We start from the raw sequence: 57,671 nt of genomic DNA, 5'->3' as shown, positions 1-57,671 counted from the left end.
CGGTACAGTTTTTTGATGGGGGTGTTGGTGAGTAATGGACAGATTAACAGATTTATATAGACAAAGAATTATGCGTGAAGAACTTATGAAATTAGAAAAACAAGGATTTATAAGTGAAGAGAAATATAATCAGATGATCTATGCATCCGAAGCATACATAAAATCACAGTCGAAACAACGGCATAGTGAAGAAGAACTACTACCACATATTGATAAGCCTAAAGCTGAAGCGAATACAGTGAATACATCGAATACAATGAAAAAAGAGAAGAAAGTTAAAACTCCTGAACAGATAAGAGAAAGAAATATCACATGGTCACTTATATTAGGTGTTATTTTTCTTCTTATTGGGGGACTTGTACTAGCAACGAGTACGTGGGATCAAATGGGGCCCATACTAAAGGTGTTCTCGATATCTTTTGTATCGATATTTTTCCTCATCCTAAGCGGCATATCTAGTAGATTTTTAAAAATTAACAAGACAGCCTTTGCATTTTTAACGTTAGGAAGCATGCTAATTCCCATTGCTATTATTGCGATAGGATACTTTGAATTATTTGGCCAATACCTTTCTTTAACGGGTGAGGGGCGGTTCTTGTTAGGGTTAATGGGCACTTTATTGCCGCTACCATTATATATAAGAAATGCATATAGACACCAAGCACGTTTATTTGTATGGATATCTTATTTGTTTTTAAGTTTTGCTGTTGGGTTCGCGATAGCCTCAATAGATGTTTCTGTTGATTTCTTTTACTTTCTTATTATGATATTTAATGGTTTGCTTTTATTAGGCTACCATCTCCTTAAATCTAATACATCTATACAGGTATTCATGAAAGAATTACCTAGTTATGCGCAATTGAATTTGGTTATCTCCACTTTACTTATGCTTTTCATCTATGATAAAGGTATCTTTTATAGCTTTAATATTTTAGTAACTGCTGCTATTTATATAGCTATGGTCTTTTTATATAACACAAAAGAATATCAATTTGTTTTTTCCGCATTATTTGCCTATGGCGTGTATCAATTAACAGAATACTCTTTTTTGGAATCACTTGATTTAATTGTGTATGCACTTGTTGGTATAGTCTATATAGGATTTTCTTATGGTACAAAGAAGCAACATTTTATGTCTAAAATGTTTGAATATACGAGTGGGATTATTTCTTTCTTTGCATTTGTTTATGTAAGTTATCAAGGATTGATACTAAGAGTAGGAGAAGATTCTATTTTATTATTGTTTGCCTACTTTATTATTTCTTGTAATTATATTTATTTAGCGCATCTAACGAAACGCAAAGTATTTAGCTATCTATCTCCCCTGTTTTTGCTTGCAACAGGGATGCAATTTTGGGACAGTATAAGCCTTTTCCGACAATGGGATAGTCTAGCGATGTTTATGTTTCTATTTAGTGCTTGTCTATTCTTATGGTTAGGTATTTGGACCAAGAATAAATACTTTTTGTCTATTCAAACAAGTACGTACTATGTAACAATTGGTGCTATGTTTTTATGTGTACTGTATGGATTATGGAGCGGCACATTAATCCAATTAGCTATCATGTTGGTTTTATTTGGTGTATTAGCCATTATCGTTGCAAATAGAAATCGTAGAGTCGAAAAAGAGATTGCAACATGGGTTCATGCTGTAAGCTGGACATTCGCTTTAGTCGTTATCTATCCCGAAGTTACTGCTATTTATCCTGGTTATGATATCGTTTTTAATTGGCCTTTTCACTTAGCTGTTTCGGGTATAATTTTGTTAGCAATTCATGTGATATGGCGAAGATTCAATAAAAAAAGCTTAGCTATGACTAGTTTTTATGTTGGGCAGGGAGCCTACTTTATTGGATTAATACAATTGATTACTGTCTTTCATATCAATGAAGAAATAGTCAGGCCATTGTTGCTGTTTGTCGGGGTTGGAGTATTTGTTTGGTTAGTTTATCGAGTGAAAGAAAATATCCTTTGGTTACTAGTTGCAATAACTGTATTTTGTTTCTATACATCTTTACTAAGTGTATTTAAATTCCAAGCATTTACTACTACTATAACTTTTCTTTTGATTGGGGTTGTTTTATTACTAGCAATAAGTCATTATGCTGGTAAAAGGTTACCTGAACTTAAACCCTATTTTTTCTGGCTGGCTCATGGTGTGCAGGCTGTTTTACTACTAATTGTTGTTTTAGATCAAATTATGTCTCAATCCATAAATCCAATTGTTTTATTAATTTCAGTTACCACATACTTATATAGCTCGATAATAAAGGAAAAAGAATGGCAGGTTAAATTACATCTATACGGTGCCATGACAATGCTCGCAACTCTTGTTGCAACAATAATCCCTTACTATAATTTATTTGAAACAATACCAACGATATATTATTGGTTAGGGTCTAGTTTACTATATGCATTGGTGTGGCTCCTAGTTAATCAGGCATGGAGAAACCGTATCGAGTGGTATATCATTCCTTTTTCAATTTATGGATTATTTACAATTGTTACGATTCGGATAATCACTTCGCCACTTGAAATCATACCAATTATTGGTTATGTCATACTAAACCTATTCTTTTTGCATAAACGAAAATGGTCATTGATCACTATCTTACCATTATTAGCGACATTGGTTATGTGGGAGCAGCTGCGCTCCATGCTAGAAACTAATCAGCTCCTATTCATCAGTATTAGTTGCTTTTTTATTCTATTTGTAGTTGGCCGATTGATTCATAAAAAGTTATATAGTTGGAACGACTCGTATTATGAGGTGGATTGGTATTCTTTCATTGCTGCTTCGTACTTAGTATATGCATGGACTTTTATTAATCAAGAAGCTAATGTTTGGTTACAACTTATTCCATTTGTACTTCTTACACTGTGGTTATTTTCCCAAGTGAACAGGGTGAGTACATTAGTTGAAAAAAGAGTAATCAAAACAGCTGGGGCGATTAGTTTCCTTCCTTCCTACTATTTGTTGTTGTTGTTAGAATATAAACAATATATACCTAACTTGTTGCATGCTGAATTAACTGTATTTCCGCTGTTAACTCTATCCATTATCTTGTCTATTACAACGTGGAATGGATACAAAAAGCTCATGCAGTCGATTCAATTAATTCTATTATTATTTATAACCACTTACCTGATTATGGATGCAATTCAAAGCAACACCGTTTGGGACGCTTTAATTGTTGGCAGTCTTTCTTTGTTAGCGATGATCATCGGGATGCAAGCGAAGATAAAGGCTTACTTCTTTGTAGGGGTTGGAACATTGATTTTTAATTTACTTTATCAAACCAAAGCCTATTGGGGAAATATGCCTTGGTGGGGTTACTTGTTAATTGCAGGTTTCACGTTAATTGCAGTAGCGAGTTACAATGAGTGGCAAAAACAAACAAGTAAAGAGGGTAAAATTAAGAAGGGATTCAAAAAAATGCTATCGACGCTTAAAGAATGGGATTAATCTAAGAAAAGCAGCATGGTCGTGTGCCCATGCTGCTTTTCCTATGTTTTTGTTGTACTAATTGATTCAAACTAGATAAAGCCAAAATCCCTCTCTGCTATGCTACTTAGATAAACGTATTCGTTACTCCAATGCTCCTGAAACAGGATATAAATTAATATCAATATCTACTGGTTCTCCTAATGCAAGTTTTGCAAGCTCTGAGCCAATGTAAGGTCCTGTAGTTAATCCTGATGATCCTAGTCCATTGGCGATTAATATCCCTTTATGATCAGGGAGTGGGCCGATGACAGGAAGAAATCCTGGTGTCACCGGACGAAAACCAACTCGTGTTTCGATTAATGTACCTTCTGAAAGTTCTGGTGCAATGGTCAATACCTTATCAAATATTTCTTTTAATCCAATTGATGTCACGTTGTAGTCATCTAAATCAACATTATTTTCGTGGGTAGCTCCAGCAATAATTCGATCTTCAAAAGCCAATAAATAGTGGTCGCTAGGTGGCATAACGACAGGCCAATTGCTCGTATCTGTATTTGGTAAACCGAGATGTGCAATCTGTGCTTTTTGTGGTTCAACTGAGAAATTCACACCTAAAGGCTTCAATAAGCTTTTTGCCCACACACCAGCAGTAACAATAACTGTATCTGCATTCATGGCTTTCCCGTTGATGATAACTCCGCTTACTTGGATTCCAGAATATTTAATTTCTGCATCTCCTTCAATAAATGTCGCCCCGTTTTTTATGGCGGCTTGTGTTAATGCATTTTGCATAAGTCGACCGTCAACCCTTGCAGCTCCACTAATATGTAGTCCCCTAAAATCATCAGACAACGGTGGAAACAATGTTTTTACTTCAGATGAATGAAGCCTGGTTATTTCACCAATTTCAGGTGCCTGTTCTCGTCTTTTATATGCCCGTTCTTCCATACTAATTAACTTTTTCTCTTCTTTTCGTATGCTGATAGCTCCGACTTGTTTATAACCAGTTTCGGTTTCACCATCTGCTTCTAATGCTTGAATTAGTTTTGGGTAATAAGCAGCGCCGCTTTTGGCTAATTGATACCATGCTTGATTTCTCCTCTGTGATAGCCATGGACAAATGATTCCCGCAGCTGCGTCTGTTGCTTGCCCTGGGTCTTTCCGATCAATAATAATTACTTCAGCTCCAGATTTTGTAAGGTGATAAGCTGTAGATGCTCCTAATATTCCTGCGCCAATGATAATAAATTTTGCCAAAATGTTACTCCTTTCAAAATATAGACACCGATTGTCTATGGTTAATTATGTATGTTTTTGATTAAAACCGGCTATTTTTGCAAACGTTGTTGTCTTAGAATATACCAAACTTAGTTTGCTACAAAAGCATAGGATTTACAAGTGTGATAGGTTGGAATAAATAGGTAGTGGATACCTGATTAATAAACAGCTATCCCAATTGCATTACTCTGTGATATAATGTATCTTAAATGTTCAGAAAATTTAAAATAGAAAGAAAATGGGGGTTACATGAAGAAGTGGTTTCATTTATTTGTTTTAGCAATTATTAGTGTTATTGTATTAGCAGTTTGTGGGACAGAAGATGTTTCAGAAGAAAACAGTGGTTCAGATACATCGGAGGAGAATAATGGTTCTGGTGATGAATCAGATACAGGAACAGAAATCTTTACAATAGGAGCATCACAAATAGTTGAGCACCCGTCACTAGATGCAGCTTATGAAGGGTTTAAAGAGGCTATTGCAGACGCAGGTCTAGATGTTGAATATGATTTACAAAGTGCCCAAGGTGATCCGATTAATACTGGTCCAATCGCACAAAACTTTGTTGCTGACGATGTTGACTTAATCTTTGCTAATTCAACACCAAGTGCTCAAGGTGCACTACAAGAAACAAAGGATATCCCGATTATCTTTACGTCTGTAACGGATGCAGTTGGGGCTGATTTAGTAAGTGCAATGGATCAACCCGGTGATAATATTACAGGAGTTGTTGACCTTCATCCTGATGCAATTAAAAACACAGTTACATTCATCGATACTTATTTTGAAGGTGCGAAAGTCGGACTTATTTACAATTCTGGTGAGGCAAACTCTGTTACACAGATTGATGCCGTCAATGCAGCAATCAAAGGAACAAGTTTAAGTACAGTGGAGCGTACAGTTGCTACTTCAGCGGATGTTCAACAAGCTGCTACTACACTAGTAGGGGATGCAGATGTTATTTACATTGTGACCGATAATACGGTTGTATCTGCACTTGAATCTGTTATTGGTGTTGCTGATGAGCAAGATATTCCTTTAATTGTTGGTGAACCTGATTCATTACAAAAGGGCGGTTTCGCCACATATGGTATTGACTACCATACAATTGGTTATCGGGCAGGAGAAAGGGCGGTTGAGGTATTAACAGGAGAAAAAACAACTGCTGATATCCCGGTTGAAATTCCACCTGCGATGCAATTGTTTATCAATAAAGGTGCTGCTGAAGAACAAGGTATTGAATGGAATGAAGAGTGGGATGATATCGCACAGTTCTTAGAAACAGTGGAAGAATAGAAAATAAACCGACACTTATCCCTTTAGGTTTAATTGTCGGTTTTCTTTTCTACTAATACATTAGGATTATTAAAGATACTTAAAGATACAATGAATACTCATTAAAGAATAATATGAGAGAATTAATTTAAAAAATGAGCGAATATTAAGCTCTTAGATTTATTTATTAGAAGGAGAGAACATCATGTTTATTTCAATTTTTGGTGCAATGGAATCAGGTGTAATTTATGCGATTATGGCACTTGGTGTGTATCTCTCGTTTCGAGTATTAGATTTCCCGGATTTAACTGTAGACGGGAGTTTTGTAACAGGAGGTGCAGTTGCAGCCATTTGTATTATTAATGGAGTACCGGCAGTTATCGCAACTTTATTAGCTTTATTAGCAGGTTTTATCGCAGGTGCTATTACAGGGGTTTTAAATACAAAAGGTAAAATAAATTCGCTATTATCTGGTATTTTAATGATGATTGCTTTATATTCTATTAATTTACGAATAATGGGGAGGCCGAATTTGCCTCTTTTAAATGAATCAACTGTGTTTAAACAATTAGAATTATTTTGGGAATCAACTGGTATTGATGCAGCGTTAAATGGTATGTTAACCGGATTGGGTTTGGAGAGAACTCCGGGAACATGGTCGGTACTTATTGTAATGATTATTGTTACAATAACTATTAAGCTAATAACGGATTATTACTTAAAAACAGAGGTTGGACTAGCGCTTCGTGCCACAGGTGATAATACCAAAATGATTCGTAGTTTGTCAGCAAATACAGATAATTTAACAATTGCTGGATTGGCAATCTCTAATGGTCTAGTTGCTTTATCTGGAGCTTTAGTTGCTCAAAATGGTGGGTTTGCTGATGTTAACATGGGAATTGGAATGATTGTTATTGGTCTTGCATCTGTTATTATTGGTGAAGCTTTATTTGGAACGAAAACAATTGCCATAACAACACTTGCTGTAATAGGAGGAGCAATTGTTTATCGAATTGTAGTCACTTTAGCTCTTCGTGTTGATTTCCTGGAATCTGGTGACATGAAGTTAATTACAGCTTTATTAGTAATTGTGGCTTTAATTGCACCAAAAGTTATTTTAGCGAGAAAAGAAAGTGTAAGGAAAAGAAAAAAACGAGCTCTGATGAGTACCAAGACGGAGGGGGTATAACATGTTAAATCTTCGTGATATTTCAATAACTTTTAATGAAGATACTCCTGATGAAAAAAAAGCATTACAAGATGTAGAACTGACTCTCGATAAAGGCGATTTTGTAACGATAATTGGTAGTAATGGAGCTGGGAAATCAACATTAATGAATGTAATTTCGGGTAGTTTAAATCCAGATATTGGTTTTGTTGAAATTGATGGGAATAAGGTGACACATTTGCCGGAATATAAGCGATCGAATTTTATTGGTCGTGTTTTCCAAGACCCAATGTCTGGTACTGCTCCGTCTATGACAATAGAAGAGAACTTAGCAATGGCTTTTGCTAGAAATAAAAAGCGAACCCTTCGAGCGGGTGTTACTAAAAAGAGAAAAGAACTTTTTCGAGAGTTTCTAGAAACGTTACACATTGGGTTAGAAGATCGTCTTAATGCAAGAGTCGGATTGCTTTCAGGTGGTGAACGTCAAGCGTTATCGTTATTAATGGCTACATTCACAGAACCAAATATTTTACTGCTAGATGAGCACACAGCAGCTCTAGACCCTTCTCGCGCAGAACTCATAACAAAACTAACAGGGGGCGTTGTTGATAAATTTCATTTAACAACATTGATGGTAACCCACAATATGCAACAGGCATTAGACCTTGGTAATCGATTGATTATGATGGATAAAGGTCAAATTATCTTCGATGTTTCTGGCGAAGAAAAACTAGGGCTTACGATAGAGAAGTTACTACATGAGTTCCAACGAATCCGAGGAGAACAGTTAGGAAATGACCGAGCAATATTAGGTTAATAGAAAAAGACGGTTATACATCCATATGGTAGTATAACCGTCTTTTTTCTTGTGAAGCATTAAAGAACCTTTTTGAGAAAGGTTTTCTACTTTACCTAAAAAGGTAAAGGAATTATAAAAACGGAGATTGCTAGCTCCAACAGCTACCATTAGGTCTTAAGTCAAATATCTTTATGGTTATGATTTCCGCATGGAAGTTCGTTTTTTGTACAATCAGCTACTTGTTCTTCTAATCAGTCCAAGTTTTCCGATTTTGTCTATTGCTTGGTTGTTTTCATTGAAAATCGTGTTATAATAGATAAACAATAATTAATATCTGACTTTTCACAATAATTTAAATTGTATATAAAAAGTAAATAAAGGTGGGAAATATTGTGAAATATGGATTTTCACATCGTGTACGTTATATGAAATCTTCTGCAGTAAGAGACATACTGAAAGTAGTTAATAAAGGTGATGTTATTTCTTTTGCTGGCGGAATGCCAGATGAAAATTTATTTCCAGTCGATGCTATTCAAGGTGCTTTTAACAAAGCAATTACCTCGGGTAATAAAGCGCTCCAATATGGTGAAACAGAGGGAGTTTTTGAATTAAGAGAGCAACTGGCGGACCGTATGGCGAAAAAGGGGATTAATCGTCATCCTGATAATATATTGGTAACTTCTGGTTCACAACAAGCAATCGATTTATTCGCCAGAGTGATGTTTAACCCTGGAGATATTGTTCTAACAGAAAACCCAACATATCTTGCTGCCATTCAGGTATTTGAGTCATATGAAACGAATATAGTTGCAGTAGATTCAGATGATGATGGTATGATTGAAGAGGATTTAGAAGAAAAAATAGTTCGTTTAAAGCCAAAGTGCATCTATGTAGTTCCAACCTATTCTAATCCTGGCGGAAAGGTCTGGTCATTGGAACGAAGAAAGACGTTGTTAGCTTTAGCTAAAAAATATCATGTTGTAATATTTGAAGATGATCCTTACGGTGATATTAAATTTGATAAAGCATCTTCTCCGCCATCTATTGCATCGATGGATGATAATAAGATAGTTCTTTATACAAGTACATTTTCAAAGACGGTTGTTCCTGCAATGAGAATTGGCTGGATTGTAGGACCGCATCAGATTATAAGGATAATGGCCCAAGCGAAACAGGCAACTGATTTGCACACTAATTCTATTAGTCAGCATGCACTTATACATTTAATAAATGATTTTGACCTCGATGGTCATATACAGTCATTGCGAAATACGTATTTAGAGCGGATGCATGTAATGAAAGATTTACTTGAACAAGTGAAAAGTGATGACCTATCTTATATTGTTCCAAAAGGTGGAATGTTTTTCTGGGTTAATATGCCGAAGTTTGTAAATACAGGTGAACTTCTTAAAACAGCAGTAGATGAGGGTGTTGCTTTTGTACCAGGAGCACCATTTTATGTTTCTAATCCTCAGCAAAATACAATGAGACTTAATTTTACTAATGCGTCTCCAGAACAAATTAAAATAGGGATGGAAAGACTCGTTTCGGTTATTAATGCTAATCAATATGAAAGTGTTATGCAATAGCTAGTTGATTGAATCTGAGACCGAATTGTTTTTATTCGGTCTCATTATTAATGTTTTAACGATTAAATAACCAATCAAACAAAGAGCGTTTTTTAATTTTATCTATTTTCTTTGTGTTTTTCTCTTGTTCCTTTAAGTGTATATCTTCCTTATCTATCGCATATTCAAGCGTTAAAACTAATCCATAATTTGATTTGGCATTTCTATTCTTTACGGAGGTATATGGGATGTTGTTTTTAGAAGCAGCCGCCTTATACGGTTTGAAAAAACGGTAACTGACATTGCCGTTTAGCAGTAACTTTGCTTCAGGATATGCTTTCATCGCTATTTCTAATTGATCTACTCCATTATTTTTCATTACTTGCCCCTTGGTAAGTGCTAAGACAATTCTCTCTCTTAATGATCCTAGAAACACTTTTCTTTCTGACGGATTAATTTCTTTTGTACCGTATATCCCATCTTGCAAATAATCATCAATATCTTTTTTCACAAGTAAGGCCTCCTCTATTTTGTTACCTTAATAAAAAAGTATCATTTAATATTACAATATTTAATCATAGCATGTCCTATTAATACATAGTATATATAAACGAAACTATGATATAAAGGGACTGATACAAATCGGCTTATTTAAGGAATTTCGCTTATTTGTACTTAGGGGAAGCGCTGCTGATATGGGAATTGGTCTTGTGCTTGGAGCTGCATTCAGTGGATTTATTGATTCACTCGTAACGGATGTGCTCCTTCCTCCGGTGGGAGTATTACTTGCGAAAATGAATTTTTCTAATTTGTTTATCACGTTAGGTGGTAGTCACTATCAATCATTAAATGAAGCAAAAGAAGCAGGTGCTGCCACCATAAATTATGGTCTGTTTATAACGTCATTCATACGGTTTGTTATTATTTTATTTGTTATGTTTTTAGTGATTAGACAACTAAATAGATGGAAAAAACCAGGTCAACATCCTGTTGATGCAATGATGAAAAAAGAATGTCCATATTGTAGGATGTCAATTCCTTCTAAAGCAATAAAATGTCCCAACTGTTCCTCTGATCTAGATGATAAGAAAGAGGAGAGTAGCTACAAGCCCAAGTCTGCATTACGATTAAAAATCAAATAAAAAACCCCTTAAAGGGGTTTTTTAACTTTCATCTACTGGGTAAACACCATTTTCGTCATGAACTTCTTTTCCTGTTAATGGTGGGTTAAATACGCATACCATACTCATGCCATCTTTTGTACGTAGTAAGTGTTCATCATGTTTATCTAATACATAAAGATCGTCTTTTTTAATTGGCCAAACTTTGTTGTCTTTAAGTGTAACAACTTCACCTTCACCCTCAATAAGGTAAACAGACTCTAGATGGTTTTGGTACCAAATATGTGTTTCAGTTCCTGGCTTAATAGTGGTCACATTTACTGTATAACCCATGCCGTCTTTTTTAAGAAGTAGGCGTCTAGAAACCCAGTTTCCTCCATCTACATCTTGCTCAGTTCCTATCACGTCTTTTAGTGAAACTACTTTCATTTCTCAATTTCCCCCTGATTCGTCTGTTATTAGTTAGTAACTGGTTCTTTTACTTGTGCTTTGATACTCTCTTCAATAATTGCAAATCCTTTATTCAAGCCTTCCTCATCGATCGTAAGAGGAGGGAATAGTTTAAATACTTCATCTTTTGGTCCAGAAGTTTCCATAATAAGTCCAAGCTCAAATGCGTTCGCTGCAATCTTATTCGAAAGTCCTTCAACCTCAGATGCAATACCTACCATAAATCCTCGACCACGTACTTCACCTTTTAATTCAGGATACTTCTTCACCATTTTTTCGAGGAATGTGTAAATCTTTTCTGACTTAACTTTTACATCTTTTTCAAAGTCATCATTTTCCCAATAGCTTAAAGCAGAAGTTGCAGTAACGAACGCATGGTTATTACCACGGAACGTACCATTGTGTTCACCGGGTTGGAATTTATCAATTTCAGGACGAACTAACGTAACTGCAAATGGTAGTCCGTAACCACTAAGTGATTTTGATAAACATACAATGTCAGGCTTAATTCCAGCTGGTTCAAAGCTAAAGAATGTACCTGTACGCCCTACACCTGCTTGCACATCATCTACAATTAATAAAATTCCCCAACGCTTGCAAATACCTTCTAGTTTTTTAAGCCATTCAAAGCTAGCGGCATTAATACCACCTTCACCTTGTACTGTTTCAAGAATCATTGCTGCTGGAATGGCAACACCACTACCACTATCTTCTAAGAAGCGTTCAAGGTAATCAAGTGAATCTTGGTCATCTACATAGTTATCATAAGGCATAGTAACAACATTCTGTAGTGGAATACCAGCGCCTTTTCTTTTCATAGAATTACCTGTAACAGATAATGAACCAATTGTCATACCATGGAACCCATTCGTGAAGCTAATAATATCTGTTCTACCAGTAACTTTACGAGCCAATTTTAATGCGCTCTCTACTGTATTTGTCCCGGTTGGCCCAGGAAACATTACTTTATAATTTAGGTCTCTAGGCTTTAGTATAACCTCATTAAACCTATTTAAAAACTCGGCTTTAGCTGTTGACGCCATATCAAGAGAGTGTGTAATACCGTCACTAGTTATATATTCAACTAGCTTCTTCTGCATCACAGAATCATTATGACCATAGTTTAGTGCACCAGCACCAGCAAAGAAGTCGATATATTCTTTTCCTGATTCATCCCACATTTTGTATCCTTTTGCTTTAGTGAAGATAGTAGGAAAACTACGAACATAACTACGTACTTCTGATTCCATATTATTAAAAATATCCATATTTTGGCTCACGTTTAAATTTCCTCCTTAAAATGTCTGTACACGAAAAACTGTCTGTTAATTAATACCCTTTTATTTTAAATGTTAAACCCTAAATTACTTTTCAATAGGTCCAACGCGAAAGTTCAATTCTTCTTCATGATCGTCACTAGGAAATAACTCCTGTTTGAAAAATTCGCTTACATTACACTCTGTGTTATGCTCACGAGCAAGTTTACGGAATAATGATTGAGATGCTTTATTTGATGGAGTTACCGTCGCTTCAACAAAGCGAACGTCTTGGCATGCCTCTCTCTGAATCAAGTGATTCAAAAGTTTAGATGCAATTCCTTTTCCACGTTGTGAGGAATCAACACCTACTTGCCAAATGAATACGACATCTTGGCGTTCCGGAGGGATAAATGCAGTTACAAAGCCAACTAGTTTATTATTTTCTCTAGCAACAACACACGTTTCAGCAAAATATTCACTCATCATAATATACTTATACACAGAGTTCTGATCTAACGTTGAATTGTTTACTAATTCCCACATCGCTGCCCCATCTTCGACTTTTGGTTTTTCAAATAAAATCACATCAGTCGGTGCAGTTGCAGTTGCTATTTGACTGTTAATGATAACGTCTCCCTTCAATTGCTTTATTTACATTGATTTATTGTTCCATATATTATAATAAAGACATGCGGTCGTTAACGCAAACTAGCTTAATCGTCATTAAGAAGCATTAAACGGCTTAAGCACTGATTAGGTGTACTAAGATGCCATAAATTAATAAATGCTTCTATTTTGTTAATATTTCTAACAATTTGATATTTTTTGGATATTATTTGAAATTAATGAAAAGGATGTTAAAGCCAGTTGTGCCAATGGACTTAAGGAAACGCAGGTAGTTATACTTCCGTTTGCGTTTCCATTTTAAAAATTATTCTTTTTCTGCTCGACGATCTGCCTTTTTCATACGTTCTATAGCTTCTAAGTCTTCAGAATCAGCAAGTTCATATGAGAATTCAACATCTTCTGCCTTTTCAATAGGCTCATGTTTGGTGTTTTGTTTTTCCTTAGTCATAAAAGAATCCTCCCAATTTTTGAAAGTTGGTTGTTCAGGAATAGTATGGTTAGAGTACGGGGATGATATGCACTTTTTGTTTACTAATAATAACTATCTTGAGATGAATTTGTTGTCACTTATCCAGAATCTCCAAGGATAATTTTTAGCTTCTCCAGAGTTTTCAATACCAATCCTAGGACCTGCTTCAATTTTGAAGTTGGATGACCGTTTTTCAGCAATCCACAGTGGTTTTTTAGTTAATAAGTGGCCATAATCATTCATTGTAATTCCCAAAGCTTTTGTGAGTTTCCCGGGGCCATTCGTCCAATCTTTGCTCTTTTTTACGTTATCACGTCTACTAGCAATTAAATCTTCATTATAAAAAGGTTCTATTCCTCTAATAAGTACAGCTTCAGGTTCATTAACATTTCCACTTACTACATTAAATAGACAATGCGTATGCATCGAATATGTATAAGTATATCCTGGAAGACCAAACATGACTTCCGTACGTTTTGTTCTACGGTTTTGAAAACTGTGTGCGGCCATATCACCTGGGCCGATGTATGCTTCTGTTTCAACAATTATTCCAGCAGCGATTCCCTCAGGGCTATCTTTTAGGAGAATACAGCCAAGTAGAGAACGAGCCAAGTCCAATGTTGGTTGATAATAGAAGTTAATAGGCAGTGGTCTTAGGTTATCTATTACGTTTAAATTCTTCACTTTTTTGAATTACACCTTCTAACTAATTTCTAAAGATGACATATGCGATATACAGAACATATGCGATAGTTAAAGTCATACCTTCTAAACGACCGATTGTTCGCTTTGTACTCGAAAAAACTAATAAGGTAATAGTTAATATAATTAAGACCGCCATATCGAAAAAGATCTTATTATTAATAGTTAACGTTGTTATTGTTGCTGTTGACCCCAGGACGAACAATACATTAAATATATTGCTACCAACAATATTTCCAAGTGCAATTTCATTTTGCTTTTTCACTGCAGCAGTTACCGATGTGGCTAACTCTGGTAAAGAAGTACCAATAGCAATTATAGTTAGACCAACTAATGTTTCACTCATTCCCCATGCATAAGCAATGTTAGTACTACTATTAACCACTAAATTACCTCCAAAGATAATTGCAAGTAGTCCTGCTATGGTAAAAAATATATTCTTTCCCCAGGTTTTAGATGAAGTAGCCACTTTTTTATCTAAGACTTGTTCGCGGTTATTTCTTGCTACTTCAAAAATGTAATTTAAAAATATAAGTAAAAACAATAGCAAGATAATACCATCTGATCTTGTTAGAGCATTCGATAGGTGATTTTGAAAAAACACATCGCTAATTAATATGAATAAAGCAACAGTGGTTAGTAATGTAAATGGTATTTCTTTTCTAATCGTTGTACTTTCAACTTTTAAAGGGAATATGAATGCTGTTAAACCGATAGCAAGAGAGATGTTGAAAATGTTACTTCCTATTACATTACTAAAAGCAACGCTTTCCGTTCCTTCTATCGCAGCCGTTATACTTACGGTAGCTTCCGGAGCACTAGTACCAAAGGAGACAACTGTAAGGCCAATGAGTAAAGGGGAAATGTTCATTAGTCTCGCTATTTTTGATGCTCCATCCACAAAGAAATCTGCGCCTTTTATTAATAAAGCAAAGCCTATCACTAATAAAATATAGTTAATTTCTTACACCGCCTTTTCATTTCTGTATCTTTTGCGGAAATGCAAATTTCTATGTAAAACATATAAAAGGCTTGTCTTACACAATTATTTAATGAACTCGATTTAATTTGACCTAATTTTGCTTATCTTTTCTAATACCTGTTCTGGTGTATCAGCAAAAACTTTCTTATTATCGAAAACAGCATAGGCTGAGATAGGGCATTCTTCACAATTATCAAGGCACTGCATTTCTTTAAGCTCCAAGCTATTATTTTGTGCATATTCATCAAACAAATCCAAATCTTCATCTGTAAAAAACAAGTCTAGGTTTGTTGAACAACACTCAATTGTTTTAGGTTTGTTACGAATTAATTTTGATAAAATTCCCATGGTATCTCTTCCTTTTAAATAACTTTAATATCTACAATTGTAAAGGATTTTAAGCTATAAGTGAATTTTTTTGAGTTGAGTGGTGAGCTAAAAAAAATACCGTCCAAGTTGAACGGTATTTCAAAAATATATTTTATTATTTTGCAGTTTCAGGAACAGACAAGCCAAGTTTTTCAGCTACACCAGTACCTAATTCTGGATCTACTTTATAAAATAAAGAGATTTGACGTAATTTAATTTCTTCTCTAGTTACCCCGCTTAAATGGTCAGCAAAGTTTTGAATTGTGTGTGCACGCTCTTCATCACTCATTACATTACGGAATAGGTTACCTGGTTGAGAAAAGTGATCTTCACTATCATATGCTACACTATCAGCAAAACCAGACACCTCAAATGGTGTAATATTATTTTCTGGTGTTTCTTTTGGACCATCAACACTATTTGGCTCATAGTTTACAGAACCGCCACCATTGCCATCAAAGCGCATATAACCGTCACGTTGATAGTTATTTACTTCTGATTTAGCACGGTTAATCGGTAAAGCTTCATGATTTGCACCGATGCGGTAACGGTGTGCATCAGAATAAGCAAATAGACGACCTTGTAGCATTTTATCTGGTGATGCTTCAATACCAGGTACAAAGTGACCAGGTGAAAAGGCAGCTTGTTCTACTTCAGCGAAATAGTTTTCTGGGTTACGATCAAGTACCATTTTACCAACCTCGATTAATGGATAATCTTCGTGCGGCCATACCTTTGTAACATCAAATGGATCAATATTGTACGTGTTAGCATCCTCTACAGGCATAACTTGTACTTTAAGTGTCCATGTTGGATAGTCTCCATCTTCAATTGCATTATAAAGATCTGCCATGTGATAATCAGGGTTTTCTCCAGCTAATTTATCAGCAAGGTTTGGATCTAGATTTTTAACGCCTTGGTCAGTTTTGAAATGATATTTCACCCAAACAGCTGAACCATCAGCATTTACCCACTTGAATGTATGGCTGCCGTAACCATTCATATGACGTAAAGTTGCTGGGATACCACGTTCAGAGTGTAGGATTGTTATCTGGTGTAATGATTCTGGAGATAGAGACCAGAAATCCCATGTTGCATCAGCATCTTTTCTATGTGTTCTTGGATTACGTTTTTGTGTATGAATGAAGTCTGGGAACTTAATCGCATCTCTAATGAAAAATACTGGTGTGTTATTACCTACTAAATCATAGTTTCCTTCTTCAGTATAAAATTTAACAGCAAAACCACGAGGGTCACGTACTGTATCTGCAGATCCTAGTTCTCCAGCAACTGTAGAAAAACGAATAAACATTGGAGTTTTTTTACCAACTTCTGATAAAAAGTCTGCTTTAGTGTATTTAGACACATCATTAGTAACTTCAAAGTAGCCATGTGCACCCGCACCCTTAGCGTGAACTACACGTTCAGGTACTCTCTCACGGTTAAAATGTGCAAGTTTTTCTAATAGGTGTACATCTTGAATTAATGTAGGGCCACGATGACCTGCTGTAATTGAATTTTGGTTATCACCAACTGGGGCTCCTGACGCCGTTGTTAAGTATTTTTTTTCTTTACTCACTATGTGAACACCTCTCCCTAAATAATTAGTTAACGAATAATACATTTCTTATTATAATACAAATTTAATAAAAATCAATATTTAATTAAAATTATTTTAATTAAGCTTTTTTTGATTAAGTAAATATATGAGAAGGGTGCACGTTTTATACGTTAAAAGAAGTAGATATTTTAAAATGTATGAACTAAAAGAGGACAAAAAAATAGAGAGGTTTTTAAAAAAATACCTCTCTACATATTTTGGAAACACCCTTAAAAGGTTTTGTTAATTGGGGGTAACAAGCTTTTAAAGAAAAAAGGGATGTATCCTTATTAAACTAATGGAAGTGTTCTACATTTATTATTATACATGATAATGATAATCATTTTCAATAGAAAAATCGAATTTTTTTGAATTTTTTTTTGTGCATATTATTACTCGTGGATAGTCAAGTGAGAATAACGCCGTAAAGAACGTAGCGCTCGATAAAATGAATAGATTGAGAGATAATATGGGTATACGAATGAAAGAGGTGAGTTTCTTTGATTTTAAATTTAGATCAGGTTTCACTAATGAAAGAAGGCAACTGGATTTTAAAAGATATTAATTGGCAAATAGATAATGGAGAACATTGGGCAATGTTGGGCTTAAATGGTGCTGGTAAAACAGCTTTATTACATATGCTTTGTGCATATTATTTTCCTACTAAAGGAAGTGTCACCGTTCTGAACAGAAGATTTGGTAAGGATCCATTAGGAGATGAATTGAGAAGAAAAATAGGTATTGTTTCTTCAACAATTAAAGAAAGGCTTTATGAATCAGATAGCGCCTATCAAATTGTGTTAAGTGGTGCCTTTGCTTCAATAGGTCTTTATGAAACCCCGACAGACGACATGAGAGAGAAAGCACAACAACTGTTAAAGGAGTTAGGCTGTTTTGGTTATGCAAACCGTAGTTTTCGAAAACTTTCACAAGGTGAAAGGCAGCGTGTATTGATAGCAAGATCTTTAATGGCTAATCCTGATTTATTAATCTTAGATGAACCTACCAATGGACTAGACTTTTTAGCAAGGGAGCAATTGCTAGAAACCATTGATCATCTAGCAACAAGAACACCTTCTACTTCAATTATATTTGTAACACACCATGTTGAAGAAATATTACCTTGTTTCCATAAAACATTACTATTGAAATCTGGTCATATATTTGCTGCTGACCAAACAAATCAAATCGTAACATCGGAAGTGTTATCTGATTTCTTTAATATTCAAGTAAGGGTAAGCTGGATTAATGCTAGACCGACAATTAGTAAAGTGTAAGGGCGTTACAAAAGAATGTCAGTTAAGCATAGAAGTTTTTTATATACCGGGAGCGATTATCGATGTTAAACAAATTAAATAAAAAATTAGAGAGAATAATGCCGTTAATAGCTCCTTTAAGTGTGATAGTGGGTGTTACTTTTGCGAGCACTTTAGCGCCTTTTGCTTTCATGGTGCCATGGATATTTGCTTTTATGACTTTTGCAGGTAGTTTAAATTCTAACTTTAGATCATTACAAAAAGCTATTGTACAACCGATTCCGATTTTAGTTGTTATTTTTGTATTACATATTTTTATGCCACTTTGGGCGTGGGCGATAGGACATTTAACATTTCATGACGATTTATTTACTATTACCGGACTTATCTTATCTATGGTTATCCCAACAGGTATTACTAGTTTTATATGGGTAGCCATGTACCGGGGGAATGTAGTATTAACATTATCAATCATATTAATTGATACAATACTATCTCCATTTATCGTACCATTTAGCCTTTCTATATTAGTAGGTGAATCCATAGAAATGGATATCTGGAATATGATGAAAGGCTTATTAGGTATGATTGTAATACCTTCTATTCTTGGGATGTGTTTGAATCATATTACAAAAGGTAGGGTTAGAAATTCTCTAAGCCCACAGTTAGCACCAATATCTAAGGTAGGTTTGGCGAGTGTGATTATGATCAATAGTTCAATTGTTGCTCCTTATCTCAGCAACATTAATTGGAAGCTTATAAGTATAGCTGGTGTGGTGTTTTTTATTGCGTTTTGTGGTTATTTAATATCTTGGGTAATAGGGAGCTTATTAAGAAAAGAACGCGAAGTGATTGTTGCGTTAACGTTTACAGGTGGGATGCGAAATATAAGTGCTGGAGCAGTAATTGCGGTAGCGTATTTCCCTCCACCTGTTGCAGTTCCTGTGGTGATAGGTATGTTATTTCAACAAGTGTTAGCATCTATATACGGCCAATTGTTATCAAGAGTTTATAATAAAACAGTTCATAATCAGAGCTATGAAAAGCTAGGGGATGAATAAGGTGTTTAAGATTAGTGGTAAATCTTTACACCTTATTAGTGGTTGGATTCTTTTGGGTCCTGTTTTTCTCTACTAGCCAGCGGTGCTGAATAATCTCAGTTACACCTAGTAGTGCACCTGTAAATATAGCACCTAAAAAAGTTACCTCTGAATTAGTTTGAAGCATGGAAGCATAATAAACAATTATTATTGAAGCAATTAAATCCATGAAAGTACTAAATCCGACTGTATTTTCATTTAATAAAATCAGTTCCATTAAATGACTTGCAACAGCGAGAATAACCCCTATAATAACCGGTTGAAACCAATAAAAAAAGTCTACGTTAGGAAATAACATCCATGCGATAATAACTGTCACTGGACATACAATTAATTTGACTAAAAAACCTAGCATTTTATCCCTCCTTTACATTTATTTTATCCATATTAAAAAGAAATATTATAATTAGTATTAAATGGTTTCTTTGAGTATATTAAAGGGAATAAGTACACTTCAAACGTATAATTAAAAAGGAGTTGCCGTTTTGCTACCTTATTTGACTTTCCTTGTAGCTGCTTGTGTATCTGTTTTTTCAGCGGTAAAATTATCGACTTATGCTGATGTAATAAGTAAACAGACCAAGATGACAGGGTTTGTAGTTGGTACAATGTTATTAGCAGTAGCAACATCCCTGCCAGAATTAACTACCACAGTGTCTGCCGCTGCGATCGGTAATGCGGATATTGCTGTAGGAAATGGGTTAGGGAGTATCATTTTTAACTTGTTCGTTATTTTTGCAATGGATTTGTTGTTTTATAAAAAGCGTATTTTCTTGCGTGGTACTGAAAATCAAATATATCCAGGGATATTAAGTGTGTTGTTAATCAGTTTGGTGTTTATTTCCTTATGGATTAATCTCAATATAGAGTTCTTAGGTATTGGAGTAACAAGTATAATTATTGTTATTTGTTACATAGGTGGAATGAGGCTAATCTCGCAAAAGCAAAAAGTAGATAATGCCCCCGAAAAACCGCAAAGTTTAAATAACAGTGGTCCATGGTCATTAAGGCGAGTAGTTATTCGTTTTTGTTTATTTTCATTACTTATTCTTTTCTCAGGTAGCTTGCTATCAATTTCTGGTGATACGATAGCAAGCACTACAGGTATAAGTTCAACTGCAATTGGAAGTTTCTTAGTTGCAGCTGCCTCTTCTTTTCCCGATGCCGTTAGTGTTTTTGTAGCACTAAAAGTATTAAACGTTAACCTCGCTATTGGAACGATACTTGGAAGTAATTTGTTTAATATTCTTGTTTTATGTATTGGTGATGTTTTTTATAGACCAGGTAGCATATGGATGGAAGCAGAGGATAAACATATGTTAACCGCTACCATTGGTATTTTATTAACAATCATCGTGATGTTAATAGTAAAACGCAAAAGTTCAAGGTTCCAACTAAGTTATTTAGCGCCATCTATTTTGGTGATTTTCAGTTACATTGTGTTCGCCATAATCATATGGTCCTAAAATTTAAATCTCACCCTATTCGTAAATGTTTATACGAAACTAGTTCATGTAACGATTACTTTTTCAAGCTAATTGAATATACTGTATGAATTCTAATTTAGTTGGGGTGGGGTGAAATTATGGTTTCATGGTTTAGCTTGGCTTTGCTGGGATTAGCTGCATTTAGGTTAACGAGATTAATCGTCTTTGATGAAATTACTAGCTTTTTAAGAGCTCCGTTTCATAAAGTGGAGGAAGAATTACTTGAAGATGGATCTGTAGAAGAAGTTATTTATATTAGAGGAAAGGGTTTGCGGAAATTTGTTGGAGAATTATTAAGTTGCCATTGGTGCACGGCGATATGGAGCGCAGCGTTTCTTTATATGGGTTACACATTTTTATTAAATATATTCTACCCAGTAATTGTCATATTAGCTCTTGCTGCTATCTCATCGATAATTCAAACTTTGATAATAGGTAATGATAATTAAAAAATACCCTAGACGTGTGTGTAAAGACTCGTCTAGGGTACTACTTATTCAGCTTTTCCTGTTTTTTTTCTTCTTCTTCTTCCAGTACCACAGTTACATCCAGCTCTTCTGCGTTTTGGTTTTTTTATATTTACTTTATCCTCTTTTACTACACTACTCATCATATCACTCCGTTACATCATAGTAGTTTAAATCTTTAAACAAGTATATATGTCTATTTATATGAAAGAATTTGATTTTTGTAAGGGCAATTTATCTAAAGGAAGAAAAATTTTTTTTAGACTTTCAAATTACTATTAAATAAAAATAATTAGATGTTACAATTAGAGTAAGGATAGTACTTTGATAGGATATGAGTTTTACTATTCTAATAGTTTCGGAGTTCATATGACAGGGATGAGTGCTAATGCCTAAATATAAAAAAAACCATTTAAAACAAGCGATAATCCGTGCGATGACGACAATAGGAGCTATCTCATTTATGATCTTTTTAGTTGTGTTTCTTGCCAATGGAAATCAAAAATCTCAGAATGATAACTTGGATAATCATAAAAGGTTGTCGGAACAAGTGAAAGAATATCAGCCGCTGGTAGAAGAAACATTAAAACAATATGACAAAGGAGAATACACTGGCGTCGTACTAGCTTTGATGATGCAAGAATCAGGTGGAAGAGGAAATGATCCAATGCAATCATCAGAAAGTTTTTGTGGTGAAGTAGGTTGTATTAATGATCCAACTGTCTCTATTGAAGAGGGTGTTAAGTATTTTAGTCAAGTGTTAGACAAATCAAATGGCGATGTTAAATTAGCTCTACAATCTTATAACTTTGGTGCAGGTTTTATTAATTATGTTCAAGAACACGGAGGCAACTATACTGAAAATCTAGCAATCGAATTCTCACAAGAGAAGTATGCTGAACTTAAAGAAACAGGTATATATAGTTGTATTAGAGAAGAAGCAAAACAGTATGACGCTTGTTATGGGGATATATTATATGTCCAAGCAGTGTTGGATTACTACCCAGATGCGGTTACCTATGCAGGAGATGAAGTTCAAGTTGCACTTGTGAATTAGAATTATGGGTTGAAGAGCAAGCTGAAGGTATTTCATGGTGGAACAGCATAGTGTTTAAACACTATGCTGTTTTTAATGGCTTCATTTCATAAAAAAGACTCTATTCGAAACTTTTCTTGCATCTCAACTTTCGAAATTGATGTAAAGTTTGCAGTAATTACATCGTAACTTACTTTCATTATATTTAAGATGAGTGCTCAGTCCGACGTTACGGAAAAATACTCCCTTTCCATGGGAAACGCTTCAGTCTCTTTGCGAGCAAAGAACGCTCACTGTGGAACTTTCAGACTGTTCCTTTCCCATAGGACATTGAATTGAGGCATCCTTGAATTTACCCCACACGAAGAAAATTGGTCTTAATTTTTGAGGAGTGTCGCAGTTTTCTCGCTTAGATTAACTCTTTTTACAGTAAGAAGAAGAATACAAACACATTTTCTTAGTGCGATGCAATGCAATACAATCCAAGCTCACATTGTATTGAGCTGAAAAACGAAGACAATAAAACCCACATGTGAGCGTTATTACCTCCTGTCAAGAAGCTTAGTGTATTTTTGATTACAAACATTCAGCTATTCCTATTTATGGTAGTTGATTGGGAGCGCAGGGCAGTCGAGCATTGAAAATACAGTTCAATTTTCTACGTATGGTGCAAATTCAGGAAGGGAATTCAAAGTCCTGAGGGAACAGCACGAGCTGAAACTGTGTCCTAAGGGCGTGCGACTGCCAGAAGCGGAAATCAACATAGCAGTTACTTCACACTTTATATTCTATCTGTCATAAACAACGAATTTTTAGAAAACAGAAATAAAAAAAACATGAAAAACTTGTTTCTGATGCATCAAATAAATATAGTGGTAATATACAATTTTTTAACTGCCTAGAAAAAGGAGAATACATAATGACCAAAAAAGTTTATTTTAACCATGATGCAGGAGTAGATGATCTCGTATCATTATTTTTATTAACACAGATGGAAGATGTCGAAGTCACTGGGGTGTCAGTTATACCAGCTGATGGCTATTTAGAACCTGGAACAAATGCGAGCAGAAAAATTATTGATCGTTTTAGCTCGTATCCTATTGAAGTGGCTAAGTCTAATTCTCGGGGAGAAAATCCTTTTCCTAGCGATTGGAGAATGCATACCTTTACCGTTGATGCTTTACCAATACTTAATGAAAGCGGCAAAATGGAAGCACCTTTAAGTGATTTATTTGCACATAAACATTTAATACAAACATTAAACAATACTAAAGGTAAAACAACCCTACTATTTACAGGACCTTTAACAGATCTTGCCCGTGCTTTAGATGAAGCACCAGAAATTGAAGATAAGATTGAAAAGTTGGTATGGATGGGCGGAACATTCCAAGATGCGGGGAATGTTCAGGAACCCGAGCATGATGGTACAGCAGAATGGAATGCTTTTTGGGATCCGCATGCAGTTCAACGCGTGTGGGCTAGTGGATTAGAAATAGATATGGTTGCATTGGAAAGCACGCAACAAGTTCCACTAACACTTGATGTAAGAAATAAGTGGGCATCTGATAGAAAGTATCAAGGAGTAGATTTCTTGGGACAATGTTATGCAGCTGTTCCGCCACTTGTCCATGCAGAAACAAACTCTACGTATTATTTGTGGGATGTTTTAACTACTGCTGCAGTTGGAAAACCAGATCTAATTACATCTAAGCAAGTGGTTAGTAGTGTGATTACAGAAGTGCCAAGTCAAGGTAGAACAGTTGTTGCAGAAAATGGACGACCAGTAAATGTTGTATATGATGTGAAGGCTGAAGAATTTTTCACATATATAACTGATTTATCTAAACAAATTAAATAGGTGGTGGTCGACATGAGAAAAGTAATCATTGATACAGATACCGCAGGTGATGATACTATTGCAATTTTAACAGCTTTGCATCATTTTCATGTAGAAGGAATAATGATTACAGGTGGAAATGTGCAATTTAGTCAACAAGTTGAGAATGCCTTATATACTGTAGAAGTAGCTGGTAAGGGGGGACAAGTACCTGTATATAAAGGTCAAGAGGGCCCACTTTTACAATTTGAAAAAACACATAGAACAGTTGAAGATGTGCATGGTTCTGATGGAATGGGTGGTGCGAATTTTCCACTTGCTAAACAACGACCGGAAAAAGAGCATGCTGTAGACTTTTTTATTGACTCTGTTCATAAAAATCCTGGAGAAATTACAGTACTTGCAATTGCACCATTAACTAATATTGCACTTGCGATAAAAAAGGATCCAACCATTATTCCGAAAATCAGGGATATATTTATTATGGGTGGGACAAATAATTACCTGGGAAATATTACCCCTGCTGCAGAGTATAATTTTTATGTTGACCCTGAGGCTGCAAGAATTGTGTTGAATTCTGGGATTCCTATGACAATGGTAGGGTGGGATATGTGTACACAGTATTCCATTATGAGTGATGATGACCATCAAGAAATTATAGCTCTGGGTACGAAAGGTTCCCAATTTTTTAATGCCGTAAATAAAGTGGTCAAAGAGTTCAATAAAAATGTGCACAAGCTTAATGGAACAACGCATCCAGATACATTGCTCATGGCAGTGGCAGCAAATGAGGCAATAATGATTAAGTCAGGAAGATACTTCGTCGATGTGGAAACTAAAGGGGAATTCACAAGAGGGTATAGCTTAGTAGACATTAATGGCAGATTAGGTAAACAGCCAAATGTTCTTGTGTGTGAATCTATTAATCGAAATGCATATAAGAAAATGTTGTTGGAAGTTTTGGCTGCAATAAAATAATAGGCATGTTTAAAAACTGCGCAACCTTGTGCAGTTTTTTAGTGCTGTAAACGTGTTTAAATAATTCTAGTGATATAATTTAGGCTATAAAACTTTTGTGTGTGGAGGAATAGTTATGGAAAAGGCAATAAAAAATACTTCTTATCCCAGAACGAGATATTCAATAAAAAAGCAACTAGTAGAGTTGGGATTAGAAAAAGGAATGACTGTGCTTGTGCATTCTTCCTTATCTTCTATGGGCTGGGTGAATGGAGGAGAAGTAGCAGTCATACAGGCATTGCAGGATGTCATTACAATAGAAGGAACAATCGTTATGCCATCGCAATCTGTTGTTCTTTCAGATCCAGAAGAATGGGAATATCCTCCTGTTCCGCAAGATTGGTGGGAGGAAATAAAGTGCACAATGCCTGCATACGATGCTCGTATAACGCCAACAACAGGTATGGGGAAAATTGTAGAGGTTTTTCGCATGTTTCCTGGTGTAATTAGAAGTAGCCATCCCGCTTATTCTTTTATAGGTTGGGGGAAGGACAGTAAAAGGATAATTAAAAACCAATCATTATCATATAGCTTAGGTGAAAATTCACCTTTGGCACAATTATATGACCAAGAAGATGCATATATTTTGATGCTCGGAACAGGTTTTGATAGTTGTACTGGATTTCATTTAGCTGAATATCGAATCCCTTATAAAAATGTTATTCAAAAAGGAGCTCCAGTTTACGAAGGTGGAGAGCGAGTATGGAAAACATACAAAGATCTTGAATTTAGAGAAGAGCTTTTTAAAAAAATAGGTGAAGATTTTAAGGAGAAAACACAGTTTTCGAAAGAAGGGAATGTGGGTTCTGCTAGTTCTACCTTAATACCATTTAGACAAGCGGTAGATTTTGCTCAAACATGGTTAACAACTTATGATGAAATGTTTTATTAATCTTTTGTTTGACTAATTGGAGAAAATAATGAACTATAGAAAGAAACCTTTATGTGGCACAAATCATGTAGAGGTTTTTTTATGTTTCAAAGTATATTGGATGAAACATGCCCTATGTAACATATAATTTACAAATTGTAACTTATATGTTACATTGAGTGTGGAGGTAAACATGAAAAACAATTTAAAAATAGCTAGAATAAAAGCTGATTTAACTCAACAAAGGTTGGCAGAGGTAGTCGGGATTACAAGACAAACTGTTAGCTTAATTGAAAAAGGAAAGTATAATCCATCATTAAAGTTATGTTTACAATTATGTTATGCCGTAAATAGAAAGCTCGATGAAATCTTTTGGATCAACGAGGAGGATTTTAAATGAAGAAAATAACGGATGAACGTCTAGTATTACGAAATTTACAAAATATCCGAATTGTCTATATAGTACAGACGTTGGGGATCCTAATTATCCTAGCATATGAATTAATCCAGGGTGGAATGGATGGAATGCGTAATAATCCAGTTTGGATTGTATTTATGGTTTCAATTGTTGTCTCTGCTTATCTATCCATGAATGTAAGTCTCGCGCATGAAAACGTGAAAAAAATCCAAAAAAATCTTTTCTAATAAGTATAGCTGTATTATCTGCCATAGTAATAGCAATTGTCTATTTCGTAGCTATTACACCAGGGAGTAATGTACTTAGTGGACTTTTATTAGGAGGGATTGTCCTTGTGTGTGGATTTATACCATGTGTATATGTCTATCGCCTTAGAAGAAGGCAACTTGATGAATTGGGAGAAGAATAGTGCTAGAAGGGAAATTTAAAGCGCAAAGTTTATGAATTTAAACTTTGCACTTGATTGTTCGTAAGTCTAACTAAATTCAAAGAAACGTCAAATTAAAAAAAGGTGCTGTTTCTTAGGTGAGCAAAGCTAGATTTATCTGAAGTTTTGCCAATTCACCATTTTAAGAACATGGTTTTAACTCCCAGAGCTAGTTATTAATTCCTGCTAACTGGTTTTCTAGGTAAATCACTTACATTCTGAAAGACACCATAGAACTATACTAGACTATACTTGGTCTTTTAGTTGTTATTACTAGCTTACAATTAATGATTGAAATTAATTAACGCATCACGGCTCCTCCTGAAATTTTCACGGATTCTCCAACAATATTTGAAGCTGCATCTGTAAGAAGGAAGGCAATCGTATTAGCAACTTCTTCAGGTTTAGTAATTCGTCCAGAAGGGAGCCCTTTATTCGCAAGCTCGTATTGTTCTTCAAAACTACGATTTTCTCTCTTCGCTTTGCTTCTAATAGCGTTTTGGCCCATATCTGTTTCCACATAACCTGGACATACTGCATTTACTCTAACGTCATGTTCAATAGCTTCGAGTGCAAAAGCTTGGGTAAAGCCAATTAATGCAAATTTCGAACCACAGTACGCGGTCCCGCCAAATGTTCCTCTTAATCCTGACAGGGAGGATACGTTAACAATCGCGCCTCGTTTATTTCGCTTCATTTTTTTGAAAACTTGTTGCGATAAAAGGATTGGCACAGTGTAATTGATATGCATGATTTGTTCTAATTCTGCTTGTGGTAACTCCTCAACTATATCTCCACCTAGGCTACCGGCAGAGTTTACTAATAAATCAACATCACCTATTTCTTTTTCCGCTTTAGATATAAGGCTATCTCGGTCTTCTTCGATACTTATGTCTGCAGAAATACTTAACACTACTGCTTCTGGATTCTGTTCTAGAATTTGTTTCTCTAACTGTTTTAATCTTTCCTTGCGTCGTCCCGTAATCGTAATCGAAGCACCCATACTTGTTAAAAGAAGTGCTGTTTCATATCCTATTCCACCTGTAGCTCCTGTAACTAAAGCATGGTGTCCTTTTAATGACTCATTTGTAAACAACCCCATATTTATCACCTCTATACATGAAATTCTTTTTCAAATAAAAAAATCCTCCCTAATTAAGGGAGGAAAATCTATATAATTTGGGAGAGGAAATATTACTAGTATTAAACGCCTTTAAATGTATTGCGATATACTTCAGCAAGTTCTGTTACTAAAGGAAGTTTAGGATTTGCTGTTGTACATTGATCTTCGAATGCACGATCTGCTAAATAGTCTACTTTTTCTTCAAAGTCTTTTTTGCTTACGCCGTTTTCTGCAATACTCATTGGAATGTTTAATTCTTTAGCGAGTTTGATGACTGCTTGCACTAAGCTCTCAACGCCTTCTTCGGTTGTTCTAGCCGGTAAACCAAGAATTTTAGCGATTTCAGCATAACGTTGGTCTGCAATAAAGTGCTCATATTTAGGGAATGCAGCAAATTTCTTAGGCTTTCTTGCATTGTAACGAATGACATGTGGCATTAATATTGCATTTGCACGGCCGTGAGCAATATGGAACTCAGCACCTAATTTGTGAGCAAGGCTATGGTTTATTCCTAAGAATGCATTGGCGAATGCCATACCAGCAATTGTAGATGCGTTATGCATTTTTTCGCGTGCTTTTTCATTTGCTCCATCTTTGTATGCAAGTGGTAAATATTCAAATACTAACTGAATAGCTTTAATAGCCAGTCCATCTGTATAGTCATTTGCCATATTAGAAACATAAGCCTCGATTGCGTGTGTCAATACATCCATTCCTGTATCAGCAGTTACTGTTGCTGGAACGGTCATAACGAACTGTGGATCAATGATTGCTACATCTGGTGTTAACTCATAGTCTGCAAGTGGATATTTAATATTATTTTCTTTATCGGTAATAACAGAGAATGATGTAACTTCAGATCCAGTACCTGATGTAGTCGGAATCGCTACAAATTGTGCGCGTCCACCTAATTCAGGATACTTATAAACTCGCTTTCGAATATCTAAGAATTTTTGTTTTAAACCATTAAAGTCTGTATCTGGATGTTCGTGGAATAACCACATTCCTTTTGCCGCATCCATTGCAGATCCACCACCAAGTGCAATGATTACATCGGGTTGGAACGCATCCATTGCTGCAGCACCGCGCATAACAGTCTCTTTTGATGGATCAGGTTCCACATCAGAGAATATTTCACAATGAACATAATCAGGACGTTTACGTAAGTTATATAAAACTTTATCAACATAACCGAGCTTAACCATCATTGGGTCTGTAACAATAAAGGCTTTAGAAATTTTAGGCATTTTTGCTAGATATTGAACAGAGTTTTTCTCAAAGTAAATTTTTGGTGGAATCTTGAACCATTGCATATTAACATTCCTTTTCGCCATCTTTTTCACGTTTATTAAGTGTACAGCTCCAACATTCGTAGATACAGAGTTTCCGCCATAAGATCCACAGCCTAGTGTCAATGAAGGCATGTAGGCATTATATATATCACCGATTGCTCCCTGAGAAGATGGTGCGTTAACTATTAAACGACCAGCTTTCATTCTTCTACCGAATTGATCAATGACTGCTTGGTCTGCAGAGTGAATGACAGCTGAGTGTCCAAGGCCACCAAATTCAAGCATTTCTTCCGCTCGTTTTAACCCCTCTTCGGTGCTAGTTGCTTTGAAACAAGCGAGTACAGGGCTAAGCTTTTCTCGAGATAATGGATGATCAGGTCCTACGCCTGTTAATTCGGCTACAATAATTTTTGTATCCTCAGGAATCGTAACTCCAGCCATTTCAGCAATTTTTACAGGTTTCATACCCACTATAGAAGGATTAACCGCACACGTATTTTCATTTATAACTAGTTTTTCAACTTTTGCTTTTTCTTCTGCATTTAAGAAATAGCAATTATTGTCTTTCATTTCTTGTTTAACAGCTTCATAGATTTCTTTATCAATAATAACCGCTTGTTCAGAAGCGCAGATCATTCCGTTATCAAATGTTTTTGATAAAATTAGATCATTCACTGAACGTTTGATGTTTGTAGTTTTTTCAAAGTAACATGGCACGTTACCCGGTCCAACCCCTAATGCAGGCTTCCCAGAGCTATAAGCGGCTTTCACCATGCCTGCTCCTCCAGTAGCTAGAATTAAAGAAATTCTATCATGATTCATTAACGTTTGTGTTGCTTCTAGTGAAGGTGTTTCAATCCATTGAATGCAGTGTTCTGGTGCTCCAGCCTTCACTGCTGCTTCATAAAGAACACGTGCAGCAGTAGAGCTGCTTTTCTGTGCTGATGGATGGAATGCAAAGATAATAGGGTTTCCAGTTTTTATTGAAATAATTGATTTGAACATCGTTGTTGATGTTGGATTTGTTACTGGTGTAACCCCAGCTATAACCCCGATAGGCTCAGCAATTTCTACAATACCATCATGTGGATTTTCATTGATAACACCAATTGTTTTATCGTATTTCACATTATGGTATATATATTCTGTAGCAAAAATGTTTTTAATTATCTTATCTTCATAAACACCACGACCAGTCTCTTCAACGGCTAGTTTTGCTAGTTGCATATGCTGATCGAGTCCTGCTAAAGCCATTTCTTTAACAATACGATCTACCTGTTCTTGATTCAGGTTTTTCATCTCTTTCAGTGCTTTTTTTCCGTTATCAACCAAAGTGTCAATGCTTTGTACTACCGTATTTTCTTGCTCCGTTTTTTTGTTTACTTTAGTAGCCATGTTAAACCCTCCATTTTCATTTTTGTGAAGTATTGAGCATGTAAACCCAAAAAAACTAATCTTCGCTTATTACCGATGGGTTCCGGGGGATCTTTAAAAAAGAAACATCTTTATACATTCTGGCATTGGTTTTGATGTTAACTACAAATTTCTTTGTCCAAATGTAGGTAGGCATTTCCTTTTTTTCATCAAACAACATCGCTTCGAATTCGTCACCAATTTCTTCTTCAAACGTTTCAAGTGTATAGATATCGGTGTCTGTACCAAAGTTTTTCCAATCGTATAAGATCATATTTTTTCACCCCTTCGCTCTTTATAAATTTATAATAACAGGTGATAGCGTTTACAAAATGTGGTAATTGTGACAAGTTTGTGAAACTATTCACAAAATAGAGGTTGAGCGGAATTTACCAATGATAGCTTCTTGTGTAGTATCATATATAAAAGATATTTAAGAGGAGGTAACGCGATGATTGACTTGCGAAGTGATACTGTCACGAAACCATCAAAGGCAATGAGAAAGGCTGCTTATGAAGCGGAAGTAGGTGATGATGTTTATGGAGAGGATGCCACTGTAAACAAGTTGGAGGAGACTGCGGCAGAAATATTAGGCAAAGAATCAGCATTATTTGTAACGAGTGGTACACAAGGCAATCAAATTGCAGCATTGACCCATTGTAAACCGGGTGATGAAGTTATCTTAGAAGCAAATGCACATATATTTTTATATGAAGCTGCTGCGTTTTCTGCCCTAGCTGGTGTTCAATCAAATCCTATACAAGGGACACGAGGTGCAATGAATCCAAAAGATGTTGAAACAACGATTCGCAAGGACGATATTCATTTTCCTGATACTACGCTAATCTGTTTAGAAAACACACACAACAAGGCTGGTGGAGCTATAGTACCATTAGAAAACATGCGAGAAATTTACTCTATAGCAAATAGAAATAATATTCCTGTTCACTTGGATGGGGCTCGACTATTTAATGCGTCCGTAGCGTCAGGGATTTCAGTTAGAACCTATGCTAAGTACACGGATACGGTTCAATTTTGTTTATCTAAAGGACTAGGTGCTCCCGTTGGTTCGATAATTGCCGGTGATAGGCAGTTTATCGCAAAAGCAAAAAAATGGAGAAAACGACTTGGTGGTGGTTTAAGACAAGCGGGAATCATTGCGGGACCAGGTTTAGTAGCGCTAACGGAAAATGTAGAGCGTCTTGTGGAAGATCATGATTTTGCCAAAAAGTTAGCCAATGGCCTAGCAAATATAGATAAATTACAAGTGGAAAATAAAGTAGAGACAAACATCATATTGGTTAATGTGAAAAATACTGGTTATTCAGTGAATCAATTCCTAGAAGAATTAAAGTCACGAGGTATACTAGCAGGTGCTTATGGTACTAATTCGATTCGCTTTGTTACTAATTATGATGTAACAAAAGAAGACATTGAAAAGACACTAGTTCGAATACAAGAAATTGTTTCTTAGCTTAATCGATGTATGCCGAAGGATTATTAATTGACGTTATACGAATTATGCTAAATTAGTAATTATAATAGAAATTATAACTAAATAAGTTAATTAAAGCGTATTGCCTCCAATAATTCTGAATAATAATAAAATTAATTAAATTTTGTGGATAATAATGGTTAATAAATACTTATTGTCATGTATAATATACGTATCCGTCACGGAATGGGGGCAATATCCGTGTTTAAATTTAGCCAAAAAGGTATTGTTACAAAAGATATAAGAATATACGCTTTTTTTAAAACACTAAAAGTAGTTTGTATTCTTTTTCCGATATTTATGATTTTAAATTTTATATATGTTGAAGCAACTGATATTAATTCTGTTTTACTAAAGGTGTTGGCAGGTTTTTTTATGTTGTGTTTGTTTTTTTATTTTTTTTATACAAATAATGTAAAAAAGGAAATTGGTTTAAAAAGCTTTTCCTCATTGTTTCACAATGAGTTGCTGTTTTCCTTTTCCATTGATAAAAACGGGATTATTCAAGATGTTAACAAAAAAATCGAAGTTTATTTTGGAGTTAAACGTGAGTATTTAATTGGGAAAAATGTAAGTATTTTTTTTGTGGAAAATGATTATAAAAGAAATGAAGCATCCTTTTCCTCTTGTTTGGCGGGTGAAACAAAACGCTGCGAAACTTCTGTAGTTCATCCGGATGGACGAATATTTGATGTTGAGCTAATGGCAGTTCCTGTAAAGGTGAACAATAAAGTGGTTAGTATTATAGGAATGTTCCATGACATAAGTGACCGAAAGAAATTGCAAGAGGATTTGAAAACGTTAGCAAACCAAGATGGATTAACGGGTATAGCTAATCGACGATCTTTTGATCAAACTTTAGACGAAGAGTGGGAACAGGCAATCATGAAAGAACATCCTTTATCTGTCATATTAATCGATATTGATCATTTCAAAAAGTATAATGATTTATATGGTCATCTCAAAGGTGATACGTGTTTAAAGACCATTGCTAAGATTTTGCACGATACTATAACTGTAGAAGGTGGACTAAGTGCACGTTATGGCGGAGAGGAATTTGTAGTCATTTTACCAGGAATAAAACGAACTGATGCCGTAATGATTGCCAATCGCTTGAGAATGAATATAGAAGAATTTGCATTCCCGCATCAAGGATCATCGACCAGTGACTGTGTGACCATTAGTGCAGGTGTAGCGGGGTATATTCCGAAAGATGAGGAAGCATCTGACTCACTATTAGAATTAGCAGATAAGGCACTTTATAAAGCAAAAGCAAATGGTGGTAATCAAGTTTGTATAGGAAGAGTAGAAGATAAGATAGAGGTTATCTAATAGGGCTATTTTACATATCTATACTCTCTGTTAAACAATGCAACAGCGAAATTGAAATTCAGAAGACCCCTACTGTAGCAGCCTTCTGATTAAAATAGGTAATTGGAACTGATTATTATAATTCTAGTATTTGTGGCTCTGAATTAGTTGTGTTCATCAACCTTATTTTTGTTGGAACAATTTTCAAAACGGTGTAGCTTGGGTCTTCAGGTCCGTTAAACCATGGCTTTAGCTTATCATTCCATAACTTTTCTTTTATATTTTGATTATCATGGATCTCTGCTTGCCCTTCGATTTCTATATATTTATCGTTAATTCCATCATAAGTATAACCGAGCAATATGTGTACATTAGGATTCTTATTAATATCATCCACTTTATGTGTCTCTCTATCTGTAGCTGTATATAAGGTGAAATTATCATTGAAGAACGTCATGTAGCGTGAAAAGGGTTTATTATCTTTTACTGTTGCAAGAGTACCTAGTTGGTGATCGTTCAGTATTTCTTCAATTTCTTTTTTGTTAGCTGTTTGTACCATTTAGTTCACTCCTCGAAAATATGTTTAAGGCTTAAATAATCTTTTTATTATGAGATGATTGAAAAGGTATTATGCATCGTTTTAATAACAAAAAAGAAAAGTGTATAACTAACTATTAGCATATGTCAGGTTCGACTAGAGCCGAATAGCCCGCCTGAGTCCTTAAATCAATAGTCCGCTATATGGGAGAAAACGCTACTCTGAGAATAGCCTTAAGTGCCCTAGGGTGAGCTAAGTACTTGGGGTAAGGGATGATAGATGGATTAGAATAGAAAGTAAGGGGTTTTTTTATGATAGCAGTTATTGTGGTGTGTGTTCTAGTAACCATGTTTGTTCTAGTTCTTTCTTTGATTACGATAAATAAAGGCTACGCCTACCAACATACGGTTGACCCATTACCATCAAAAAACAATAAAGAGAATCAGGAAACAAACGATGAAGAAAAGAAATAACTAGTAAAGTAAAAACCTGAACCTCGTAAAGGTTCAGGTTTTTAAAATTATAGACTAGCTTTATATATAGAAATGGAGTCTTCTTTTGTTAGTTTTTTAAAGTTACCAAATTCAGGTGAGGCACTAACTGTTTTTTCTGCCATTACCTCAATGCTATCCTCCGTAATATCGTAGTCAGCTAAACGTGAAGGGGCATCAATACTACTCCAAAAAGAACGGAGTTTGTTAATGCCTTCAAGTCCAATTTCACGATCTGATTTACCATCAGGATTCACATCAAATACGCGCATTGCCAACTTTTTAAAACGAGATACATTTGCGTCAATTGTATGCTCCATCCAATTCGGGAACAATATTGCTAATCCGCCTCCGTGTGGGATGTCGTGTACTGCTGATACTGCATGTTCGAGGTTATGTGTCGCCCAGTCGCCGTGATAACCCATATTTACCATGCCGTTAAGCGCCATTGTCCCATTATATAAAATAGTTGAGCGATGCTCATAACTTTCTAAGTTCTCTAGTAATTTTGGAGCAGTTTCAATTACAGTTCTCAAAATCGCTTCTACCATACGATCTTGAAGTAACGTGTTTGTTTCATGATGGAAATAATGCTCTAACGCATGTGACATCATATCAACTATTCCATAAATAGTTTGGTCTCTTGGAACGGAAAATGTATTTACTGGATCGAGAATTGAAAATCTTGGATATGTGTAAGGGCTACCCCATCCATGCTTTTCGTTTGTTTCCCAATTTGTAATAACAGATCCGGCGTTCATTTCAGAACCTGTGGCAGCAAGAGTTAATACTGTCCCAAATGGTAATGCATCTTCAACTGCTGCTTTTTTTGTAACGATGTCCCAAATATCATGTTCTGATTTTGCGCCCGCAGCAATTGCTTTTGTACAATCAATCGTACTTCCCCCACCTACAGCAAGGATAAATTCAATACCTTCTTCTTTGCATAACTTGATACCTTTTCTAGCTGTTGTTACTCTCGGATTTGGTTCAACGCCTCCAAGTTCAAATACAGTTGCACCTATTTCAGACAAATTCGCTTTAACATCTTCATAAAGCCCATTACGTTTAATGCTTCCTCCACCATAGACTAACAATACCTTTTTTCCGTATTTTGGTACCTCTTCTTTTAATTGTTCTAACTGGCCTTTTCCGAAAATCAATTTTGTAGGGTTAAAATATGTAAAGTTTTGCAAGTTTCATCACCTCGGCAGGAATTTATATGGATAGTTTGTCCGACTACCCACTATTCATTAAAGTAGATTTTTGATGAAAAGTAAAATTATAACGCATCAAATAATAAAAAAAATTATAAAAAAATAGTCTCTTTCGTAAATATTGTTGCTTTAAAGCCGTCGAACTCGATGTAAAGTTTGCACTATGAATGTTTAATTTTTATGCAATTCTAATCTGTAGCAATATTGATTGACTGTAATACTCCGCTTTTCACGGGCATGGCTTCAGCTAACTCAGAAGAAAAACGCTTCTGAGTGGATCTTCAGCTCGTGGGACTACGATTACTCGCCCCACCCTAAAAGATTTGCTATCGAGGAGGCTCAGCGCGAGCCCACGGAAAGCGTAGTGTATTTCCGAAGGGTGATGGATGAAACACTAATCTAACGAACTATACAGGAAATCAACATAGCAGTTAGTGCATACTTTATATATCATCTGTCGTAAATAACAATTTATTAGAAAATAGCAAAAAATAAGGCTACACCTAGTGTAGCCTATACAATACTTAGGAACTAACCATAGTCCCGCCATTGACGTGAATAACTTGACCTGTAACATAAGAAGAGTCTTTTGATGCTAGATATACATATGCAGGTGCTAATTCATAAGGTTGGCCTGCTCGCTTAAAGGGTACATCTGTCCCGAAATTTTCAGCAATGTAATTTGCCGAAAAGCTAGCTGGTATAAGTGGTGTCCAAATTGGCCCTGGTGCAACGGCATTTACACGAATACTCTTTTCTGCTAGGTTCTGAGATAAAGCCCTTGTAAACCCAACTATTGCTCCTTTTGTTGCAGAGTAATCCAATAACTTTTTATTCCCCTCATAAGCGACAATTGATGCAGTATTTATGATGGAACTTCCTTTATCCAAGTATGGCATAGCTGCTTTACATAAATAGAAGTAGGAATAAATATTTGTTTTAAAGGTAACATCAAATTGTTCACTCGTTATATCTATTAAATTATCTTGAGGAAATTGAACGGCATGATTATTCACTAAAATATCAAGTTTTCCAAAGTATTGGATGGTTTGTTTAATAACTTGTTTACAATTATCCTCGTTTTTTAAATCACCAACTAATAGGTAACACCTACGACCTACCTCTTCAATTCGATGTTTTGTACGAAAAGCATCCTCGTTTTCATACTCATAATAATAAGGAATAACAATATCTGCACCTTCCTTGGCAAAAGCAATTGCAGTAGCAGCACCTATACCGCTATCTCCTCCTGTAATAATCGCTACTTTATTTTTTAATTTATTAGCACCTTTATATTCTTTATCTTCAACGATAGGTTTCGGTACCATAAGGGATTCAATTCCTGGTTGTTGTAATTGGTGCTGAGGTGGAAAGTTTGATGGAATATTTTCTTGATGACCAATCGGTTGATTATAATCAAAATTCATGGCTGTTCCTCCTTCTAAAATAAACACTCCTTGTTTACGATATTCAATCATATCTTTTAGGTGTTTGTTGTGCTAAACAGATACTTTGACAGTAACCTATCGTTATATTTATAATTTTTGTTATGTGCAATAGAACTGAACGGTTCTCTAACGACTTATAAGTCACTAAATTATTTACCTAGTTGTAAAATGCCCATGTTTTAAAACAAGATGCTGTTAATATTAATGAAGAATTAGGTGATGTATTATGAATCAGAAACGCACTGAAATTATGGAAGCTGCAATTAAACTATTCTCTCAAAAAGGTTATTTCTCTACCTCTATGCAAGAAATTGCATCGGGTTGCGGAATCTCAAAAGGGTCTTTATATAAAAACTTTGAGTCAAAAGAAGATTTGCTAATTCAAGTTTTTAAATATAATCATGACAATATGTTCAGTAAAGCTAAATACATAAATATTGATAATTCTCTTGTGCCCAAAGAGAAATTACGAAATATGATTATTATTGAGTTCAAAGGGATCTTGGAAAATAAAGACTACTTTAATTTAATTTCAAAATCATTACCAGTCGATAAAAATAAACAATTTGGACCAGTAATGCGTAAGATTAGAGCAGAGATGATTGATTGGCATAAATCAGTGTTGATTCAAGTTTATGGGTCTAAAATTGAACCGTATATATGGGATTTAGTTATCACTTTACAGGGGTTGCTAAAAGAATATATTCATCTATTAATACATGAAAAAATTAATGTAAATGCAGAACGTGTTGCTGACTTTGCTGTGTTTAGTATTGAAGCAATGATTAATCAAGCGGATCATATTATTCCAGTATTAACGAATGAAATGATGAAAGAATTTGAGGAAATGGCAGAAAAAAACAACTTGGTATCCGAAGAAGACCTGGTTACTGAATTATTGTATCAATTAAAGCAGAGAATAAAAGATGTTACACAGGATGAAAAAATCAGAAATGATATTGGTTCGACTATTGCTCTTTTAGAAGAAGAGTTAAAAAGTACGGAGTCTAGAGTATTTTTAATCGAAGCATTAATAGAGTATTTAGGAAAATGGTCAGCATTTTCTAAGGAAGTTAAAGCGTTACAAATGTTACTGATTGATAATCGATAGTTTTAAGGTTAAAGGGGATGAAAAATATTATGGAACAACAAAAAGAAGGAATACAAAATTTAAACATAAAATTAATTGTTGCCGTTCTACTTACAGGTGGTTTTGTGTCAATACTGAACCAGACTTTAATGGCGACAGCCATCCCACATATAATGGAAGACTTTGGGATAACGGAAAACACAGCACAGTGGTTAACAACAATTTTTATGCTCGTTAACGGCGTAATGATCCCGATTACTGCTTTTTTAATTGAAACATTTACGACACGCAAGCTATTTATTTCCGCAATGTCTATATTTACAATTGGTTCAGTCGTTTGTGCAGTTTCACCGACCTTTGGTGTACTGATTTTCGGTCGGGTTATTCAGGCTAGTGGTGCAGGAATCATGCTACCATTAATGATGACAGTATTTTTCACAATTTTTCCGATTGAAAAGCGTGGAGCTGCGATGGGGTTAGTTGGTTTAGTTATATCTTTCGCCCCCGCGATTGGACCTACTTTATCAGGTTATGTTGTTCAAAACTATCCATGGCGGGTTTTATTTTATATTATTATCCCTATTGCACTAATTGATATCTTATTTGCCTATTTTGCTATGAAAAATGTTACGAAGCAAACTTTTCCTAAAGTAGATATTTTATCGATTATACTATCTTCAATCGGATTTGGTGGATTGTTATATGGATTTAGTAGTGCCGGGGATTATGGTTGGCAGAGTATATATGTCATTGGTTCTATAATCATTGGTGCTATTTCGCTTACGATATTTATATTAAGACAATTTAAATTAACACAGCCTATACTTGAATTTAGGGTGTTCAAAAATAAAACTTTTACAATTACTACGATAATTGGAATGATTGTATTTATGGGGTTGATTGGTTCTGAAACAATTCTACCAATCTATATGCAACGAATGGCTGGATTTACTCCATTAGAATCAGGAATAATGATTATGCCTGGAGCAATACTAATGGGCATTATGTCGCCGATAACTGGACGGATATTTGACAAGATTGGTGCGAGGTGGTTGACCATAACTGGCTTGACTTTAATGACAGTGACGACATTTCTGTTTACGAACTTGTCAACATCCACTTCACTAACCTACTTAACGATTGTATTTGGTATTCGTATGTTTGGAATGTCAATGGTAATGATGCCTGTAACAACTGCAGGCCTGAATTCATTGTCATTAAACTTAATACCACACGGTACGGCGATGAATAATACAATGCGTCAAGTTGCAGCATCAATTGGAACAGCTATCCTTGTTACTGTCATGACAAGTGCGGCCTTAGACACAGGAGCAGATGCTACCCCTAGTGAATCCATTCATGGTGTTAATATTGCATTTTATGTAGCGACAGGCCTTTCCTTAATTGGTTTGGTATTATCATTTTTACTTAAAGGAACTACTCCGGCTGAAGAACGTGCTTCCCAACAGGCAAAAGAGGAAGCTAATACTTAACAAGAAGGAGTTGGGAGCTGTGTACTTAAACGTATGCAGTTCTTTTAGTTGTGTATAAGCAGGAGACTTTGCAAAGTTATTACCAGTTCTCTAAATTTATTAAGCGAAAAGTCAAGGAGTCCATGATAGAAATATGGGCTCCTTGACTTTTCTAATGAAAAGGACATTTGGATTGTTTTGATTGATCATCCCGCAAGAAATACTGGTCTGCTTCGTAGTTATTTTCTTCTCCATATTCTTTTAAGGATGGATGTGGCGCTATTGAATCATAATTGTTTAAGCGTTTTCGAATCATCCTTTTCACTGCTTGTGAGTTTGGTTGTGTTTTGAATTTTTCAAAAACTGAGCGAGGGGTAATAGCTAAGTTGAAATATGGAAAGCTTCTGCTACGCCTCTTAACATGACTTGGTGTAGCGCAAAACACAAAATAACGTTCCTCATGAAAGCAAAATTCCCAAAGAGGATGCTGCGCATGTTTAGGTATTTCCTTCGGCCACTCTTTTTCATCTAACAAACTAACTTCATTTAATAGATTCCAGAATTTGTCTTCATATGAAATAACATTTTCTTCATCAGAATTATCCTGATGGTTGAAAAAAATAATTAGTGACGTATAATCGCCAATAGTTTTATATTCTAGGCTATATTGTTTCAATATCGCTGCAACTTGTGTAGCAGTTGAAGTATCGTTTGGATGATTTATGAATCCATATCGAAATTGTCCTAAATGTACTCCTTGCGTTGCTGGAATACATGGGAACATGATTTCCTTAGTAGATAACATTTCGTAAAATGTATGATATGCACGTAGTTCCCATTCTTTGAAGTTAAACATGTTATGATTTAGTTGTGCTTGGGTAAATAAATGCACAAGTAGCACCCCTTTCTAAGATAACTTATTAAAAAAGGGCGAAAAGGTGACACACACTATGAGTTAAATAAAAGATTGCATGCTTGGATTGCAAAATAAATGCCAAACCCAACAAGAGATAATCCGGACAATGCTGAAATACATACGAGAACTCGATCGGTTAAGAATTTGCGAAAACTACTCGACACAATTGCCATTGTAAAATCCCATAACAGTAAACCAGTAATAATGGCACTACTATATAAAGCCAGATGTGTAGCATCATATTTAGAAACTGTCTGTGCTAGCACAGATCCATATATCCCTAGCCAAAAAAGAATGGTGAGTGGATTGGATAACGACAGGAAAAAACCAGTGAAAAATGTCTTTAATAGGGAACTGGTTTTGTCACGCTTGTCCACCATAGATATTTTATTTACATGTAATAAGCTTTCAATACCTGTATAAATTAAAACGAAACTCCCAAATGACCAAAGGAATGTTTTCATTAAAGGTATTTCTAAAAAACTAACCACTCCAAAATAAACTGCTAACATGTAGATAAGGTCAGCGCTAATAGACCCTAACCCAATAAACCATGCATGAAGAAATCCATTTTTTATCCCTTTATCTAATTGGGCTGCATTAATCGGTCCTATTGGTGCAGCTAGAGATAATCCAAGAAATATATAGCTGAAAAAAATACCCATGACATTCTCTCTCCTTTAACGAAAGCTTGTATCATTCTATTCAGAAAAAAATTGAAATAATACAGAATAAAGAAGAAATGATTAAAAGGCACACTGCATATAAAGCAGTGTGCCTTTACTAGTTAGTTTTTTTAGTGTGTATTTCTGTTAGTAAACCTGTTGCGTATTGAAGTAAATGCCTTTCTTCAATGTTTGCTGGATCAATTTGTACATTAGTAATCAAATGCTCCAAACTATTCATGTGAATTTCATCTCTTTCTCGAGAGTTACTGTATGAATGGTTATCACCAATTTCTATTGATTCTCTCGCATCAACTACTGCTTTAACTGCATAAAGTAAGCTACTATCCAAATTCAAGTTACATTCCTTCTCCATTTAAAGTTTTTTCATATTCCTGAATGATGTCTTGCATCTCTTCGTCGGATACATCTTCAAGGGTTTCTTCATCACCTTGACGAATTATTTTACTAACTAATAATTCATCCCCATCTGAGTAGAGAACAAATTCAGCTTTATTCATTTCAATAACTGCATCTACCATAAAGGTCGTTTCATTACCTTGGTCGTCTTCAAATATAATTGTATCTTCTGAATGTATATCATTTTTTTCTTCCACTACATTATTCCTCCTCTTCACTGATACTTTAGGTTTTGCTAGATAGATGAAGCTATACAATAAAAGTGTCAGTAGAACAAAAGAAGTCTGTACTACTATTTTGTTTAAATGTTAATATAACAGGTTAGTACAGTTGTCGTTTGCAAATAAACAAGGGTGTAATTATTCGTTCTTTTAAAGAATAAACCCTTAATTAATAAAGGTTCCGTTTTATCCGAAAAATTAGTATCTCTATGATTTAAAATATGAACATTTTAAGAACATTTAGTATAACAGTTTTTAAATGTGACATTTATCACATTCGGAAATTCATCCGAAGGTATATAATCAACTTAAGATATTAATTTGTTCACTATTGAACAATGGGATTAATCATAATAAGGAGGCAACAAAAATGAAAGTAGCTGAAGAAGTGTTGCAACAGAACCCTTGGGATGGTTTTAAAGAAGGAAGATGGCAAAAAGAAATAGATGTTCGTGACTTTATTTTGAAAAACTTTGCTCTATATGAAGGAAATGATCAATTTCTGGCTGAGCCAACAGAAGATACATTAGCTTTATGGGATCGGGTAATGGATCTTACAAAACAGGAGCGTGAAAATGGTGGTGTGCTAGATTTAGATACAAAAATTGTTTCTACAATTGCATCACATGGACCTGGATATTTAAATAAGGATAAAGAAAAAGTAGTCGGTGTACAAACAGATGAACCATTTAAACGATCCTTACAACCATACGGTGGGATGCGTATGGCAGTTGCAGCAGCAGAATCGTACGGATTTAAAATTGATGAGGAAGTTGAAAAAGTATTCACTGAATATCGTAAAACTCATAACCAAGGTGTTTTTGATGCATACACACCTGAAATGAGAATGGCACGTAAAGCAGGTATTGTAACAGGTTTACCTGATGCTTATGGTCGTGGAAGAATTATTGGTGACTATCGCAGAGTTGCGCTCTATGGTGTTGACCACCTAATTGCAGAAAAGAAAAAAGAATTGAATTTAATTGGTAATGGCACAATGTCTGAAGATGTCATTCGTGATCGCGAAGAAACTTCAGAACAGATTCGCGCATTAGGTGAATTAAAACAACTAGGTAAGGCATATGGTTTTGATATTTCCAAAGCTGCTACTACAGCGCAAGAAGCTTTCCAATGGTTATACTTTGGATATTTAGCTGCAATAAAAGAGCAAAATGGAGCTGCGATGTCACTTGGACGTGTATCCACATTTTTAGATATATATGTGGAAAGAGATATTGAAAATGGTGTATTGACGGAAAGTGAAGCACAAGAACTTGTTGATCATTTTGTGATGAAGTTACGTCTTGTAAAATTCGCAAGAACTCCTGAATACAATGAGTTATTTAGTGGAGACCCGACATGGGTTACAGAATCTCTTGGTGGTATAGCTCAAGATGGTCGTCCGTTGGTAACGAAGAACTCGTTCCGTTTCTTACACACATTGGATAACTTAGGTCCAGCACCTGAGCCGAACTTAACTGTTTTATGGTCAGTTAAACTTCCTGATAATTATAAAAAGTATTGTGCGAAAATGTCTATTAAATCAAGTTCTATCCAATATGAAAATGACGATTTAATGAGAGATATTTATGGGGATGACTATGGGATTGCTTGTTGCGTTTCTGCAATGGCGATTGGTAAGCAAATGCAGTTCTTTGGTGCACGTGCTAACCTTGCTAAAGCATTACTATACTCCATTAACGGTGGAGTAGATGAAAAATTAAAAGTTCAAGTAGCTCCAAATTACGCACCTATTACATCAGAATATTTAGAGTATGATGAAGTAATGGCAAAGTACGATACGATGTTAGATTGGTTATCCGGTCTTTACGTAAATGCATTAAATGTTATTCATTACATGCATGATAAATATAGCTATGAGCGAATTGAAATGGCGTTACATGATCGTGAAGTACTTCGTACGATGGCTTGTGGTATTGCAGGTCTATCGGTAGTTGCTGACTCATTAAGTGCAATTAAATTTGCGAAGGTTAGAACAATACGTGATGAAAATGGTCTTGTGGTGGACTATGAAGTTGAAGGTGATTTTCCTAAATACGGTAACAATGACGATCGTGTCGACCAAATTGCTGCTGATCTAGTAAAACGTTTCATGAATAAGATTAAGCAACATAAAACTTACCGTAATTCTAAACACACCCAATCAATCTTGACAATCACTTCTAACGTTGTTTATGGGAAGAAGACAGGCAATACACCAGATGGACGTAAAGCAGGCGAACCATTTGCTCCTGGTGCAAATCCACTACATGGTCGTGATAGCAACGGTTCATTAGCGTCATTAAGTTCAGTAGCTAAAATGCCATATGAATATGCTTTAGACGGTATTTCCAATACTTTCTCTATCGTACCTAAAGCACTTGGTAAGGAAGAAGAAACTAGAGAAGTGAACTTAGCTGGAATGCTTGACGGATATGTGATTAAAAAAGGACATCACTTAAACGTAAACGTATTTGATCGAGAAACCTTGCTTAATGCAATGGAACACCCAGAAGAATATCCACAACTAACAATTCGTGTATCAGGGTATGCGGTTAACTTTATTAAGTTAACAAGAGAACAGCAAATCGATGTTATTAACCGTACATTCCACGAAAGTATGTAAAAAAGTAGAAGAACTTTCGAAACAAGAAATGCATTTGTTTCAGTGATTGTTTGCTTCAAAATTTTGTGAATAATACGAAATGATTTTTCATTGATGGAAGACAGATAGGAAGTACAGAAATGGTATATGTATAAGAGTAAACATTCCAGAGGGGGCGCTTTTCCCCCTCGTTCCCAATAAAAGCGAGGAGGGTGACAACATGAAAGGTCGAATTCATTCAATAGAAACTTGTGGAACTGTTGATGGTCCAGGTCTACGTTACGTTATATTTACACAGGGGTGCTTGCTACGGTGCCAGTTTTGCCATAACCCTGATACTTGGAAAATTAATCAGGGTAAAGAAATGAGTGTGCAAGAGATTGTTAAAGATATAAAAGACTATCTTCCATTCTTTCAATCGACAAATGGTGGCGTGACGGTGAGTGGTGGGGAACCTTTACTACAACTAGAATTCTTAATTGAGTTATTTAGAGAATTGAAAAAGTTGGGTGTTCATACCACAATTGATAGTTCTGGTGGTTGTTTTAGTCGCTCTCCTCGCTTTATGAAAAATCTTGATGAGTTACTTGAATTAACAGATTTAGTTCTTCTGGATTTAAAACATATTGATCCCACCAAACATAAAGAACTAACAGGAATGTCTAATGAACATATTATCGATTTAGCAAATTATCTCTCAGAAAAACAGGTTCCTGTCTGGGTTCGTCATGTATTAGTACCTGGTATAAGTGACTTTGATGAATATTTATATCCATTGTCTGATTTTATCCAAACGTTAGGTAATGTAGAGAAAATAGAAGTGCTTCCTTACCATAAGCTAGGGATATATAAATGGGAGAACCTCGGTTTAGAGTATAAACTTGCAGGAGTAGAGCCTCCTTCAGAAGAACGAGTTGAAAACGCCGTTGCTATTTTAAATAGAGTGAAAATATTACAATAAAAGCTTAATAAAAAGCACCAAATCATTTATGGTTTGGTGCTTTTGCTTGTATGTATATTACTATTTTGAGTTTAATCATTAAAAGGCACTATTTGTTAACGGTATGTAAATTAAAAAAAGTTTTAACTTTTTTCTTGTTATTTGTTTAACATTTGGTAGGAAAAGGAATAGATAGAGTAGAATTGATTTAATATAAGACTTTGAAATAAGTCTAATTAAATAAAAGGAGTGGATAATGTGAGTAATGTAATTTTTTCTTCTCAAGCTACAGCAAAAGGTGGTCGTGATGGCCATGTTAAATCAGACGATGGTTTAATCGATTTGAAATTAGTTAATCCAGCAGGTAAGTCAGACGAAAAAGGGTCAAATCCTGAGCAGTTATTCGCAGCAGGTTATGCAGCATGCTATGATGGTGCTCTTAATCATAAGGCAAATGAAAAGAAGAAAAAGATTGAATCATCCATAACTGCAGAAGTTAGTTTCCTTAAGGATACAGCAGATGGAGGATTTAAAATTGGCGTAACACTTTATGTAGAAATTAAAGGCGTTAGCCAAGAAGAAGCAGAAGAACTTGCAAAAGAAGCTCATGACTTCTGCCCATATTCTAAAGCAACAAGAGGCAATATAGATGTCGAGTTAAAACCAAAAGCAGTATAAGACTAAACCCCTTTTTAGATAAAAATCTGAGAAGGGGTTTTTCATTTTAATTAATTATAATTTTAAAGCTTTATTTGCCAAGGTTATATCATTTTTAAATAATTTATTTAAGTCATAAGCAGGATAATCTCCTGATTTATTCATATATTGAAAAATAGAATCATGCAATTTTATCAATTTCATTAATTGTTTAATTAGAACTTCCTTTAAAGTGGGTGTTGCAGTTTCTGTGATTGCGATACTGTAATTTCTAACTGCTGTTTTAGCCAAAAGAAGGAGATCACCTTCATAGAGTGTTTCTTTCATATTATTCCTTTCTTCTGTATTCTGATCATCTGACCTTTGAGTTGGTACGGATTGGTAGAAATGTAGAAGTTCTTTTAGACTAGCTTCCATTTCTGAAATGGCTTGTTGATATAATACTTTTAATTCTTTCTTTTTAATCATGGGTAAAGCATTTTTTAATTTGATTAAACCGATTGATTGAAATGCAGTTAGTTCATGTAGTTCCAACGACTCGTGCCAAGCAAGTTGTTTAGTTTCCAATGGGATTCGCTCCTTTTTATTTAATTCGTATTTAATGTATGCCAACCACCTATTTATTGTTAAATTAAGTATCTTTTCCTAGACAATATTACTGTACAACCTTCAAACTTGATACAAAGTTTGCACTAACTTTATCGTGGGTTTACTATCTATTGATCTTTAATGGGGTGCTTAAACCATCGCTCCGGCAGAATACTCCGCTTTCCACGGGCGCGGCTTCAGCTAACTCAGAAGAAGACCACTTCTGGGTGGATCTTCAGCTCGCGCTGTTCCCGTAGGAGTCTACGTTTTCTGCCTTCACTAGTAGTGATTTTCTAATTATAGTAAGAGAAAACCCTGTAAAATCTTTATATGGACTTTTCTCTAATTTATAGAAAGCTATTCTAAGCGAGTGTTTTTCAGTAGCGCCAATTTACACTGTACTAGGAAAGTATTTTAGAAAAGTAAAGAAATGCTAGTGCAGTCTTTATAGTTTATGTGTCATAAACAACTTAAAAAAGTACAACTGTCCTTATACTTATAGGATAGTTGTACTTTTTATTTTAAAGAGCGTATTTTTTAGTTGTTAGTTACTAGCATGTTACTTTTTGGTTGATACAGCTTTTTGGATAAAAGTTGCTGGAAAATTAGAAACACTCCACCAACGGTCCAATAAAGTGGTAATGCAGCAGGTGCGTTAAATGACACAAAGCCAATCATGAGGGGGGATATTAACCCCATAAAAGCCATTTGTTTTCTTTGCTTCTCATCCATTCCGAGCTGAGTGACTTTAAATTGAACAAAGTAAATAGCTGCAGCAACAAAAGGCATGACAAGATCGGCCTGACCAAGGTTAAACCATAGGAACGAATGTGTGGCTATTTCAGGTGTGGTGCGAATCGCATAATAAAAACCGATTAAAATTGGAAATTGTATAATCATGGGTAAACAACCCATCGATGAAATTGGATTGAAATTATGTTTTTGATATAGTTGCATCATTTCTTGTTGCTTTTTTTTCTGCGAGTCACTATCCTTTTTTGATTTATATTTGGATTGAAGCTCATCTAAATCTGGTTTCATTATAGCCATTTTTTCGCGCATCTGATAGCTTCCCTTAGATTGTTTTAACATGAGAGGCATTAAAACTAACCGAATAATTAAGGTCACTAAAACAATTGATAATCCGTAGTTTCCGCCAAAGAAGTTTGCGACCCCTTTTATAAGTGTGGTGAAAGAAAGAACAAAATACCGATCAAAAAAACTAGCTGTTTCTGGGTCAATTGGTTCTCCACTGGCCGCAGATTGACATCCAGTTAAAATAAAAAGTAAAGCTATAATACAGATGAAATTATATTTTATTAAAAAAGTGAATACAGATTGCTTGAACATAGTTGCCCTCCTCGTGTTTTGTGAACTGTGTAAATGTACGAGAAGAACGGTTTGTCTGTATCATCATCAGGACCAGCTATTCGTTTTACTTTTCTTGTAATCCAAGCTCTAATATCGTTATTAAGGTTTAGAGATATTAAATAAGTGTCTTTATTTGGTTGAATTGCATGTTTGTTTTTATTTGTAAGTGAGTTATTTCTACTTAAGTAATGACTTGTGAAATATAAGACTCCATATGAACAAATAACGGATAGCATATAAGAAATGTAAAAATACACCGGGTAAAAATCACTATGCATTTCACTAAGTAGCTCTAAAAGCATCTGTATTCACCTCCTCTAATATGTAAATGGATTAAGATACTCTCAATCATCGTATATATATAAGATTAAGTCAAAGGTAGCTTTTGTGACAACATACTTTTTAAAGGAAACTTTTCATCACTTTTTATGCAAAAAAACCTTAATCATCCTCGTTCTTATCCAAAAAAGTGGTACAATTATAAAAGTATAGGCGTGTATTAATTTTGCCTGGTACGTGGAAGGAGAAAATATGATATCAACGGTCAATAGAGTTTTGTTTATTGGTGCAGGCAGAATGGCTCAGGCCATTATAAAAGGCCTTGTTCAACAATCCGATTTTCATATTGCGGTTACAAATAATGGGGATGAGCAAAGGTTAAACTACGTCAAAGAAAAATTTGGTGTTGAGATTGTAGAGAGTTGGAGAGAAGAAATCGAAACAACAGATGTAATTGTCTTAGCATTGCCCCCGGAAGCACACGGATCTCTTTTAAATGAATTAGCTAATTTTATAGATAAGCACTTAATTGTTACGGTGGCGGCAGGGATTGATCCAGCATATTTAGAGAAATCTTTACCAGAAGGTACTCCAGTTGCGTGGATGATGCCAAATACCGCAGCTGAATTAGGCAAGTCAATGACGCTTTATACATGCGGTACGCATACAAATTCATCTCATGAAGAATTACTGCAACAAATGCTTAGTGGCATAGGTTCTTACGAGAAGGTAACAGAACAACAAATTCACGAGTTAACTCCCATTACTGGAAGTGCGCCAGCATTTGTATATGCGATGGCTGATACATTAATTAATTGTGCTATGGAATCGGGAGTTACAGAACAACAAGCCCGAAAGTTAGTTGCCGAAATGATTGGTGGAGCAGCTTCTATGCTTAAGACTGGTGAATCACCAAAGCAATTAGCAGATAACGTTGCAACACCAGGTGGAGTAACGGCAGCGGGACTTGATGTTTTAGATAGAAATAATTTTGATGGTTTAATAAGCGGAGCAATTGATGCTTGTCATAAAAGAGCAAAAATATAACTGATTGTTAAATGATACTTTCTAAAGAATTTAGTTGGGGGCTAACAATCTAATAATCTGACATAACCAATCTTCGTGGCTCTGCTCCGAGTATAGAGTAAGTTTGAAAGCCCAAAATTCTAAATAGCATTATTAGTTGAAGAAGGGACCTGAATTTCAGGTCCCTTTTGTTTAAAAATGATCTGAGTTAGTCTATATCACCAGTGTTATTATCTTGTTTGGTATGGATGGAATTAGATAGACTTTCCTTTATTTTTGACTCATTTTTAGCAGCAACATTATCCAGCATGCCTTTTAAATCCACCCCAGAAACATCTCTTAAAGTTTCTGGTAGTTGACTCATTAATTTTGTAACGTAATTACTCATACGAGTAGCCCCATCACCGTCACCATTGCCATTATCAACTACAGTCACTTTATCAATAGATCCAATTGGTTCCGCAATTTTTCCAGCGAACTCTGGAAGCATATTAATAATCATCTCAAGGATAGCGGCCTCGCCATATTTAGCCATTGCATCAGCTAATTTCTCTTTTGCTTCTGCCTCAGCGAAACCTTTGAGACGAATTGCTTCTGCTTCTGCTTCCCCGTCTAAGCGGATTTTCTCTGCTTCCGCTTCGGCACTTTTAACGCGAGTTACTTTATCTGCTTCCGCCTTTTGTTCTGCAGCATAACGTTCAGCTTCCGCCTTTTTAGAAATTTCAGCTTCATATTGGCGCTGTTTACGGACAACTTCTCTCTCATCAATTTCAATTTGTTTATTTTTCTCGACTAACTGAACTTGCATTTCTTCTTGTTTAACTTGTTGTTCGGATTTTGCACCTTGTAATTTATAGGCCATGTCAGCTTCTGCTTTAGCTGTATCTTGTTCACGTTTATATGCTGCAATCTTTAATTCCTTGTCTTTTGTGGATTCAGCAATTTGTGTTTCGCTTAATAGCTCAGCGCTTTTTCCTTCTCGCTCAGCTTGTGCCTTTTGGATACGAGCATCACGCATAGCGTTTGCTTCAGCAATTTGAGCATCTCTTTTTACTTCGGAGATTCTAGGCTTACCTAAAGCTTCCAAGTATCCATTTTCATCTTGTACGTCTTTAATGGTAAATGAAACAATCTGAAGTCCCATCTTTTTTAAATCAACAGCTGCCTGTGTTTGCACTTCTTGAGCAAAACGTTCCCGGTTTTTATAAATTTCTTCTACAGTCATCGTACCTAAGATTGCACGTAAGTGACCTTCAAGCACTTCTTGAGCTTCTTTACGTAGTTCGGAATCATCTTTACCTAAAAATTGCTCACCGGCTGTTGCAATCCCTTCCGTTGTACTTTGTACCTTAATAATCGCAGTTCCATCAGCCATAACAGGTACACCATTTTCTGTGTACACGTTTGGTGTGGATATATCTAAACTGTGTGAGCGTAGACTAATCTTTTCTGATTGTTGGAAGATTGGGATAATAAAGGCCCCGCCACCACGAACAATCTTAATGCCACTACTATCATCTACTTTATATACATTTTTACCACCTAAAAAACTCCCAGTAACAATCATCGCGTCATCCGCACCAACCGTTTTATAACGTGCTGCAAAAAGTATTGCAAATGCTAAAATGACTGCAACAATAACACCAATGATAATAATAATATCCATACCCATAAGGATCCTCCTAATTTAAAGTTCTGTTAGTTCCGATACATATAAAATTTGATCTTTCACTTGAACTACCACGATTTGAGTGCCTTGTATAATTTCAACATTATCGAAACTCTTGGCTATTTCATTTCGACTGCCGTTTGTCGATTCGATAAATACTTCTCCCATTCCATATGCAGGGATTGTCGTTATTACGTCACCTACTTTACCTGCTAAGTCATTAATTGAAATAGAAGTTGAGGTTTCAGCGTTAGACATTGGGATAACTAAAAAGTAATAAAGGAGAATATAAGCTCCTACGCCAATGAGAATACTGAGAATAAGTACAATAAAGTTATTAAGTTCTGAATACTTTGTTATCAAAACCCCTGATCCACCGATGACAGATAGGGTTCCGAATAACAATAATGGATTTAAGAATTCACCTATGCTATCAAATATGCTATCTAGTAATCCCTCAATCGCATCACCTAAAAATAAAGAAAAAATGGCTGCACCGAGACTTCCCCATAATAGCCACCAATAGATATCTAACACTCCAATAAGATCACTTCCTTTTCTTTATACTCAACTAATATATACGGTTTTAATTTCAAAATAGTTCCATTATTTATAGAAAAAAATGTCGAAGTGTAAGGATTATAGCTTTTCTATTGAGCCCTCAAATATTGTCTATTGTTTTTCTCATATAATTACAACTAATCCATATGATTAATAGCGTAGGATACAAATATAGTGTGTTTTTCTATTATCTTTTTATCTATATAAGTATTTCTTGCATTATATTTGGTATAATTAGTTACAAAATCATTAACATTTAAAATGGTATATACAAGGAGAGAACAATGTGAGGGTTTTACGTAATTTGATAGTAACTATATTGGTCATAGTAGGGATAATTTTTGGCATTTATCATTTTGGTACGAATTTTATAGCGGATAAAGTTGTAGATCAATTTGATACGCAGTTGCATAATAGTGAAGATATTGCGGTAGTGAAACAATTTGTAAATGAGAATCCAACCCTTAAACAATTTGTTAGTGAAGGCTCCACAATCGATGATAGTTCTCTGCCTTTTAATACAAAAGAAGAAGCAGTTAAAAAACTTGTTACGAAGTTCAGTATTACTGAAATGAAAGAAATTCAGTCTAATATTCAAAGTGGTATGACGGATGAACAACAGCAAGAAATAATTAGAAAAATAGAAACGAAGCTAACTTCAGAGGAATTAGAGGCGTTAAAAGTAATCGCTTATAAAGAATTAAATAAATAATTGTAGAGAGTATGAGTAGGTTGTAGGTTTTACAAGGGATTCATTAGAAACGGTAAAGTTGTATGATTAGTGATGGTACAAGGGAGCTCTTCTTTTCTCCCTTGTACAAAAGTTAGTATTGATTTCTTTTATGGTTTTTCTAAAACATATTTATCACGGCTAGCACCAAGGCCGAAAAATATCATGAATAGAGAGACTACTAATATGGTAATAATGGAGATTGACCAATTGCCAGTAAAGTCATAGATTAAGCCGATAACAATTGGCCCAACAGATGCTAATAAATAACCAAAAGATTGAGCCATGCCGGACAATTCAGCTGCTTGGCGTGCATTAGAAGACCGTAAACCTAATAGTGCTAGTGCTAAACTGATACTTGAACCTAGAGCAAAACCAATCAAGGTTATCCATACCATCATGAGGGCTAATGGACCACCAAGTAGCAAGCCGGTATAGCCAATTAAAGCGAGAATCCCAACTACATAGATAATTATTTGTTGGTTTTTTAACCGTCCGGCCAGTATAGGGGTTAAAAAGGTTGCTGGTAAACTGACAAATTGCATGTAAGATAGTAACCAGCCTCCTGTACTAATAGTAAATCCCGAGTGATGTAGTATTTCAGGCAACCAAGAGATAGTTACATAAAAGAGAAACGATTGAAACCCCATAAAAATAGTTACTTGCCAAGCTAATGGTGACTTTAATAACCTTTTAGCAGAAGGTTCATAAAAATTTTTCTCGATTCGAATCGTAGTAGATTTTATCAATATAAGCCAAACCATGATTCCTATACCAGCGAGAATTGCCCAACTTATTAGTGACTTTTGCCAACCTAGTCCTAAACCACTTGCAAGTGGTACACTTAAACCGGATGCAGTAGCGGCAAATATGGACATGCTTGTCGTGTACACTGCGGTCATTAATCCAATGTTGTTTGGAAACTTTTCTTTAATTAATCCTGGTAAAAGAACATTACAAATAGCAACTCCTAGACCAACAAGTGTTGTTCCTATATATATGGTTGGTGTGAAAGCCATAGAACGGATAATAATACCTAAAAAAAGTAAGAGAAGTCCAGCTAGAATAGTTTTTTCATTGCCTAGTTTGTTGCCCAGTTTGGGTGCTAAAGGGGACATGGTTGCAAATGCCAACAAAGGTAAACTTGTAATTAATCCAGCATTCCAATTAGCTAATCCTAAATCATCTCTAATGATGCCAATCAGTGGTCCAACTGAAGTAATAGCTGGTCGTAAATTAAATGCAACTAGAATAATTCCCGAAATTAAAATAATTTGTTTTATAGATGGTTTGGTTTGTTTATACATGAAAAAACTCCCTAAATAAAAATCATGACTTAATTAAGTATAGAGGAACTTCATATGACCATCAAACTTAGTGTGTTTGATTTTTTTGACCACTAGAAATAAACGTGAAGGATTGTGAATAGAATGAACAACTTATTTTTAAAGGAAGTTTTGTCTTGGGTGAAGGCGTTAGTTATAGCATTGGTTATTGTTATGGTTTGTCGTCATTTTCTGATAACGCCATCGATTGTTAAGGGAGAATCAATGATGCCAAATCTTCAAGATGGAGACCGTATTCTACTAAGTAAGATAAGTAAAATTGAGCGCTTTGACGAAATAGCCTTTCATGCACCTGATTCTGAAGATAATTACGTAAAAAGAGTGATTGGTTTACCTGGTGACGAGATTGAAATGAAAAATGATACACTTTATATAAATAATGAAGCTTATAATGAACCGTATCTAAAAATGTATAAGGAGGAGTTATCTGCCAATCAGTATTTAACAAATAACTTTACCTTAGAGGAGTTAACTAATCAAAAGGTTGTTCCGAAAGGTCATTATTTTGTACTTGGTGATAATAGATCAGTTAGTAAAGATAGTAGATCTTTTGGTTTTATTCGGGAAGATACTGTCATTGGTGACGTAAAGATGCGTATATGGCCGTTAAACACATTTGGAGTTCCGCGGTGAATTAACTAACAACCAAATGTTATCGGAATGAATTATAGCACTCCGCAATCAGTGGAACGAGAGATGATTTGCATTACAGTGGAAGTATAGATTTCACAGCAACATTCCACTAATAAAATGTCTATGTTCAAAAACGCGCTTATTTTTTTGGGCAATGTGGTATGAAGTATATTGTATTGGTTCTTTGTATTAGTGACGATATAAATAGAGGTGTATGGAGGAAGCGATATGCGATTATGGCATGAAGAGTTAATTACTCATTTACCAAGACAACAATTATTAGAACAACATCGAGAGTGTTGTGCATTAAGAGGAAATGGTTGGGGACGACCGCATGCTACAGTCAACTATATTTTTGATTATGCACCTATTCTGTTATTCCGTTATCACGAAAGGATTATGGAAGAGATGGAAATAAGAGGTTATAATGTTGACAAACTATGGTTCGACCCTTTTTATAGAGGTAAGACTTGTGAAGCGTTTAATGAGTATACGCTCCACAATGGAAATTTAAATGAAAGAAGTCAACTTATTTATCCGGAACATGATTATAATTATTTAAGGGAATGTGTAGAAAACCTTAATGAAAAAGGAATCGCTATAAAGTTGAAAACATTAAAACAATCTTAATAATACAAAGGTTTAAATATAGTAAAATAAATAGTAATAAATAATAAATAATGGTGGTGGTAGCATGCAATCCATATGTATATTTGCGGGGTCCAATGTAGGGAAACATATAGAATATCATGAAAGTGCAAATGTGCTGGGTAAATTAATAGCTGAAGGTGGCTTTCGTTTAGTTTATGGTGGTTCTAAAATTGGTTTAATGGGTAGTGTAGCAAATGCTGTTTTGCAATCAGGTGGTCAAGTAGTAGGTGTTATGCCGAGAGGGTTGTTCAAAGGTGAAACGGTACATAGTGGACTATCGCAACTAATTGAGGTAGATAGCATGCACGAACGAAAGGCTAAAATGAGTGAGTTAGCGGATAGCTTTATTGCTATACCAGGTGGTTTGGGAACTTTTGAAGAGTTGTTCGAAGTGTTGTGTTGGGCGCAAATAGGTATCCATGAAAAGCCAATTGGGCTCTTGAATGTTAAAGGATATTATAATCCATTAATTCAGTTGATAAAGTATAGTATTGAAGAAGGCTTTTCTAATCAATCACATATGGATATAATCCAATCATCTAGCGATCCAGAAAGACTAATTAAAAAATTAGTAAATTATAAACCTCCTGTAATGGAGACGAAATGGAAGTATTGAGTCAGATATAAACAAGCCTGTCGGAAACTTGACAGGCTTGTTTTGTTTCAATATATTATCGAGTTAAGAAGGAAATAGTAACCTACAATTTGAATTTTTCAACCGAACTCTGCATCTGATTTGCCATTCCGCTTGTCTCTTCAGACATGGCACTAACATTTTCAACAGAAGCAACAGATTCTTCACTTAAGGTGAATGCTTCTTGGGAATTCTTAACCGTTCTTTTGGTTATGTCTTCTAACTCTTGGATTAGTTTTACGATATCTTCTGAGATATTAACTTCTTGTTTAGCTAAATCAGAAATACTGTGAATATCATCAACAGTTATATTAACAGCAGTAATAATCTTTTCTAATGATGAATCAGCACTTTGCACACTTTCAACACCTTTAGTAACAGAACGTTTGTTTTCTTGCATAGAGCTAGTTGATTGTTCACTAGCATCAGAGATTTTTTTGATTAAATTGGTTACCTCGTTTGCTCCTTTGCTAGACTCTTCAGCTAACTTTCGGACTTCTTCTGCGACGACTGCAAAACCTTTACCATGCTCACCTGCTCGTGCAGCTTCGATGGAAGCATTTAAAGCTAGTAAATTCGTTTGATCTGCAATTGATGTAATTGTAGTTGCAATATGTTCTATCTCTTTAGTATGAACTTCTAGAGCTTTAAGTATTTCTTCAGTTTCTTGAGTTTTATTTTCTATATTTTTCATCTCTTTAATTAAGTGTTTAACATTTTCCATTCCATCTTGTGCGGCGGATAAAGTTAAGTTTGAATTGTTAGTTGCATTAGTTGCTTTTTGATTAGCGTTTTGAATCAAGTTAGTTAGCTTTTCCATGGATGAAATGGCAGAAGTGGTATGTGTGCTCCCATGTTGAGCATCATTTGAAACAAGGTGAACAATATCAGAAATTTTTTCTGAGGCAGTAACTAATTCTTCAATAGAGGTAGCAGTTTCCCCTGAAGATGATGCTAAATCATCAGCGGAATTACGTACAGAAACAATTAGTTCTCCGAGGCCGTTGTTCATTTGATTCATCGAATTTGCCAATTTTCCAATCTCATCATTTGATCTTATCGTTAATTTTTCACCAGACAAGTCACCATTTGCCATTGCATTTAGCCGGTTTGTTACAATGTTTAATGGATCAGAAATTTTGTTCGAGAAGATGACTGCTACAATGATAGCTAGAAAGAGAACAATCGCGATTGCTACTAAAGATTGGTGAAGTATATTTTGAGCACCCTGATTAAAGTCCATCATGTAGGTTCCGGATGATATTATCCATCCCCAATTTGGATCCACTTCTGAGTATACAACTTTGCGTCCCGTTTGTTCACTATCTCCTGGTAACGCCCAATGGTAATATGCTAGTCCGTTCCCTTCTGTAGCACTTTCTACAATCGTTTTGCCGACTAGATTCCCTTCAGGATCCTTGTTTTCCCAAATGTTATCTCCTTCAGAGCTTGGGTGTCCAAGTAGTGTGCCGTCTTCAGCAATAATAAACACGTAACCATTATCACCTAAATTTATATCTTTATTGATAGGTCTTTGCCCATCAACATTAATAGGCCCTAGTATAAATTGTTTTACTGTTTCCTGTGCTTCTTCTAGAGATATTGCACCTTTCTCAACTTGTTGATTTAATATCTCGATCTGACTGATCACCATTTTTGTCGAATTCTCAAGTGTAGTTATTCCAATATCGTCAAGTTGTTTCTCTGCAGTCTTATAAGACCACAATCCGATAAAAACACTGGAAAAAAGCAATAAAACGGTTACAATTATTACTAATTTTGTTTTAATTTTCATCCCTTTCCCCCCCAAGTAGTAAATTGTTTAAGTGAATATAAAT

The 57,671-nt window shown here is 35.2% G+C and carries 57 protein-coding genes; 29 read left to right on the top strand and 28 right to left on the bottom strand.

Annotated features, from left to right (window positions below; translation table 11 throughout):
* Nucleotides 1–34: 34 nt before the first annotated feature.
* Nucleotides 35–3,466 (top strand): hypothetical protein, encoded by a 3,432-nt coding sequence (locus tag QQS35_RS11990; protein ID WP_285932388.1) that lies wholly within the window; start codon nucleotides 35–37, stop codon nucleotides 3,464–3,466.
* A 123-nt stretch (nucleotides 3,467–3,589) separates the two neighbouring features.
* Here QQS35_RS11990 and QQS35_RS11985 read toward each other — a convergent pair whose 3' ends face one another.
* On the bottom strand, nucleotides 3,590–4,705 hold the full coding sequence (locus tag QQS35_RS11985) for an NAD(P)/FAD-dependent oxidoreductase (RefSeq protein WP_285932387.1): 1,116 nt from the start codon (nucleotides 4,703–4,705) through the stop codon (nucleotides 3,590–3,592).
* 270 nt (nucleotides 4,706–4,975) lie between these two features.
* Between QQS35_RS11985 and QQS35_RS11980 the strand changes: the two genes are divergently transcribed.
* The 4 genes from QQS35_RS11980 (at nucleotide 4,976) to QQS35_RS11965 (ending at nucleotide 9,557) form a co-directional block, all read left to right on the top strand.
* A complete protein-coding gene (locus tag QQS35_RS11980) occupies nucleotides 4,976–6,022 on the top strand; it encodes an ABC transporter substrate-binding protein (RefSeq protein ID WP_285932386.1) in 1,047 nt (348 codons plus the stop codon).
* A 184-nt stretch (nucleotides 6,023–6,206) separates the two neighbouring features.
* Nucleotides 6,207–7,190: an ABC transporter permease gene (locus tag QQS35_RS11975; protein ID WP_285932385.1), complete on the top strand. Its 984-nt coding sequence runs from the start codon at nucleotides 6,207–6,209 to the stop codon at nucleotides 7,188–7,190.
* A 1-nt stretch (nucleotide 7,191) separates the two neighbouring features.
* Nucleotides 7,192–7,986 (top strand): ABC transporter ATP-binding protein, encoded by a 795-nt coding sequence (locus QQS35_RS11970; RefSeq protein ID WP_285932384.1) that lies wholly within the window; start codon nucleotides 7,192–7,194, stop codon nucleotides 7,984–7,986.
* Between the two features lie 374 nt (nucleotides 7,987–8,360).
* Nucleotides 8,361–9,557: an aminotransferase-like domain-containing protein gene (locus tag QQS35_RS11965; protein WP_285932383.1), complete on the top strand. Its 1,197-nt coding sequence runs from the start codon at nucleotides 8,361–8,363 to the stop codon at nucleotides 9,555–9,557.
* Between the two features lie 55 nt (nucleotides 9,558–9,612).
* Here the strand turns inward: QQS35_RS11965 and QQS35_RS11960 are convergent, their stop codons facing one another.
* Nucleotides 9,613–10,047 (bottom strand): YueI family protein, encoded by a 435-nt coding sequence (locus QQS35_RS11960; RefSeq protein WP_285932381.1) that lies wholly within the window; start codon nucleotides 10,045–10,047, stop codon nucleotides 9,613–9,615.
* Between the two features lie 82 nt (nucleotides 10,048–10,129).
* Between QQS35_RS11960 and mscL the strand changes: the two genes are divergently transcribed.
* Nucleotides 10,130–10,678, top strand: a complete 549-nt coding sequence (gene mscL / locus QQS35_RS11955) for a large conductance mechanosensitive channel protein MscL (RefSeq protein WP_331490742.1) — start codon at nucleotides 10,130–10,132, stop codon at nucleotides 10,676–10,678.
* 21 nt (nucleotides 10,679–10,699) lie between these two features.
* On the opposite strand, the gene QQS35_RS11950 is transcribed toward mscL, so the two are convergent.
* The 8 genes from QQS35_RS11950 to QQS35_RS11915 form a co-directional block, all read right to left on the bottom strand.
* Entirely contained in the window at nucleotides 10,700–11,086 is a 387-nt protein-coding gene (locus tag QQS35_RS11950) for an ectoine synthase (RefSeq protein WP_285932380.1), read from the bottom strand.
* Nucleotides 11,087–11,115: 29 nt separating this feature from the next.
* The gene (ectB, locus tag QQS35_RS11945) at nucleotides 11,116–12,375 is read right to left on the bottom strand and encodes a diaminobutyrate--2-oxoglutarate transaminase (protein WP_407933964.1); all 1,260 of its coding nucleotides are present in this window, start codon (nucleotides 12,373–12,375) and stop codon (nucleotides 11,116–11,118) included.
* Between the two features lie 96 nt (nucleotides 12,376–12,471).
* On the bottom strand, nucleotides 12,472–13,008 hold the full coding sequence (gene ectA, locus QQS35_RS11940; protein ID WP_285932378.1) for a diaminobutyrate acetyltransferase: 537 nt from the start codon (nucleotides 13,006–13,008) through the stop codon (nucleotides 12,472–12,474).
* Between the two features lie 289 nt (nucleotides 13,009–13,297).
* Entirely contained in the window at nucleotides 13,298–13,441 is a 144-nt protein-coding gene (locus QQS35_RS11935) for a YfhD family protein (protein ID WP_285932377.1), read from the bottom strand.
* Between the two features lie 93 nt (nucleotides 13,442–13,534).
* Entirely contained in the window at nucleotides 13,535–14,146 is a 612-nt protein-coding gene (locus QQS35_RS11930; protein ID WP_285932376.1) for a DNA-3-methyladenine glycosylase, read from the bottom strand.
* A 22-nt stretch (nucleotides 14,147–14,168) separates the two neighbouring features.
* A complete protein-coding gene (locus QQS35_RS11925; protein WP_285932477.1) occupies nucleotides 14,169–15,125 on the bottom strand; it encodes a calcium/sodium antiporter in 957 nt (318 codons plus the stop codon).
* 102 nt (nucleotides 15,126–15,227) lie between these two features.
* Nucleotides 15,228–15,494, bottom strand: coding sequence for a DUF1450 domain-containing protein (locus tag QQS35_RS11920; RefSeq protein WP_285932375.1), 267 nt, complete (start codon nucleotides 15,492–15,494; stop codon nucleotides 15,228–15,230).
* Between the two features lie 136 nt (nucleotides 15,495–15,630).
* Nucleotides 15,631–17,094, bottom strand: coding sequence for a catalase (locus QQS35_RS11915; RefSeq protein WP_285932374.1), 1,464 nt, complete (start codon nucleotides 17,092–17,094; stop codon nucleotides 15,631–15,633).
* A gap of 521 nt (nucleotides 17,095–17,615) precedes the next feature.
* Between QQS35_RS11915 and QQS35_RS11910 the strand changes: the two genes are divergently transcribed.
* Complete coding sequence (locus tag QQS35_RS11910) at nucleotides 17,616–18,392, top strand: ABC transporter ATP-binding protein (protein ID WP_285932372.1); 777 nt, start codon at nucleotides 17,616–17,618, stop codon at nucleotides 18,390–18,392.
* 62 nt (nucleotides 18,393–18,454) lie between these two features.
* A complete protein-coding gene (locus tag QQS35_RS11905; protein WP_285932371.1) occupies nucleotides 18,455–19,432 on the top strand; it encodes a bile acid:sodium symporter family protein in 978 nt (325 codons plus the stop codon).
* A gap of 25 nt (nucleotides 19,433–19,457) precedes the next feature.
* On the opposite strand, the gene QQS35_RS11900 is transcribed toward QQS35_RS11905, so the two are convergent.
* Nucleotides 19,458–19,826 carry a DUF2512 family protein gene (locus tag QQS35_RS11900; RefSeq protein WP_285932370.1) on the bottom strand — a complete coding sequence of 123 codons (369 nt, stop codon included), beginning with the start codon at nucleotides 19,824–19,826 and terminating at the stop codon, nucleotides 19,458–19,460.
* A 130-nt stretch (nucleotides 19,827–19,956) separates the two neighbouring features.
* Between QQS35_RS11900 and QQS35_RS11895 the strand changes: the two genes are divergently transcribed.
* The 8 genes from QQS35_RS11895 to QQS35_RS22815 all read left to right on the top strand — a co-directional run bounded on the left by QQS35_RS11895 (nucleotide 19,957) and on the right by QQS35_RS22815 (nucleotide 26,831).
* Nucleotides 19,957–20,937, top strand: a complete 981-nt coding sequence (locus tag QQS35_RS11895) for a sodium:calcium antiporter (RefSeq protein ID WP_285932369.1) — start codon at nucleotides 19,957–19,959, stop codon at nucleotides 20,935–20,937.
* A 119-nt stretch (nucleotides 20,938–21,056) separates the two neighbouring features.
* Nucleotides 21,057–21,407 (top strand): DUF1360 domain-containing protein, encoded by a 351-nt coding sequence (locus QQS35_RS11890; RefSeq protein ID WP_285932368.1) that lies wholly within the window; start codon nucleotides 21,057–21,059, stop codon nucleotides 21,405–21,407.
* A 406-nt stretch (nucleotides 21,408–21,813) separates the two neighbouring features.
* A complete protein-coding gene (locus tag QQS35_RS11885) occupies nucleotides 21,814–22,482 on the top strand; it encodes a lysozyme family protein (RefSeq protein WP_285932366.1) in 669 nt (222 codons plus the stop codon).
* 898 nt (nucleotides 22,483–23,380) lie between these two features.
* Nucleotides 23,381–24,319, top strand: coding sequence for a nucleoside hydrolase (locus QQS35_RS11880; protein WP_285932364.1), 939 nt, complete (start codon nucleotides 23,381–23,383; stop codon nucleotides 24,317–24,319).
* Nucleotides 24,320–24,331: 12 nt separating this feature from the next.
* Complete coding sequence (locus QQS35_RS11875) at nucleotides 24,332–25,276, top strand: nucleoside hydrolase (protein ID WP_407933963.1); 945 nt, start codon at nucleotides 24,332–24,334, stop codon at nucleotides 25,274–25,276.
* 115 nt (nucleotides 25,277–25,391) lie between these two features.
* Nucleotides 25,392–26,207 carry an aminoglycoside N(3)-acetyltransferase gene (locus tag QQS35_RS11870; RefSeq protein WP_285932362.1) on the top strand — a complete coding sequence of 272 codons (816 nt, stop codon included), beginning with the start codon at nucleotides 25,392–25,394 and terminating at the stop codon, nucleotides 26,205–26,207.
* A 172-nt stretch (nucleotides 26,208–26,379) separates the two neighbouring features.
* Complete coding sequence (locus tag QQS35_RS11865; RefSeq protein ID WP_285932361.1) at nucleotides 26,380–26,586, top strand: helix-turn-helix transcriptional regulator; 207 nt, start codon at nucleotides 26,380–26,382, stop codon at nucleotides 26,584–26,586.
* Entirely contained in the window at nucleotides 26,583–26,831 is a 249-nt protein-coding gene (locus QQS35_RS22815) for a hypothetical protein (protein ID WP_331490738.1), read from the top strand. The genes QQS35_RS11865 and QQS35_RS22815 overlap by 4 nt, the downstream gene beginning before the upstream one ends.
* Before the next feature lie 501 nt (nucleotides 26,832–27,332).
* Here the strand turns inward: QQS35_RS22815 and QQS35_RS11855 are convergent.
* From QQS35_RS11855 to QQS35_RS11845, 3 genes are all read right to left on the bottom strand, one after another.
* Nucleotides 27,333–28,133, bottom strand: coding sequence for an SDR family NAD(P)-dependent oxidoreductase (locus QQS35_RS11855; RefSeq protein WP_285932360.1), 801 nt, complete (start codon nucleotides 28,131–28,133; stop codon nucleotides 27,333–27,335).
* A 101-nt stretch (nucleotides 28,134–28,234) separates the two neighbouring features.
* Nucleotides 28,235–30,841 carry a bifunctional acetaldehyde-CoA/alcohol dehydrogenase gene (gene adhE, locus QQS35_RS11850; protein WP_285932358.1) on the bottom strand — a complete coding sequence of 869 codons (2,607 nt, stop codon included), beginning with the start codon at nucleotides 30,839–30,841 and terminating at the stop codon, nucleotides 28,235–28,237.
* 55 nt (nucleotides 30,842–30,896) lie between these two features.
* Nucleotides 30,897–31,133 carry a hypothetical protein gene (locus QQS35_RS11845; protein WP_285932357.1) on the bottom strand — a complete coding sequence of 79 codons (237 nt, stop codon included), beginning with the start codon at nucleotides 31,131–31,133 and terminating at the stop codon, nucleotides 30,897–30,899.
* A gap of 177 nt (nucleotides 31,134–31,310) precedes the next feature.
* Here QQS35_RS11845 and ltaE point away from each other — a divergent pair, with 177 nt between their 5' ends.
* Nucleotides 31,311–32,333: a low-specificity L-threonine aldolase gene (gene ltaE, locus QQS35_RS11840; RefSeq protein WP_285932356.1), complete on the top strand. Its 1,023-nt coding sequence runs from the start codon at nucleotides 31,311–31,313 to the stop codon at nucleotides 32,331–32,333.
* Between the two features lie 222 nt (nucleotides 32,334–32,555).
* Nucleotides 32,556–33,686 (top strand): sensor domain-containing diguanylate cyclase, encoded by a 1,131-nt coding sequence (locus tag QQS35_RS11835; RefSeq protein ID WP_285932355.1) that lies wholly within the window; start codon nucleotides 32,556–32,558, stop codon nucleotides 33,684–33,686.
* Between the two features lie 115 nt (nucleotides 33,687–33,801).
* Here the strand turns inward: QQS35_RS11835 and QQS35_RS11830 are convergent, their stop codons facing one another.
* Nucleotides 33,802–34,224, bottom strand: coding sequence for a pyridoxamine 5'-phosphate oxidase family protein (locus QQS35_RS11830; RefSeq protein ID WP_285932354.1), 423 nt, complete (start codon nucleotides 34,222–34,224; stop codon nucleotides 33,802–33,804).
* A gap of 290 nt (nucleotides 34,225–34,514) precedes the next feature.
* Between QQS35_RS11830 and ytzI the strand changes: the two genes are divergently transcribed.
* Nucleotides 34,515–34,676 carry a YtzI protein gene (gene ytzI / locus QQS35_RS11825; RefSeq protein ID WP_285932353.1) on the top strand — a complete coding sequence of 54 codons (162 nt, stop codon included), beginning with the start codon at nucleotides 34,515–34,517 and terminating at the stop codon, nucleotides 34,674–34,676.
* Between the two features lie 47 nt (nucleotides 34,677–34,723).
* Here ytzI and QQS35_RS11820 read toward each other — a convergent pair whose 3' ends face one another.
* Both QQS35_RS11820 and QQS35_RS11815 read right to left on the bottom strand, forming a co-directional pair.
* Nucleotides 34,724–35,890, bottom strand: coding sequence for an iron-containing alcohol dehydrogenase (locus tag QQS35_RS11820; protein ID WP_285932352.1), 1,167 nt, complete (start codon nucleotides 35,888–35,890; stop codon nucleotides 34,724–34,726).
* 545 nt (nucleotides 35,891–36,435) lie between these two features.
* Entirely contained in the window at nucleotides 36,436–37,338 is a 903-nt protein-coding gene (locus QQS35_RS11815; RefSeq protein WP_285932351.1) for an SDR family oxidoreductase, read from the bottom strand.
* Between the two features lie 247 nt (nucleotides 37,339–37,585).
* On the opposite strand from QQS35_RS11815, the gene QQS35_RS11810 reads away from it, so the two are divergent.
* Both QQS35_RS11810 and QQS35_RS11805 read left to right on the top strand, forming a co-directional pair.
* On the top strand, nucleotides 37,586–38,470 hold the full coding sequence (locus QQS35_RS11810; protein WP_285932350.1) for a TetR/AcrR family transcriptional regulator: 885 nt from the start codon (nucleotides 37,586–37,588) through the stop codon (nucleotides 38,468–38,470).
* Nucleotides 38,471–38,499: 29 nt separating this feature from the next.
* Nucleotides 38,500–39,942 (top strand): MDR family MFS transporter, encoded by a 1,443-nt coding sequence (locus QQS35_RS11805; protein WP_285932349.1) that lies wholly within the window; start codon nucleotides 38,500–38,502, stop codon nucleotides 39,940–39,942.
* A gap of 151 nt (nucleotides 39,943–40,093) precedes the next feature.
* Here QQS35_RS11805 and QQS35_RS11800 read toward each other — a convergent pair whose 3' ends face one another.
* The 4 genes from QQS35_RS11800 to QQS35_RS11785 all read right to left on the bottom strand — a co-directional run bounded on the left by QQS35_RS11800 (nucleotide 40,094) and on the right by QQS35_RS11785 (nucleotide 42,119).
* Complete coding sequence (locus tag QQS35_RS11800; protein WP_285932348.1) at nucleotides 40,094–40,813, bottom strand: YqcI/YcgG family protein; 720 nt, start codon at nucleotides 40,811–40,813, stop codon at nucleotides 40,094–40,096.
* 56 nt (nucleotides 40,814–40,869) lie between these two features.
* Nucleotides 40,870–41,502 (bottom strand): LysE family transporter, encoded by a 633-nt coding sequence (locus QQS35_RS11795; RefSeq protein ID WP_285932347.1) that lies wholly within the window; start codon nucleotides 41,500–41,502, stop codon nucleotides 40,870–40,872.
* Nucleotides 41,503–41,620: 118 nt separating this feature from the next.
* Nucleotides 41,621–41,860: a hypothetical protein gene (locus QQS35_RS11790; protein WP_285932346.1), complete on the bottom strand. Its 240-nt coding sequence runs from the start codon at nucleotides 41,858–41,860 to the stop codon at nucleotides 41,621–41,623.
* 1 nt (nucleotide 41,861) lies between these two features.
* Nucleotides 41,862–42,119, bottom strand: a complete 258-nt coding sequence (locus QQS35_RS11785; RefSeq protein WP_285932345.1) for a DUF1292 domain-containing protein — start codon at nucleotides 42,117–42,119, stop codon at nucleotides 41,862–41,864.
* Nucleotides 42,120–42,513: 394 nt separating this feature from the next.
* Between QQS35_RS11785 and pflB the strand changes: the two genes are divergently transcribed.
* The 3 genes from pflB to QQS35_RS11770 all read left to right on the top strand — a co-directional run bounded on the left by pflB (nucleotide 42,514) and on the right by QQS35_RS11770 (nucleotide 46,366).
* On the top strand, nucleotides 42,514–44,769 hold the full coding sequence (gene pflB / locus QQS35_RS11780) for a formate C-acetyltransferase (protein WP_285932343.1): 2,256 nt from the start codon (nucleotides 42,514–42,516) through the stop codon (nucleotides 44,767–44,769).
* Between the two features lie 199 nt (nucleotides 44,770–44,968).
* Nucleotides 44,969–45,709, top strand: a complete 741-nt coding sequence (pflA, locus tag QQS35_RS11775) for a pyruvate formate-lyase-activating protein (protein ID WP_285932342.1) — start codon at nucleotides 44,969–44,971, stop codon at nucleotides 45,707–45,709.
* Between the two features lie 237 nt (nucleotides 45,710–45,946).
* Nucleotides 45,947–46,366, top strand: a complete 420-nt coding sequence (locus tag QQS35_RS11770; RefSeq protein ID WP_285932341.1) for an organic hydroperoxide resistance protein — start codon at nucleotides 45,947–45,949, stop codon at nucleotides 46,364–46,366.
* Between the two features lie 54 nt (nucleotides 46,367–46,420).
* Here the strand turns inward: QQS35_RS11770 and QQS35_RS11765 are convergent, their stop codons facing one another.
* The 3 genes from QQS35_RS11765 to QQS35_RS11755 form a co-directional block, all read right to left on the bottom strand.
* The gene (locus QQS35_RS11765) at nucleotides 46,421–46,912 is read right to left on the bottom strand and encodes a spore coat protein (RefSeq protein ID WP_285932340.1); all 492 of its coding nucleotides are present in this window, start codon (nucleotides 46,910–46,912) and stop codon (nucleotides 46,421–46,423) included.
* A 558-nt stretch (nucleotides 46,913–47,470) separates the two neighbouring features.
* Nucleotides 47,471–48,283, bottom strand: a complete 813-nt coding sequence (gene yidC, locus QQS35_RS11760; protein WP_285932339.1) for a membrane protein insertase YidC — start codon at nucleotides 48,281–48,283, stop codon at nucleotides 47,471–47,473.
* A complete protein-coding gene (locus QQS35_RS11755; protein WP_285932338.1) occupies nucleotides 48,253–48,606 on the bottom strand; it encodes a hypothetical protein in 354 nt (117 codons plus the stop codon). The genes yidC and QQS35_RS11755 overlap by 31 nt, the downstream gene beginning before the upstream one ends.
* 229 nt (nucleotides 48,607–48,835) lie before the next feature.
* On the opposite strand from QQS35_RS11755, the gene proC reads away from it, so the two are divergent.
* A complete protein-coding gene (proC, locus tag QQS35_RS11750) occupies nucleotides 48,836–49,630 on the top strand; it encodes a pyrroline-5-carboxylate reductase (RefSeq protein ID WP_285932336.1) in 795 nt (264 codons plus the stop codon).
* A gap of 187 nt (nucleotides 49,631–49,817) precedes the next feature.
* On the opposite strand, the gene QQS35_RS11745 is transcribed toward proC, so the two are convergent.
* Together QQS35_RS11745 and QQS35_RS11740 are read right to left on the bottom strand one after the other, a co-directional pair.
* On the bottom strand, nucleotides 49,818–51,281 hold the full coding sequence (locus QQS35_RS11745; RefSeq protein ID WP_407933962.1) for a flotillin family protein: 1,464 nt from the start codon (nucleotides 51,279–51,281) through the stop codon (nucleotides 49,818–49,820).
* A gap of 15 nt (nucleotides 51,282–51,296) precedes the next feature.
* Complete coding sequence (locus tag QQS35_RS11740; protein ID WP_285932335.1) at nucleotides 51,297–51,815, bottom strand: protease; 519 nt, start codon at nucleotides 51,813–51,815, stop codon at nucleotides 51,297–51,299.
* A gap of 310 nt (nucleotides 51,816–52,125) precedes the next feature.
* On the opposite strand from QQS35_RS11740, the gene QQS35_RS11735 reads away from it, so the two are divergent.
* Nucleotides 52,126–52,551 (top strand): hypothetical protein, encoded by a 426-nt coding sequence (locus QQS35_RS11735; RefSeq protein WP_285932333.1) that lies wholly within the window; start codon nucleotides 52,126–52,128, stop codon nucleotides 52,549–52,551.
* Nucleotides 52,552–52,679: 128 nt separating this feature from the next.
* Here QQS35_RS11735 and QQS35_RS11730 read toward each other — a convergent pair whose 3' ends face one another.
* Nucleotides 52,680–53,876 (bottom strand): CynX/NimT family MFS transporter, encoded by a 1,197-nt coding sequence (locus QQS35_RS11730; RefSeq protein ID WP_285932332.1) that lies wholly within the window; start codon nucleotides 53,874–53,876, stop codon nucleotides 52,680–52,682.
* A 123-nt stretch (nucleotides 53,877–53,999) separates the two neighbouring features.
* Here QQS35_RS11730 and lepB point away from each other — a divergent pair, with 123 nt between their 5' ends.
* The 3 genes from lepB (at nucleotide 54,000) to QQS35_RS11715 (ending at nucleotide 55,815) form a co-directional block, all read left to right on the top strand.
* Nucleotides 54,000–54,548 (top strand): signal peptidase I, encoded by a 549-nt coding sequence (gene lepB, locus QQS35_RS11725; RefSeq protein WP_285932331.1) that lies wholly within the window; start codon nucleotides 54,000–54,002, stop codon nucleotides 54,546–54,548.
* A 228-nt stretch (nucleotides 54,549–54,776) separates the two neighbouring features.
* Complete coding sequence (locus QQS35_RS11720; RefSeq protein WP_285932330.1) at nucleotides 54,777–55,178, top strand: TIGR02328 family protein; 402 nt, start codon at nucleotides 54,777–54,779, stop codon at nucleotides 55,176–55,178.
* Nucleotides 55,179–55,242: 64 nt separating this feature from the next.
* Nucleotides 55,243–55,815: an LOG family protein gene (locus QQS35_RS11715; protein WP_285932329.1), complete on the top strand. Its 573-nt coding sequence runs from the start codon at nucleotides 55,243–55,245 to the stop codon at nucleotides 55,813–55,815.
* Nucleotides 55,816–55,897: 82 nt separating this feature from the next.
* Here the strand turns inward: QQS35_RS11715 and QQS35_RS11710 are convergent, their stop codons facing one another.
* Complete coding sequence (locus tag QQS35_RS11710) at nucleotides 55,898–57,628, bottom strand: methyl-accepting chemotaxis protein (RefSeq protein ID WP_285932327.1); 1,731 nt, start codon at nucleotides 57,626–57,628, stop codon at nucleotides 55,898–55,900.
* Between the last annotated feature and the right edge of the window lie 43 nt (nucleotides 57,629–57,671).

This window comes from Aquibacillus rhizosphaerae, assembly GCF_030282825.1.
GTDB classification, from domain to species: Bacteria; Bacillota; Bacilli; order Bacillales; family Amphibacillaceae; genus Aquibacillus_C; species Aquibacillus_C rhizosphaerae.
Note: the sequence above shows the minus strand (reverse complement) of the source record. Positions and strands in the feature narration are given on the sequence as shown.

What these genes read in the sequence shown, in the direction of transcription:
- QQS35_RS11990 (WP_285932388.1), top strand. Translation starts at nt 35, where the DNA reads ATGGACAGATTAACAGATTTATATAGACAAAGAATTATGCGTGAAGAA.
- QQS35_RS11980 (WP_285932386.1), top strand. Translation starts at nt 4,976, where the DNA reads ATGAAGAAGTGGTTTCATTTATTTGTTTTAGCAATTATTAGTGTTATT.
- QQS35_RS11975 (WP_285932385.1), top strand. Translation starts at nt 6,207, where the DNA reads ATGTTTATTTCAATTTTTGGTGCAATGGAATCAGGTGTAATTTATGCG.
- QQS35_RS11970 (WP_285932384.1), top strand. Translation starts at nt 7,192, where the DNA reads ATGTTAAATCTTCGTGATATTTCAATAACTTTTAATGAAGATACTCCT.
- QQS35_RS11950 (WP_285932380.1), bottom strand. Translation starts at nt 11,086, where the DNA reads ATGAAAGTAGTTTCACTAAAAGACGTGATAGGAACTGAGCAAGATGTA.
- ectB (WP_407933964.1), bottom strand. Translation starts at nt 12,375, where the DNA reads ATGGATATTTTTAATAATATGGAATCAGAAGTACGTAGTTATGTTCGT.
- QQS35_RS11935 (WP_285932377.1), bottom strand. Translation starts at nt 13,441, where the DNA reads ATGACTAAGGAAAAACAAAACACCAAACATGAGCCTATTGAAAAGGCA.
- QQS35_RS11920 (WP_285932375.1), bottom strand. Translation starts at nt 15,494, where the DNA reads ATGGGAATTTTATCAAAATTAATTCGTAACAAACCTAAAACAATTGAG.
- QQS35_RS11905 (WP_285932371.1), top strand. Translation starts at nt 18,455, where the DNA reads ATGTTAAACAAATTAAATAAAAAATTAGAGAGAATAATGCCGTTAATA.
- QQS35_RS11900 (WP_285932370.1), bottom strand. Translation starts at nt 19,826, where the DNA reads ATGCTAGGTTTTTTAGTCAAATTAATTGTATGTCCAGTGACAGTTATT.
- QQS35_RS11890 (WP_285932368.1), top strand. Translation starts at nt 21,057, where the DNA reads ATGGTTTCATGGTTTAGCTTGGCTTTGCTGGGATTAGCTGCATTTAGG.
- QQS35_RS11885 (WP_285932366.1), top strand. Translation starts at nt 21,814, where the DNA reads ATGCCTAAATATAAAAAAAACCATTTAAAACAAGCGATAATCCGTGCG.
- QQS35_RS11880 (WP_285932364.1), top strand. Translation starts at nt 23,381, where the DNA reads ATGACCAAAAAAGTTTATTTTAACCATGATGCAGGAGTAGATGATCTC.
- QQS35_RS11875 (WP_407933963.1), top strand. Translation starts at nt 24,332, where the DNA reads ATGAGAAAAGTAATCATTGATACAGATACCGCAGGTGATGATACTATT.
- QQS35_RS11870 (WP_285932362.1), top strand. Translation starts at nt 25,392, where the DNA reads ATGGAAAAGGCAATAAAAAATACTTCTTATCCCAGAACGAGATATTCA.
- QQS35_RS11865 (WP_285932361.1), top strand. Translation starts at nt 26,380, where the DNA reads ATGAAAAACAATTTAAAAATAGCTAGAATAAAAGCTGATTTAACTCAA.
- QQS35_RS22815 (WP_331490738.1), top strand. Translation starts at nt 26,583, where the DNA reads ATGAAGAAAATAACGGATGAACGTCTAGTATTACGAAATTTACAAAAT.
- QQS35_RS11855 (WP_285932360.1), bottom strand. Translation starts at nt 28,133, where the DNA reads ATGGGGTTGTTTACAAATGAGTCATTAAAAGGACACCATGCTTTAGTT.
- adhE (WP_285932358.1), bottom strand. Translation starts at nt 30,841, where the DNA reads ATGGCTACTAAAGTAAACAAAAAAACGGAGCAAGAAAATACGGTAGTA.
- QQS35_RS11845 (WP_285932357.1), bottom strand. Translation starts at nt 31,133, where the DNA reads ATGATCTTATACGATTGGAAAAACTTTGGTACAGACACCGATATCTAT.
- ltaE (WP_285932356.1), top strand. Translation starts at nt 31,311, where the DNA reads ATGATTGACTTGCGAAGTGATACTGTCACGAAACCATCAAAGGCAATG.
- QQS35_RS11830 (WP_285932354.1), bottom strand. Translation starts at nt 34,224, where the DNA reads ATGGTACAAACAGCTAACAAAAAAGAAATTGAAGAAATACTGAACGAT.
- ytzI (WP_285932353.1), top strand. Translation starts at nt 34,515, where the DNA reads ATGATAGCAGTTATTGTGGTGTGTGTTCTAGTAACCATGTTTGTTCTA.
- QQS35_RS11815 (WP_285932351.1), bottom strand. Translation starts at nt 37,338, where the DNA reads ATGAATTTTGATTATAATCAACCGATTGGTCATCAAGAAAATATTCCA.
- QQS35_RS11810 (WP_285932350.1), top strand. Translation starts at nt 37,586, where the DNA reads ATGAATCAGAAACGCACTGAAATTATGGAAGCTGCAATTAAACTATTC.
- QQS35_RS11805 (WP_285932349.1), top strand. Translation starts at nt 38,500, where the DNA reads ATGGAACAACAAAAAGAAGGAATACAAAATTTAAACATAAAATTAATT.
- QQS35_RS11795 (WP_285932347.1), bottom strand. Translation starts at nt 41,502, where the DNA reads ATGGGTATTTTTTTCAGCTATATATTTCTTGGATTATCTCTAGCTGCA.
- pflB (WP_285932343.1), top strand. Translation starts at nt 42,514, where the DNA reads ATGAAAGTAGCTGAAGAAGTGTTGCAACAGAACCCTTGGGATGGTTTT.
- pflA (WP_285932342.1), top strand. Translation starts at nt 44,969, where the DNA reads ATGAAAGGTCGAATTCATTCAATAGAAACTTGTGGAACTGTTGATGGT.
- yidC (WP_285932339.1), bottom strand. Translation starts at nt 48,283, where the DNA reads ATGTTCAAGCAATCTGTATTCACTTTTTTAATAAAATATAATTTCATC.
- QQS35_RS11755 (WP_285932338.1), bottom strand. Translation starts at nt 48,606, where the DNA reads ATGCTTTTAGAGCTACTTAGTGAAATGCATAGTGATTTTTACCCGGTG.
- proC (WP_285932336.1), top strand. Translation starts at nt 48,836, where the DNA reads ATGATATCAACGGTCAATAGAGTTTTGTTTATTGGTGCAGGCAGAATG.
- QQS35_RS11745 (WP_407933962.1), bottom strand. Translation starts at nt 51,281, where the DNA reads ATGGGTATGGATATTATTATTATCATTGGTGTTATTGTTGCAGTCATT.
- QQS35_RS11730 (WP_285932332.1), bottom strand. Translation starts at nt 53,876, where the DNA reads ATGTATAAACAAACCAAACCATCTATAAAACAAATTATTTTAATTTCG.
- lepB (WP_285932331.1), top strand. Translation starts at nt 54,000, where the DNA reads ATGAACAACTTATTTTTAAAGGAAGTTTTGTCTTGGGTGAAGGCGTTA.
- QQS35_RS11720 (WP_285932330.1), top strand. Translation starts at nt 54,777, where the DNA reads ATGCGATTATGGCATGAAGAGTTAATTACTCATTTACCAAGACAACAA.
- QQS35_RS11715 (WP_285932329.1), top strand. Translation starts at nt 55,243, where the DNA reads ATGCAATCCATATGTATATTTGCGGGGTCCAATGTAGGGAAACATATA.
- QQS35_RS11710 (WP_285932327.1), bottom strand. Translation starts at nt 57,628, where the DNA reads ATGAAAATTAAAACAAAATTAGTAATAATTGTAACCGTTTTATTGCTT.